Annotated in this window: 49 protein-coding genes and 2 tRNA genes (1 of these 51 running past the window's edge); 27 read left to right on the top strand and 24 right to left on the bottom strand. The window is 43.9% G+C overall.

Features of this window, described 5'->3' with window-relative positions; translation table 11 throughout:
* The 5 genes from ABWY16_RS08295 to ABWY16_RS08275 all read left to right on the top strand — a co-directional run.
* Positions 1 to 638, top strand: the 3' portion of a protein-coding gene (locus ABWY16_RS08295; RefSeq protein WP_353904175.1) for a DASH family cryptochrome. Its footprint begins 616 nt before the window's first position; 638 of the gene's 1,254 nt are visible here — the last part of the coding sequence; the start codon falls outside the window, past its left edge; it ends in the stop codon at positions 636 to 638.
* Positions 639 to 739: 101 nt separating this feature from the next.
* Positions 740 to 1,618 (top strand): MerR family transcriptional regulator, encoded by an 879-nt coding sequence (locus ABWY16_RS08290; RefSeq protein WP_353904174.1) that lies wholly within the window; start codon positions 740 to 742, stop codon positions 1,616 to 1,618.
* Between the two features lie 54 nt (positions 1,619 to 1,672).
* Positions 1,673 to 4,468 carry a 2-oxoglutarate dehydrogenase E1 component gene (locus ABWY16_RS08285; protein WP_353904173.1) on the top strand — a complete coding sequence of 932 codons (2,796 nt, stop codon included), beginning with the start codon at positions 1,673 to 1,675 and terminating at the stop codon, positions 4,466 to 4,468.
* A gap of 20 nt (positions 4,469 to 4,488) precedes the next feature.
* Positions 4,489 to 5,724 carry a 2-oxoglutarate dehydrogenase complex dihydrolipoyllysine-residue succinyltransferase gene (gene odhB / locus ABWY16_RS08280; RefSeq protein WP_353904172.1) on the top strand — a complete coding sequence of 412 codons (1,236 nt, stop codon included), beginning with the start codon at positions 4,489 to 4,491 and terminating at the stop codon, positions 5,722 to 5,724.
* A 259-nt stretch (positions 5,725 to 5,983) separates the two neighbouring features.
* Positions 5,984 to 6,793 (top strand): hypothetical protein, encoded by an 810-nt coding sequence (locus tag ABWY16_RS08275; RefSeq protein ID WP_353904171.1) that lies wholly within the window; start codon positions 5,984 to 5,986, stop codon positions 6,791 to 6,793.
* On the opposite strand, the gene ABWY16_RS08270 is transcribed toward ABWY16_RS08275, so the two are convergent.
* Positions 6,790 to 7,509: a head GIN domain-containing protein gene (locus tag ABWY16_RS08270; RefSeq protein WP_353904170.1), complete on the bottom strand. Its 720-nt coding sequence runs from the start codon at positions 7,507 to 7,509 to the stop codon at positions 6,790 to 6,792. The two genes, ABWY16_RS08275 and ABWY16_RS08270, sit on opposite strands and share 4 nt — an antisense overlap.
* 67 nt (positions 7,510 to 7,576) lie before the next feature.
* Positions 7,577 to 9,229: a M1 family metallopeptidase gene (locus tag ABWY16_RS08265; protein ID WP_353904169.1), complete on the bottom strand. Its 1,653-nt coding sequence runs from the start codon at positions 9,227 to 9,229 to the stop codon at positions 7,577 to 7,579.
* Positions 9,230 to 9,320: 91 nt separating this feature from the next.
* Here ABWY16_RS08265 and ABWY16_RS08260 point away from each other — a divergent pair, with 91 nt between their 5' ends.
* Both ABWY16_RS08260 and lpdA read left to right on the top strand, forming a co-directional pair.
* A complete protein-coding gene (locus tag ABWY16_RS08260; protein WP_353904168.1) occupies positions 9,321 to 11,030 on the top strand; it encodes an ArnT family glycosyltransferase in 1,710 nt (569 codons plus the stop codon).
* 76 nt (positions 11,031 to 11,106) lie between these two features.
* Complete coding sequence (gene lpdA / locus ABWY16_RS08255; protein WP_353904167.1) at positions 11,107 to 12,513, top strand: dihydrolipoyl dehydrogenase; 1,407 nt, start codon at positions 11,107 to 11,109, stop codon at positions 12,511 to 12,513.
* A 32-nt stretch (positions 12,514 to 12,545) separates the two neighbouring features.
* On the opposite strand, the gene ABWY16_RS08250 is transcribed toward lpdA, so the two are convergent.
* The 6 genes from ABWY16_RS08250 to ABWY16_RS08225 all read right to left on the bottom strand — a co-directional run bounded on the left by ABWY16_RS08250 (position 12,546) and on the right by ABWY16_RS08225 (position 20,466).
* A complete protein-coding gene (locus ABWY16_RS08250; RefSeq protein WP_353904166.1) occupies positions 12,546 to 13,373 on the bottom strand; it encodes a hypothetical protein in 828 nt (275 codons plus the stop codon).
* A 77-nt stretch (positions 13,374 to 13,450) separates the two neighbouring features.
* Positions 13,451 to 16,642 carry an efflux RND transporter permease subunit gene (locus tag ABWY16_RS08245; protein WP_353904165.1) on the bottom strand — a complete coding sequence of 1,064 codons (3,192 nt, stop codon included), beginning with the start codon at positions 16,640 to 16,642 and terminating at the stop codon, positions 13,451 to 13,453.
* A 74-nt stretch (positions 16,643 to 16,716) separates the two neighbouring features.
* On the bottom strand, positions 16,717 to 17,781 hold the full coding sequence (locus ABWY16_RS08240; protein WP_353904164.1) for an efflux RND transporter periplasmic adaptor subunit: 1,065 nt from the start codon (positions 17,779 to 17,781) through the stop codon (positions 16,717 to 16,719).
* Entirely contained in the window at positions 17,778 to 19,100 is a 1,323-nt protein-coding gene (locus ABWY16_RS08235) for a TolC family protein (protein ID WP_353904163.1), read from the bottom strand. Before ABWY16_RS08235 ends, ABWY16_RS08240 begins: the two co-directional genes overlap by 4 nt.
* 26 nt (positions 19,101 to 19,126) lie before the next feature.
* A complete protein-coding gene (locus ABWY16_RS08230) occupies positions 19,127 to 19,738 on the bottom strand; it encodes a TetR/AcrR family transcriptional regulator (RefSeq protein ID WP_353904162.1) in 612 nt (203 codons plus the stop codon).
* 113 nt (positions 19,739 to 19,851) lie between these two features.
* Positions 19,852 to 20,466: a TetR/AcrR family transcriptional regulator gene (locus ABWY16_RS08225; protein WP_353904161.1), complete on the bottom strand. Its 615-nt coding sequence runs from the start codon at positions 20,464 to 20,466 to the stop codon at positions 19,852 to 19,854.
* Between the two features lie 192 nt (positions 20,467 to 20,658).
* Between ABWY16_RS08225 and murB the strand changes: the two genes are divergently transcribed.
* The 4 genes from murB (at position 20,659) to ABWY16_RS08205 (ending at position 23,416) form a co-directional block, all read left to right on the top strand.
* Complete coding sequence (murB, locus tag ABWY16_RS08220; RefSeq protein WP_353904160.1) at positions 20,659 to 21,684, top strand: UDP-N-acetylmuramate dehydrogenase; 1,026 nt, start codon at positions 20,659 to 20,661, stop codon at positions 21,682 to 21,684.
* A 167-nt stretch (positions 21,685 to 21,851) separates the two neighbouring features.
* Entirely contained in the window at positions 21,852 to 22,382 is a 531-nt protein-coding gene (locus tag ABWY16_RS08215; protein ID WP_142527296.1) for an RNA polymerase sigma factor, read from the top strand.
* 120 nt (positions 22,383 to 22,502) lie between these two features.
* Positions 22,503 to 23,180 carry a lycopene cyclase domain-containing protein gene (locus tag ABWY16_RS08210; RefSeq protein WP_353904159.1) on the top strand — a complete coding sequence of 226 codons (678 nt, stop codon included), beginning with the start codon at positions 22,503 to 22,505 and terminating at the stop codon, positions 23,178 to 23,180.
* Positions 23,180 to 23,416, top strand: a complete 237-nt coding sequence (locus ABWY16_RS08205) for a cytochrome b5 domain-containing protein (protein WP_353904158.1) — start codon at positions 23,180 to 23,182, stop codon at positions 23,414 to 23,416. The genes ABWY16_RS08210 and ABWY16_RS08205 overlap by 1 nt, the downstream gene beginning before the upstream one ends.
* A gap of 47 nt (positions 23,417 to 23,463) precedes the next feature.
* On the opposite strand, the gene ABWY16_RS08200 is transcribed toward ABWY16_RS08205, so the two are convergent.
* Positions 23,464 to 24,384 carry a PfkB family carbohydrate kinase gene (locus tag ABWY16_RS08200; protein ID WP_353904157.1) on the bottom strand — a complete coding sequence of 307 codons (921 nt, stop codon included), beginning with the start codon at positions 24,382 to 24,384 and terminating at the stop codon, positions 23,464 to 23,466.
* Between the two features lie 145 nt (positions 24,385 to 24,529).
* On the opposite strand from ABWY16_RS08200, the gene ABWY16_RS08195 reads away from it, so the two are divergent.
* The 5 genes from ABWY16_RS08195 to ABWY16_RS08175 all read left to right on the top strand — a co-directional run bounded on the left by ABWY16_RS08195 (position 24,530) and on the right by ABWY16_RS08175 (position 28,773).
* A tRNA-Asn gene (locus ABWY16_RS08195) sits at positions 24,530 to 24,603 on the top strand.
* A gap of 179 nt (positions 24,604 to 24,782) precedes the next feature.
* Positions 24,783 to 26,138, top strand: a complete 1,356-nt coding sequence (locus ABWY16_RS08190; protein ID WP_353904218.1) for a Gfo/Idh/MocA family protein — start codon at positions 24,783 to 24,785, stop codon at positions 26,136 to 26,138.
* Between the two features lies 1 nt (position 26,139).
* Positions 26,140 to 27,183, top strand: coding sequence for a DUF6807 domain-containing protein (locus ABWY16_RS08185; protein ID WP_353904156.1), 1,044 nt, complete (start codon positions 26,140 to 26,142; stop codon positions 27,181 to 27,183).
* A 23-nt stretch (positions 27,184 to 27,206) separates the two neighbouring features.
* Positions 27,207 to 28,412, top strand: coding sequence for a Gfo/Idh/MocA family protein (locus ABWY16_RS08180; RefSeq protein ID WP_353904155.1), 1,206 nt, complete (start codon positions 27,207 to 27,209; stop codon positions 28,410 to 28,412).
* Between the two features lie 13 nt (positions 28,413 to 28,425).
* On the top strand, positions 28,426 to 28,773 hold the full coding sequence (locus ABWY16_RS08175) for a DUF3347 domain-containing protein (protein WP_353904154.1): 348 nt from the start codon (positions 28,426 to 28,428) through the stop codon (positions 28,771 to 28,773).
* An 86-nt stretch (positions 28,774 to 28,859) separates the two neighbouring features.
* Here ABWY16_RS08175 and ABWY16_RS08170 read toward each other — a convergent pair whose 3' ends face one another.
* Positions 28,860 to 29,615 carry an alpha/beta hydrolase gene (locus ABWY16_RS08170; protein WP_353904153.1) on the bottom strand — a complete coding sequence of 252 codons (756 nt, stop codon included), beginning with the start codon at positions 29,613 to 29,615 and terminating at the stop codon, positions 28,860 to 28,862.
* 207 nt (positions 29,616 to 29,822) lie between these two features.
* Between ABWY16_RS08170 and ABWY16_RS08165 the strand changes: the two genes are divergently transcribed.
* Positions 29,823 to 30,668 carry an AraC family transcriptional regulator gene (locus tag ABWY16_RS08165; protein ID WP_353904152.1) on the top strand — a complete coding sequence of 282 codons (846 nt, stop codon included), beginning with the start codon at positions 29,823 to 29,825 and terminating at the stop codon, positions 30,666 to 30,668.
* Between the two features lie 52 nt (positions 30,669 to 30,720).
* On the opposite strand, the gene ABWY16_RS08160 is transcribed toward ABWY16_RS08165, so the two are convergent.
* Together ABWY16_RS08160 and ABWY16_RS08155 are read right to left on the bottom strand one after the other, a co-directional pair.
* Positions 30,721 to 30,794 (bottom strand) — tRNA-Asn (locus tag ABWY16_RS08160).
* 127 nt (positions 30,795 to 30,921) lie between these two features.
* Positions 30,922 to 31,530, bottom strand: a complete 609-nt coding sequence (locus ABWY16_RS08155) for a cupin domain-containing protein (protein WP_353904151.1) — start codon at positions 31,528 to 31,530, stop codon at positions 30,922 to 30,924.
* Between the two features lie 277 nt (positions 31,531 to 31,807).
* Between ABWY16_RS08155 and cobI the strand changes: the two genes are divergently transcribed.
* The 7 genes from cobI to ABWY16_RS08120 are packed head-to-tail and all read left to right on the top strand — an operon-like array spanning position 31,808 to position 39,522.
* Complete coding sequence (gene cobI, locus ABWY16_RS08150) at positions 31,808 to 32,503, top strand: precorrin-2 C(20)-methyltransferase (protein ID WP_353904150.1); 696 nt, start codon at positions 31,808 to 31,810, stop codon at positions 32,501 to 32,503.
* Positions 32,500 to 33,864, top strand: coding sequence for a precorrin-3B C(17)-methyltransferase (gene cobJ / locus ABWY16_RS08145; protein ID WP_353904149.1), 1,365 nt, complete (start codon positions 32,500 to 32,502; stop codon positions 33,862 to 33,864). The genes cobI and cobJ overlap by 4 nt, the downstream gene beginning before the upstream one ends.
* Positions 33,865 to 33,874: 10 nt before the next feature.
* On the top strand, positions 33,875 to 35,062 hold the full coding sequence (gene cbiE, locus ABWY16_RS08140) for a precorrin-6y C5,15-methyltransferase (decarboxylating) subunit CbiE (protein ID WP_353904148.1): 1,188 nt from the start codon (positions 33,875 to 33,877) through the stop codon (positions 35,060 to 35,062).
* Positions 35,056 to 36,951, top strand: coding sequence for a precorrin-4 C(11)-methyltransferase (gene cobM, locus ABWY16_RS08135; protein ID WP_353904147.1), 1,896 nt, complete (start codon positions 35,056 to 35,058; stop codon positions 36,949 to 36,951). Before cbiE ends, cobM begins: the two co-directional genes overlap by 7 nt.
* Complete coding sequence (locus ABWY16_RS08130) at positions 36,951 to 37,679, top strand: precorrin-6A/cobalt-precorrin-6A reductase (protein ID WP_353904146.1); 729 nt, start codon at positions 36,951 to 36,953, stop codon at positions 37,677 to 37,679. Before cobM ends, ABWY16_RS08130 begins: the two co-directional genes overlap by 1 nt.
* Before the next feature lie 36 nt (positions 37,680 to 37,715).
* The gene (locus ABWY16_RS08125) at positions 37,716 to 38,822 is read left to right on the top strand and encodes a cobalt-precorrin-5B (C(1))-methyltransferase (RefSeq protein WP_353904145.1); all 1,107 of its coding nucleotides are present in this window, start codon (positions 37,716 to 37,718) and stop codon (positions 38,820 to 38,822) included.
* On the top strand, positions 38,809 to 39,522 hold the full coding sequence (locus ABWY16_RS08120) for a hypothetical protein (RefSeq protein WP_353904144.1): 714 nt from the start codon (positions 38,809 to 38,811) through the stop codon (positions 39,520 to 39,522). Before ABWY16_RS08125 ends, ABWY16_RS08120 begins: the two co-directional genes overlap by 14 nt.
* Here the strand turns inward: ABWY16_RS08120 and ABWY16_RS08115 are convergent.
* From ABWY16_RS08115 to cysC, 4 genes are read right to left on the bottom strand one after another with little or no spacing between them, the layout of a single operon-like run.
* Positions 39,519 to 40,475 carry a sirohydrochlorin chelatase gene (locus ABWY16_RS08115; protein WP_353904143.1) on the bottom strand — a complete coding sequence of 319 codons (957 nt, stop codon included), beginning with the start codon at positions 40,473 to 40,475 and terminating at the stop codon, positions 39,519 to 39,521. The genes ABWY16_RS08120 and ABWY16_RS08115 overlap by 4 nt on opposite strands.
* A complete protein-coding gene (gene cobA / locus ABWY16_RS08110) occupies positions 40,472 to 41,200 on the bottom strand; it encodes a uroporphyrinogen-III C-methyltransferase (protein ID WP_353904142.1) in 729 nt (242 codons plus the stop codon). The genes ABWY16_RS08115 and cobA overlap by 4 nt, the downstream gene beginning before the upstream one ends.
* A 43-nt stretch (positions 41,201 to 41,243) precedes the next feature.
* Positions 41,244 to 42,080 (bottom strand): sulfotransferase family protein, encoded by an 837-nt coding sequence (locus ABWY16_RS08105; protein WP_353904141.1) that lies wholly within the window; start codon positions 42,078 to 42,080, stop codon positions 41,244 to 41,246.
* Position 42,081: 1 nt separating this feature from the next.
* Positions 42,082 to 42,609: an adenylyl-sulfate kinase gene (cysC, locus tag ABWY16_RS08100; protein ID WP_353904217.1), complete on the bottom strand. Its 528-nt coding sequence runs from the start codon at positions 42,607 to 42,609 to the stop codon at positions 42,082 to 42,084.
* A 205-nt stretch (positions 42,610 to 42,814) separates the two neighbouring features.
* Between cysC and ABWY16_RS08095 the strand changes: the two genes are divergently transcribed.
* The gene (locus ABWY16_RS08095) at positions 42,815 to 44,215 is read left to right on the top strand and encodes an ATP-binding protein (RefSeq protein ID WP_353904140.1); all 1,401 of its coding nucleotides are present in this window, start codon (positions 42,815 to 42,817) and stop codon (positions 44,213 to 44,215) included.
* 32 nt (positions 44,216 to 44,247) lie between these two features.
* On the top strand, positions 44,248 to 45,909 hold the full coding sequence (locus ABWY16_RS08090) for an FAD-dependent oxidoreductase (RefSeq protein ID WP_353904139.1): 1,662 nt from the start codon (positions 44,248 to 44,250) through the stop codon (positions 45,907 to 45,909).
* Between the two features lie 23 nt (positions 45,910 to 45,932).
* Here the strand turns inward: ABWY16_RS08090 and ABWY16_RS08085 are convergent, their stop codons facing one another.
* From ABWY16_RS08085 to recJ, 4 genes are all read right to left on the bottom strand, one after another.
* On the bottom strand, positions 45,933 to 46,688 hold the full coding sequence (locus tag ABWY16_RS08085; protein ID WP_353904138.1) for a sensor histidine kinase: 756 nt from the start codon (positions 46,686 to 46,688) through the stop codon (positions 45,933 to 45,935).
* Positions 46,689 to 46,966: 278 nt separating this feature from the next.
* The gene (locus tag ABWY16_RS08080) at positions 46,967 to 48,496 is read right to left on the bottom strand and encodes a GH3 auxin-responsive promoter family protein (protein WP_353904137.1); all 1,530 of its coding nucleotides are present in this window, start codon (positions 48,494 to 48,496) and stop codon (positions 46,967 to 46,969) included.
* 17 nt (positions 48,497 to 48,513) lie between these two features.
* Positions 48,514 to 49,248 carry an LPS export ABC transporter ATP-binding protein gene (gene lptB, locus ABWY16_RS08075; protein ID WP_353904136.1) on the bottom strand — a complete coding sequence of 245 codons (735 nt, stop codon included), beginning with the start codon at positions 49,246 to 49,248 and terminating at the stop codon, positions 48,514 to 48,516.
* A gap of 5 nt (positions 49,249 to 49,253) precedes the next feature.
* Positions 49,254 to 50,960: a single-stranded-DNA-specific exonuclease RecJ gene (gene recJ, locus ABWY16_RS08070; protein ID WP_353904135.1), complete on the bottom strand. Its 1,707-nt coding sequence runs from the start codon at positions 50,958 to 50,960 to the stop codon at positions 49,254 to 49,256.
* A gap of 72 nt (positions 50,961 to 51,032) precedes the next feature.
* On the opposite strand from recJ, the gene ABWY16_RS08065 reads away from it, so the two are divergent.
* Positions 51,033 to 51,800: an MBL fold metallo-hydrolase gene (locus tag ABWY16_RS08065; protein ID WP_353904134.1), complete on the top strand. Its 768-nt coding sequence runs from the start codon at positions 51,033 to 51,035 to the stop codon at positions 51,798 to 51,800.
* Here ABWY16_RS08065 and ABWY16_RS08060 read toward each other — a convergent pair.
* From ABWY16_RS08060 to ahcY, 4 genes are all read right to left on the bottom strand, one after another.
* Complete coding sequence (locus ABWY16_RS08060; protein ID WP_353904133.1) at positions 51,787 to 52,200, bottom strand: response regulator; 414 nt, start codon at positions 52,198 to 52,200, stop codon at positions 51,787 to 51,789. The two genes, ABWY16_RS08065 and ABWY16_RS08060, sit on opposite strands and share 14 nt — an antisense overlap.
* 159 nt (positions 52,201 to 52,359) lie before the next feature.
* Complete coding sequence (gene gcvP, locus ABWY16_RS08055; protein ID WP_353904132.1) at positions 52,360 to 55,239, bottom strand: aminomethyl-transferring glycine dehydrogenase; 2,880 nt, start codon at positions 55,237 to 55,239, stop codon at positions 52,360 to 52,362.
* Between the two features lie 75 nt (positions 55,240 to 55,314).
* Entirely contained in the window at positions 55,315 to 56,034 is a 720-nt protein-coding gene (locus tag ABWY16_RS08050; RefSeq protein WP_353904131.1) for a pyridoxine 5'-phosphate synthase, read from the bottom strand.
* 102 nt (positions 56,035 to 56,136) lie between these two features.
* Positions 56,137 to 57,453, bottom strand: a complete 1,317-nt coding sequence (ahcY, locus tag ABWY16_RS08045; protein ID WP_353904130.1) for an adenosylhomocysteinase — start codon at positions 57,451 to 57,453, stop codon at positions 56,137 to 56,139.
* Positions 57,454 to 57,671: the final 218 nt, after the last annotated feature.

Raw genomic sequence — 57,671 nt, 5'->3', positions numbered from 1 at the left:
GGATAGCACATTTAAACGAATTATTTACCGAAGGCTCCGAAATCTACGCCCGGATAAATAGCAGGGCAAATGCTGATAAACCGGTTTACACCTCTAAATTGTCGCCCTGGCTGGCCTTAGGCTGCCTCTCCCCGCGAAAAGTTTACTGGGCTGTTAAAGATGCAGAACGCAGGTTTGGCACTAATGCTAATTTCAATCATCTTATACTTGGACTACTGTGGCGGGACTATTTCCGCTTTATGTTTAAGAAACATACCCTTCATTATTTTACAGATATTGTTACCGATATCGACAGTACTGCTGGTGCCGAGCAGGATGAGCTGCATTTACAGCAGTGGAAAGACGGAAATACCGGTCATGGCCTGGTGGATAAGTACATGAATGAGTTGAATCATTCGGGTTTTATTCCTCACGCAGGCAGATTGGTGGTCGCTACTTTCCTGATCTATGTGCTGAAATTAAACTGGCTTGAAGGCGCGGCTTACTTTGAACAAAAGCTGATTGACTATTCTCCGGCAAGTAACTGGGGCAACTGGGCAAATGTGGCGATGGGCGGAAAAGACCCCCGTTCTAAAAATACGTTCGATCTGGACAAACAAATTAAAATGCTGGACCTGGAAATCTACGCTCCCTCATAAAGCACAATTCTTTATTTTAGGAGAAGATTGAAAAGATTTTTGTTATGTTAGACAAAAAATTAATCAGGAACAATTTTGTTTAATAGCTGTTTACGAATCAGGTGAAAAAGTTTTCAATCAGTGATATCGAAGGCCTAATAGGTATAAAAGCGCACACCATCAGAGCGTGGGAAGCGAGGTACAACCTCGTGCCGCCAAAAAGAACACCAACGAATATCAGGTTTTACGATGAAGATGATTTGAAGCTCCTGCTCAATATCGTCACGCTCAATGAGAAGGGCTACAAGATCAGCAGGATAGCCAAAATGGCGAAGGAGCAGATCGCTGAGATGGTTACTCAGTTCCAGGCCGACTGGAACAATGACACTGTACAGGTGCTCCGTCTGTCAGATGCTACACTTCATTATGATGAGGTCGCGTTCGCAGAAATCCTTTCGGGATGCATCGAAGAATTCGGGCTTACTAAAACGATGGACCTGGTACTGTTCCCTTTTATGAAAAAGGTGGGCATGCTATGGCAGACTGGTGCGATAGACCCCTCCCAGGAGCATTTTGCATCAAACTTAATCAGGGATAGGATCATTGTCGAGATTGATAAACTGGATAAACCTGTTAAAGCAGACCCAAAAAGATTTTTATTATTCCTGCCCGAAGCCGAAATGCATGAAACCGGACTGCTTTTTGCTCGTTACCTGTTGAAAAGCTGCGGAATGGATACACTTTACCTGGGGCAGGAAATTCCTTATATTGATATCAGGAAAGTTATTGCTTCTTACAAGCCGGACTACGCTTTCATCGTACTTACCTCATTGAATCTGGGAAAAGATATCAACAAAATAATCGGAAAGGTAATGGAGCATGTAGATGTTCCTTTGCTGGTTGCAGGAAGTTTAATATCAGAATTCGATATTCTTGTCCACAATCAGCTTACACCGCTGAAAAACGTTTGTGACATCACAGATTTTCTTGAAGAATTATAACCGTTTTACGAGGTAAAATCCTAATTTTGCCATACTTATATCAATTCATAAACAATGGATAATTTATCTTATCTCAACGGCGCAAATGCCGAATACATCGATTCTATCTATCAAACTTATAAAGAGGACCCTAATGCTGTCGAATTTGGCTGGCAGAAGTTTTTTGAGGGTTTTGATTTCGGAAGGGGAGCAGAAGGCGGACAAGTTAGCGAAGTAGCACCTGAGCAGTTTTTAAAGGAAGTGAACGTACTTAACCTGATCAATGGCTACCGTCAGCGCGGACACCTTTTCACGCACACCAATCCTGTGAGGGAAAGACGTCAGCATTTGCCTACGCTGGACATTGAAAACTTTGGTTTGGCTGAAGCCGATCTGGATACACCATTTAATTCTGGTGTTGAACTGGGTATCGGTACGGCAAAACTTCGTGATATCGTTGCTTTTCTTCAAAAAACCTACTGCAGATCGATCGGTGCGGAATACAAATTTGTACGTACCCCTGAAGTGCTTGGCTGGATTGAAAATAAAATGGAAAGTGTGCAGAACACGCCAAATTTTTCAATCGAGGAAAAAAGAAGGATCCTGAAAAAACTGAATGAGGCGGTAAGCTTTGAAAATTTCCTGGGCACCAAGTTCCTCGGACAAAAAAGATTTTCACTGGAAGGTGCAGAAGCACTGATCCCGGCACTGGATTCGGTAATTGAGAAAGGTGCAGCTTTAGGAATTGAAGAATTTGTAATCGGTATGGCACACAGGGGACGCTTAAACGTGCTTGCCAATATCATGCAGAAAACCTACAAGGATATATTTGCAGAATTTGAAGGTAAAGGCTACAGCGCAGAATCTCCGTTTGGAGGTGATGTGAAATACCACCTTGGATACTCCACTGATGTAACAACAGAAGCCGGAAAGAATGTCCACCTGAGTTTATGCCCTAACCCATCTCACCTGGAAACAGTAAATGGTGTGGTAGAGGGGATGACACGCTCAAAAATTGATTTTAAATACGAAGGTGATAACTCACGTATCGCTCCTATCCTTATCCATGGTGATGCTTCAGTAGCTGGCCAGGGTATTGTGTATGAGGTGATCCAGATGGCTGGCCTAGACGGTTATAAAACCGGTGGTACAATCCACCTGGTAATCAATAACCAGATCGGTTTCACTACAAACTATAAAGACGGACGTACCAGTACTTACTGTACAGATATTGCAAAAGTGACTCTTTCTCCTGTGTTCCATGTGAACGGGGATGATGTGGAAGCTTTGGTATATGCCATAAACCTGGCAATGGAATACCGTCAGAAATATAAAAATGATGTGTTCATTGATATCCTTTGTTACCGGAGATTCGGTCACAATGAGTCAGATGAGCCTAAATTTACGCAGCCGCTCCTGTATAAAACCATCGAGCAGCACGCTAACCCAAGGGATATCTATATTCAGCAGTTAATCTCTGAAGGTAAAATGGAAGCCAGTCTTGCCAAAGAAATGGAAGTTGAGTTCCGTGGTATCCTGCAGGAACGACTGAATGAAGCAAAAGAGATTACATCTACCTACACGGCAGTGAAATTTGCCGGTGCATGGGCAGACATGAGAATTGCAGGTGCAGAAGATTTTGTGTCTTCCCCGGATACTTCAGTAGAGAAATCTGCTTTGCTGGAGATCGCAAAAAGAATCAGTACGTTACCGGCAGATAAAAAGTTCTTTAAGAAAATTGAAAAGCTTTTTGCCGACAGAAATAAGATGGCTACCTCTACTGAGGTGTTCGACTGGGCAATGGGTGAGCAGATGGCTTACGCTACATTGCTTGAGGAAGGAAAAAGAGTGCGTTTAAGCGGACAGGATGTTGAACGTGGTACGTTTTCACACCGTCATGCTGTTTTAACGCTGGAAGATTCAGAAGAGGAATATATCCCGCTGTGTAACCTTTCAGAGCAGCAGGCACCTTTTGATATTTACAATTCTCACTTATCTGAATATGGTGTACTTGGATTTGAATATGGTTATGCCATGGCCAATCCGAATGCATTAACTATCTGGGAAGCACAGTTTGGCGACTTCTTTAACGGAGCACAGATCGTTGTGGATCAGTATATCGCAAGTGCTGAGACCAAATGGCAGCGTGAAAATGGATTGGTGATGTTATTGCCACATGGTTATGAAGGACAGGGACCTGAACATTCATCTGCAAGGATTGAACGTTTTATGGAACTCTGTGCGGATTATAACATGCAGGTAACCAACTGTACTACGCCGGCTAACTTCTTCCACGCTATCCGCCGCCAGTTTAAACGTGATTTCAGAAAACCTTTAATCGTGTTTACACCGAAAAGCCTGTTGCGCCATCCGGCCTGCGTATCCCCGCTGGCTGATTTTACCGATGGTAAATTCAAAGAGGTGATCGACGATGCCAACGTGCAGGCAGACGCGGTAAAACGCGTATTGTATTGCAGTGGTAAAATCTATTACGAACTGCTTGAAAAACAACAGAAAGATGGTATCAAAGATGTAGCGATCGTTCGTGTAGAACAATTGTACCCTACACCTCTGGCACAAATGGAAAGTGTTCACAAAGGTTACAAAAATGCAACTGAAGCTGTCTGGGTTCAGGAAGAGCCTGAGAACATGGGTGCATGGCCTTATTTATTACGTAAAACACGTAAAACAGCCTTCTCTGCGATCGAAGTGATCTCAAGAAAGGAAAGCAGCAGTACTGCTACCGGGTTTGCAAAACAACATGCTGATCAGCAAGCTTTTATTTTAGCCAAGGCTTTCGAAATGACTATTACGGAAGGGGATAAAAAGATCGCGAAAAAATCAGTGAATAAAGTTTATAACGTAGATTAGAAAAATATAATACATCAATTATGAGTCTAGAAATAAAAGTTCCGCCAGTAGGGGAGTCGATTACTGAAGTTGTTCTGTCCCGTTGGGTGAAAAATGACGGTGAGGCAGTAGAGATGGATGAAGTGATAGCCGAATTGGAATCTGATAAAGCGACATTTGAGTTAACTGCTGAACAAGCCGGAACTTTGAAAATAGTAGCTGCTGAAGGCGATACATTAGCCATAGGAGCTGTAGTTTGTAGTATTGAAACTGGTGGCGCTGCTGCTCCGAAAGCTGAGGCTCCGGCAGCAGTTGAAGAAAAGGTTGCTATAGCAGCCGATAAACAGGCTGTTGCACCGGTTGCAGAAAAAACTGGTGACAGTTATGCAACAGGTACCCCGTCCCCTGCAGCAGGTAAAATCCTTGCTGAAAAAGGTGTGGATGCTGCTTCAGTAAACGGATCGGGTGTCGATGGAAGGATTACCAAGGAAGATGCATTGAACGCTGCAAAACCTGCTGCTGCGCCTGCACCAGCTGCTAAACCAGCCGCAGTTTCAGCTCCTATAGTTCCAGGATCCAGAAACGAACGCAGAGAAAAAATGTCTCCATTGCGCAAAACAGTTGCAAAACGTTTGGTTGCAGTGAAAAATGAAACAGCCATGTTAACTACGTTTAACGAAGTGAACATGAAGCCGATCATGGACCTGCGCGGAAAATATAAAGATCAGTTTAAAGAAAAACACGGTGTGGGATTGGGTTTCATGAGCTTCTTTACAAAAGCAGTTTGTGAAGCGATGAAAGATTTCCCTGCCGTAAATGCACGTATTGATGGCGATGCGGTTATTTTCAACGACTTCGTTGATATCTCTATAGCTGTTTCAGCACCTAAAGGATTGGTTGTTCCGATCATCAGAAATGCAGAAAGCATGACACTTGCACAAATTGAGAAATCTGTGATTGAGCTGGCTACCAAGGCACGCGACAGCAAATTGACAATCGAAGAAATGACTGGCGGTACATTTACAATCACTAACGGTGGTGTATTTGGTTCAATGATGTCTACTCCGATTATCAATGCTCCACAATCTGCTATTTTAGGCATGCACAATATCATTGAGCGCCCTATCGCCGAAAAAGGTGAAGTGGTTGTTCGTCCGATGATGTACCTGGCTTTGTCCTATGATCACCGTATCATTGACGGCAGGGAGTCTGTTGGATTCCTGGTAAGAGTGAAACAATTACTGGAAGATCCTGCACGTTTGCTGTTGGGTGTATAAGTTTTTTGCACGTAGTTGAAGCCTTTGCGCTTTACTATAAAAAGTCCGTATTGCTAACTGCAGTACGGACTTTTTTTATACACTCTACCACATCTTTAATGCGTTTTTAATCCATTAAACATCTTGGAGTCATTTGTAGCTCTAAAAGATGTTTTAACAAGTAATTCTGTATTTTTGCCGGGTGAAAAAATGCTACTTACTCGTCCTTTTACTTATTTTTTGTGAAATATCTACACAAGCTCAGGATTACAATACAGATGTGCCTGCCGACCTCGGCAAAAGCATTTTTGGTAATGAAGTGAAGAGGAATTTCTCCCGGAAAGGGGATTTCTATTTCCACTGGGGTTATAACCACTCCTGGTATGGCAAGAGCGATATCAGGTTCCAGGGGCCGGGATATGATTTTACACTAAAGGATGTGGAAGCACATGACAGGCAAAGTAAACTAAGCTGGGATTATTTAAATCCCGGGCTAATCTCTGTTCCACAATACAATATCCGTTTTGGTTACTTTTTTGCAGATAACTGGAGTGTTTCCGTTGCCTGGGACCATATGAAATACGTAATGGATATCCCGCAGACAGTTGCCATCACAGGAACTATCGGGCCGAATATCTCAGAGCCTGCTGTTCCTACCGGTGCTATGGCAGGTACTTACAACGGACAGATAATTTCTGTTACTCCTGAAATGCTTACCTATGAGCATACTGATGGGTTCAACTATGCCAACATCGAGCTGGAACGTTATGATGATATCTGGGTTGCACCCTCAAGAGAGACCTCACTTACCCTCGAAACCGGTATCGGTGGCGGAATGATGGTGCCCAGATCAGATGTACGCCTGTTTGAGCAGGGCAGAAATAACCACTGGAATGTTTCTGGTTACGGGTTCTCTGTCAAAGCCGGACTGAAATTTTATATCACTAAGTTTCTTTACTTACAGAATACTACTAAACTGGGTACAACCAACCTGAAAAACGTTCATACGACAGGCCGCGATGACCTGGACAAAGCCAGTCAGAAAATCAAATACGCGGAAAACCTGTGGGTACTGGGCTATCAGTTCTAGTTTCTGGAAACGCTGCCTGATCCGATAATTGTCTTTTTAACAACTGCATCACCGCTGTAAATCACACTGCCTGAGCCACTGATTACGGCATCAAGGCTCTGTGTGGCTTTGATAAATACATCGGCTGAACCGCTGATCTGTACAGAAACTTTGGCGGCAGCAAAGCTTTTGCCTTTAAAGCTTCCTGATCCGCTGATGGTCAGGTTTGATTCATCCGATTTGCCGGAGAGATTGATGTTTCCTGATCCGCTGAGAACACCGGTAAAGGATTTAATATAGGCAGCAGCCTTAATGCTTCCTGAGCCGCTGAGTGTGGCAACCAGTTCAGCACCACTTACAGTATTGGTGACTTCCAAATTTCCGGAACCACTCATGGTTAATGAAGATATTCTTTTGGCATTGATGAAGACAGTAACTTTGGCATCGCGGTGCCTTCTTGACCAGTCGTTCCACTTTGTTTTTGGCTTAACAGTCAGGATACCACTAACCACCTCAGTAACCAGATCTGCGATCGCTTCCTGATCACCTTCAAAACGTATCGATTCAGTATTTCCCAAAGTTACTTTGATATCCAGCGGCCCCCCGGCGGCAATACCTTTGAAGTTACTTACAGTTTTTTCCTGCAGGACATGCTTAATGCTTTCGGAGGAATGAGCGACGGCTGTACAGGTAAATGCCATTAGCGTAAGAAACAGCAGTGTATGTAATCTTTTCATAGGTTTAGGATTAGCGGTTATACACATAGGACGCATGCAAATCAAAAGCGTTGCATGCCGTACCGGATTATTTATTTTTTGTCAGGATATAAAACGCGGGATCTGCTTTAAAAGTAGCATCTGTAAGACCGGCAACAACAGCTTCCTGCCATTTCTCAGAAGGATGGATCAATGTAAAAACACCCGGTTTGAGGCTTACTTTTACAGGCATATCAAATCCTTCCACTACATTTTCCCAGCGGTAGGATAACTTGTTTCCGGTAATATGATAGCTGAGCACAGGTACCTTTATCGTCCTGAGGTACTGATCAAAAACCTTATCCAGTTTTAAACCGCTTTTTTGAGCGATATACCCTTCAATCTGGGCAGTAGTAACGGTTTGATGATAAAATGTCTTGTTCAGGCCCCTTAAAATAGATCTGAATTTTTCATCATCACCGATCAGTTGCCTGATGTTGTGGATCATATTTGCTCCTTTGGGATACATATCTCCTGACCCTTCTTTGTTAACATTGTAGGGGGCAATAACCGGGATGTCATTGCTGATAATTTTACGGAGGCCCTGCACATACGCTGATGACGCTTCTTTGCCATAGTAAGACTCAAGAAATAAAGGTTCTGAGTAATTGGTAAAACCTTCATGAACCCACATATCGCCCAGATCTTTTGCCGTTATATTGTTGCCAAACCATTCGTGCCCGCTTTCGTGAACAACAAGGAAATCGAATTTTAAGCCCCAGCCGCTGCCTGAAAGGTCTCTGCCCTTGTAGCCCATTTTAAAATCATTCCCATAAGCCACGGCACTCTGGTGCTCCATCCCCAGATGCGGTGCCTGCACCAGTTTGTAACCATCTTCATAGAAGGGATAGGGGCCAAACCAGTACTCAAAAGATTTCAGCATCCGTTTGACATCGGCATCCCAGTGCGTTTTGGCCACAAGGCTGTCTGCTTTGAGCGACCAGTAATCGAGGCTAAGGTTGCCCTTTTCTCCCTGATACTGATCTGTCCAGTGCGCATAGTCACCTATGTAAAAGGTGACGTCGTAGTTGTTGATGGGGTTGCCGACAAACCAGTTGTACTGTTTGTAGCCATCAGTCTGGTCGGTAACACTGCGTAAACGCCCATTGGAAACCTCTTTTAACTCTTTTGGTACGCTAATGCTGATGAGCATACTGTCTACCTCATCACTCAGATGATCTTTGTTTGGCCACCAGACACTTGCACCCAGGCCTTCGCAGGCAACGGATGCCCATGGTTTCCCTGCTTTGTCGGTTTTGAAAATGAATCCGCCATCCCATGGTGGGTTGGCAGCTATAGTCGGCTTGCCGTAATAGTAAACCCGGAAACTGTCCTTTGCACCTTTTTTTATTGTCGCAGGAAAGCTGACGAATACAGCATTGAATTCCCTTGTGTAAGGCAGCTCGCTGCCTTTATAAATGATCCTGTCGATTTTCAGGTTACTAAACAGATCGAACTGAAGTTTGGAGAAGTCGGCTGCTGCGGTAAACTTAAACTCATTGCTGCCACTGACAGATTGTTGACCAATGTCTATTTTTACATCAAGGTGGTAGTAATTGATATCGTAGCAACTGCGCAGCGGTGTAAGCATACCACGCAAAGTATCTGCACGGGTATAGGCAGTTTTTGGCTTAAGCAGCTGGGCTTTTGTACTGAACGCAGTCATGCCAAGCAATATAATGCTGTAAAATATTCTTTTCATCAAGGGCTGGTTGATCTTAAAGGTTAAATATAAGCGTTGCATTTCTTTTTTTTCGCAAGCTGATAAGATTTATATTTCATTTACCTTTATCATGTTTAATACCACATCAATGACATTGCCTGATCCACAGCCAAACGGTAACCCGCCGTCAGAACAACATACCAAATGGTTATACCTTTTTATCGGTATTGCCGTAGTCATCAATTTTACCGGACTGTTTGTTCCTGTTATGGGGCCGGATGGTGCTCTTTATGGTTCCATTGCCAAAAACATGGCCCTGCATAATAACTTTGCGGATTTGTTTGCCCAGGGAAAAGACTGGCTGGACAAGCCGCATTTCCCCTTCTGGATCACTGCAGTTTTCTTTCGGCTGTTTGGTGTTGCCGCATGGTCGTATAAATTACCCGGCGTACTGTTTATCCTCCTGGCTGCGTTTTATACTTACAAGTTTGCAAAGGAGTTGTATGGGAAACAGGTGGGCTTATGGGCAGCGCTTATCCTGCTGACAGCCCAGCATATTCTGATCTGTACGATGGATGTCCGCGCCGAACCCTACCTCACAGGCCTGATTATCGCGAGTGTGTACCACTTTTATAAGGCGCTGGGCAGAAAGTGGTTTTTGCACCTAATAGTTGCCTCTTTGTTTGCCGCATGTGCTGTAATGACAAAAGGCATCTTTGCGCTGATTCCTATAGCGGGTGCAATAGGGGGCGACCTGCTGATCAGGAAAGACTGGAAAATGGTCTTTAACTTCCGCTGGCTGCTGGCGTTAATTCTGGTATTGTTCTTTATACTTCCTGAATTGTATACGCTGTATACCCAGTTTGACCTGCATCCTGAGAAGGTGGTATTCGGGCATCAGCATACCTCGGGCATCCGCTTTTTCTTTTGGGACAGTCAGTTTGGGCGTTTCTTTAACAATGGACCGATCAAAAAAGCCAACGGCGATCCTACCTTCTTTTTACATACGATCCTCTGGGCTTATTTACCCTGGAGCCTTTTGTTCTATACAGCTTTGTACCAGTTCTTCCGAAGAAATTTCAAACTGCCGAAAGCTGCCGAATGGTTCTGTGTGTCCGGTTTGCTGCTCACCCTGCTGATTTTCTCAGTGTCAAAGTTCCAGCTTCCCTTTTATATTGTAATCGTTTTTCCATTCTTTTCTATTCTCTCTGCACAGTACCTCTGGAACCTGAAGCTGGAAAGTTCTGTAAAGGCCATCCGCATCACCCAGCTGATCGTATGCAGCCTGATGGTGCTGTTGGTATTCGCCCTGCATTACTTCTTCCGTCCTCAAAATATTCCAGTGCTCTGCTGGCTCTTAATGGTACTCGCTGTCGTTTTATTTGCAGTCGTTACAAAAACGGGCGTGAATGGAAGGTTCAGAGTTTTCTTTCAATGCTGTACGGTAGTATTTTTTGTAAATATCTATTTCAACCTGGCTTACTATCCGGCATTGCTGAAATACCAGGCAGACAGTGAAGCTGCCTTCTGGATCAATGCCCACAACCCGGAGCACCTCCCTGTAGTACAAACCCGGATCGGCTTTGGCTACGGACTGGATTTCTATGCCGATGCCCCGCTTTACTTTTTACATCCGGGCGGGGAAAAGCTGCTGCCACCGAAACCCTATATCTTATATGGCGAGAAGGAATTTATCGATCAGTATATCCCCGGAGGAGCAGCATTAAAACCCCTGCAAACTTTCGATAGTTACCGCATCAGCAGGCTAAAAGGCAAGTTTTTAAACCATGCCACAAGGAAGGAAACACTGTCTCAAACTGAATTTGTACTGATCCGATAACAGAATTGCAATAAACCTGTTTTGATGCTTTATTTGTTGGGCGGTTTGTTAACTTTGCTCAACAAAATTTTTCAATATGCAATACGACGTCGTTATTATTGGTTCTGGTCCTGGTGGTTATGTAAGCGCAATCAGATGTGCACAATTAGGTTTAAAAACAGCGGTTATAGAAAAGTATAAAACTTTTGGAGGTACCTGCTTAAACGTAGGATGTATCCCTTCAAAAGCTTTGCTTGATTCTTCGGAGCACTTTCACAATGCAGCCCACACTTTTACTACTCATGGTATTGACCTGCAAAACCTGAGCGTAAATATGCCGCAGATGATTGCCCGTAAAAATGATGTGGTTGCCCAAAATACTGCAGGTATCACTTACCTGTTCAAAAAGAATAAAATTGACAGTTTCGAAGGCTTAGGCTCATTTGTGGATAAGAACACCATCAAGATCACTAAAACTGACGGAACTACTGAAAATATTACTGCAAAAAATGTTGTTATTGCCACAGGTTCCAAACCTACTGCATTGCCATTTTTGCCAGTTGACAAAAAACGTATCATCACTTCAACCGAAGCCCTGAACATTACTGAAGTACCAAAAACAATGGTTGTAATTGGTGGCGGTGTAATTGGTCTGGAGTTGGGTTCAGTGTATGCCCGTTTAGGTACTAAAGTATCTGTAGTGGAATTCCTTCCTTCGCTGATTGCTACAATGGATGGCGGACTTGGTAAAGAACTGCAGCGTGTGCTGAAAAAATCTTTGGGAATGGAATTCTATATGAGCCATAAGGTAACTGGTGCTACAAATGATGGCAATACAGTTACTGTTACAGCTCAGAATGCCAAGGCTGAGGATATCAAACTGGAAGCTGATTACTGTATAGTAGCAGTTGGCCGTACCGCTTATACCGCAGGATTAGGCCTGGAGAACATCGGCATCAAAGCTGAAGAACGTGGTAATAAAATCCCTGTAAACGCACATCTTGAAACGTCTGTTCCGGGAGTATATGCAATCGGTGATGTGATCACTGGCGCAATGCTTGCACACAAGGCTGAGGACGAAGGTGTATATGTAGCTGAAACTATTGCGGGACAAAAACCACATATCAACTACAACCTGATTCCTGGTGTAGTTTATACATGGCCTGAGGTAGCTTCGGTAGGTGCTACTGAGGAGCAGTTGAAAGAAAAAGGAACGAAATATAAAACAGGATCTTTCCCGTTTAAAGCCAGCGGACGTGCCAAGGCGAGTATGGATACAGATGGTTTCGTAAAAGTACTTGCAGATGAGGTTACTGACGAGATCCTGGGCATCCATATGATTGGCCCCCGTGCTGCAGATATGATCGCAGAAGCGGTTGTTGCCATGGAATACCGTGCTTCAGCAGAAGATATTGCAAGGATTTGTCATGCCCACCCGACATACACTGAAGCTTTGAAAGAAGCAGCTATGGCGGCCACTGCAAACAGGGCGATCCATATTTAATTAATTTTTATTCACAGCGGGGATTAAGGAAGCTATTCTTCAGGAATAGGTTCTTTGATCCCTGTTGCCGGATAAAGCTGAGCCAGAACCCTGGCACCGATCTTAATCAGACGGAGGTGTTCATCGATATGCCCGTGCTGTACCTCGGCATTGATGTATGGAATAGTATTCTGCATCGCATAGATTGACAGGGAGCCATCATCTACGGCATCTTTCGATTGCAGCACCACATTCACGTTTTCTTTCTTGAGCAGGTTAAACACTGCCAGTTCCGTAACCAACAGCATATCGTCATTATCCATTTCAAAATTGATATGTACAGAATCGGCTGTGCCTTCCAGTTCATATCCCTTCAGATAGCTGCTTACACCAAATCCGCCATCGGCGTTATTGTGTAAAGTAAATATGTAGCCTGCTTTTCCGGGATTGTAAGTATTCAGGATGGTCTTACCGGCTTTCTCCAGCTCCAGGATTACGTTGTCATCCCATATGCCGTACTTCTGCAAGCCGGCTTTAATGCCTTTTTTGGTATAGATACTGTTGGGGTCTGTCTGGTATTCCTCTTCCTCGTAAATGAATTTATAGTTTCTTACCCCTCCGTACTGGCAGTCGAGCAGTGTACCACCATTGTCATTGATATACCTGAACGCGGCTTTTACACCCGTATCTTCATCATCGTGGATAGCAAGAAAGTGAATATTCTGGTCGCTGTATTTGTAGTTGATCAGGCCGATGTCCAGATCTCCGAGTGTTACATAGGCACTGTCGCTTGTCATACCTTCAAAAACCGGGGGATGCTGCGCTTTTACATTCAGGGCGAAGCCGCATAAAAATAATAAAGTTAAAGATCTCAATACCATAACACTAAAAGGATTTTCGGATTTAATGCAAAAAAGGAACCACAATGGGTTCCTTTCTGCAATATATAGTAAATCTTTTAGTGCTGATGATCTAAATCGTATTCTTTCACTTCTTTGTGATCGTAGGGCTGAACCATCAGTTCATCGATCGTAATGCCCTTTTTATTGAATCCAAAGCGATCCAGCATACGGTCGAAGATCTGGTACATCACCGGTACAACTATCAGGGTAAGGAACAGTGAACTGAGCAAACCGCCAATAATTACCCAGGCGAGACCGTTTTTCCATTCGGCACCTGCACCGCTTGCCAGTGCGATCGGCATCATACCGATGACCATGGCGATTGTTGTCATCAAAATAGGGCGTAAACGCGCATGGTTGGCCAGGATCAGCGCTTCATGGGTTGTTTTCCCTTCGGCCTTCATCTGGTTTGTAAAATCGACCAGGATAATCGCGTTTTTAGCTACCAGACCAATCAGCATGATGAGTCCCAGAATCGTGAAGATGTTCAGTGCATTATTGGTTAATGATAGGGCCAGCAGCGCCCCGATAACCGATAGCGGGATGGAGAACATCACAACAAAGGGGTACACGAAACTGTCGTAGAGCGCAACCATAATCAGGTATACCAGTATGATGGAAGCCAGCAGGGCAATACCAAGGGTACCAAATCCATCTCCCTGGTTTTCTGCATCACCTGCCCATACATAACTTACGCCCACCGGTTTTCTCAGTTTACCGGATTTCTCAAGATCAAGCAACTGCTGCTGGAATTCTGCAACGATTGTACCTGTTGGGCGGCCGATAGATTGTGCACGTACTGATACTGATGTACTTTTATCCCTTCGTTCCAGCTGACTTGGCCCGGCACCCTGAGTGATCGCTGCAAACTGGGTCAGTTTAACCTGTTTGCCCTCGCTGTTTACAAAAATCAGGTTACTTACATCGTCGATATTCTTACGGTTGAAGTCCTGGTAACGGATGTTGATATCGTATTCATATTCTCCTTTACGGAATTTACCATCGGTATTACCGCTAAAGGCTGTCTGCATTGTTGCACCTACGGTTTGTAAGGTCAGTCCCAGGGCAGCCATTTTATCACGGTCTACCTGAACGTTAATCTCCGGGCTACCGCCTTCTACAGAAAGTTTAAGCTCAGCAGATCCTTTGATTTTTGCCAGTACCGCTTTGGCACCCTCAGCATATTTCATAGCGCTGTCCAGATCTGAACCCATTACAACCAGCTCAATAGGGGCATTTTCTGCAATCCCCAGAATACTGATCGGAACCGTTTTTACTTTGGCACCTACCAGGTACCGGGCCAGCTCACGGCTCACCTTTGTGGCGTAGATACTGGAGTTATCGGCGCGTTTATCGCGTTCTACCAGTTTTACGTTGATCTCGGATTTGTACGCTGTAGCCTGGGATGCCCCGAAGTCGCCACTTGATTGTCCTACAGTGGTAATCAGCTGTATAATCTCAGGTTTCTTTGATAAAAAGGCCTCAGCTTTTTGGGTGATCAGGTTGGTCTGCTCGATAGAAGCATCTTTAGGCAGCTCTACCTGCACCAGGAATTCGCCTTTATCACTTTTTGGGAAAAACTCTGTCCCGATATATCCCATAGGGATCAAACTGCATGAACCTAAGAAAAGCACCACCACCAACAGGATTGTTTTTCCTTTGTTGGCGAGCGACCAGGTAAGGATGCTGGTGATCCAGATGGTGAATTTACGCAGCTGGGCTTCGAACCACAGGATGAATTTTCCGAATATATTTTTGCCTTCTATCTTTTCAAGTTTACCAAAACGTGAAGAAAGGAGCGGCACAATAGTAAATGAAGAGAACAGGGAAAGAAGGGTAGCGATAATTACCACTACGCAGAACTGGCGGAGGATATTGGACACCAGACCGGTGCTGATCGCGATAGGGAAGAATACCACCACAATTACGAGGGTGATGGATACTACCGTAAAACCGATTTCACTGGTTGCATCGTATGCTGCACGCACCTTGTTTTTGCCCATTTCCATGTGGCGGTAGATGTTCTCCAGTACCACGATCGCATCATCCACCAGGATACCTACTACCAGTGACAATCCCAGCAGGGACATCAGGTTGAGGGTGTAACCCAGCAGGCTCATGCCGATAAAAGTTGCAATCAGTGAGGCAGGAATAGATACCATTACTATCAGTGCATTCCGGATACTGTGCAGGAAGAAAAGCATCACAAATGCTACCAGGATAATCGCCAGTACCAAATCGTGAATTACCGCATCTGCAGATTCCAGTGTAAAAATAGAGCTGTCATTTGCGATGACGATCTTGAGGTCGTTGGATTTGTAATCCTGCATCAGTTTGTCAATCGCTTTATGTACGCCTTTACTTACTTCTACGGCGTTGGCATCTGACTGTTTGATGATCTGTACAGCGATTGCTCCTTTACGGTCGATACGTGCAAGTTTTTCAACTTCCTTCTGTGCATCCCTGACATCCGCAATATCGCCGAGGCGGATTTGTGCGCCGTCTTTTCCTGTGCTGACAACCAGGTTCCGCAGTTCATCTACGTTTTTATATTTACCGGATAAACGGATCAGGATGTCCTGTTCCTGTGTTTTTACACTACCGGTAGGGAAATCCAGATTGGAGGTGAGGATCGATTGCTGAACCTGCGGTACAGACAACCCATATCCCTGAAGTTTCCCTGCATCCAGGGATACTTCGATCTCTCTTTCCTGTCCGCCAACAAGGTTTACCTGCGCAACACCTGTTACGCGGGAGATAATCGGAGCGATACGTTTATCAATCAGGTCATAAAATGCAGCATCATCCATTCTTGCCGAGGCAGACATGGTAATTACCGGCAGGTCATCCAGGGAGAACTTGTTTAAGGAAGGAGTTTTTACGTCCGTTGGCAGATCGGCCAGAATGGAGTTGACCTTACGCTGTGCCTCATTAAGGGAAAGATCCACATTGGCCTTGTCATTCAGCGTGATAGTCACTACCGAAAGGCTTTCATAGGATACAGCATTTAGTTTTTTGATATTCTCCATAGAGGATACCGCGTCCTCTATTTTCTTCGTAACTGTATTTTCCACCTCACTTGGAGAGGCTCCGGGGTAGATTGTAGAAATGGAGACCACGTTGTTGGAGAATTTGGGCAGCAACTCATAACTGAGAGAGAAGTAGCTCAATAAGCCCATCAGTGTCAGCACGGTAAAAACCACGATAACAAGGGAAGGTCTTTTGATGGATATTTCTGTTAGTTTCATCTAATTTCTATATTGATATTTATTTGTCAGATGGAGCCTTTGATGATTAAAATCATGTCGGGTTCATCTATAAATTATTTAATAGCCGTAACCGGACTTCCGTCCACCAAATTGATTTGTCCGCTGATGATTGCAGTTTCACCTTCTTTCAGTCCGTCGAGAATCTCTACCTGATCGTTAATCGTTCTGCCGGCAATTACTTTACGGATCCTGGCAGTATTTCCATTTTCGAGCACAAAGATCTGGTTGCTGCTTACACTGCCCACAAATGCACCGCGGGGAATAGTGATTGCTGGTGCCTGCGCAGGGAATTTGAAGATCGCAGTACCGTACATTCCGGCTTTAATTGTGTTGGTGTGGTTGTTCTGCACTTCAATCTCTATCGGGAAGTTCAGGGTTCCATCGGCTTTGGCAGCGATGAAACTGATCTTTCCGGAGAAATTATCTGCCGGGAAAACATTAGATTTGATCTGCACTTTGTCGCCCACCCTGAGGTTTGCTACCTGACTTTCATTTACATTTACTTTTAACTTGAGCGTAGAAACGTCAACCAGCTCAAACATCTGGGTTCCCTGTGCATTTACGAAGGCGCCAACCTCGATGTATCTTTTATTAACGATACCGTTGATAGGAGATTTGATGTTCGCATCACTCACCCTGCGCGCAGAGCTCTGCAATCTTAACCGGGCATTTCTGGTGGCCAGTTTAGCCTGGTCCAGTTGCTGCTGCGTTACTCCGCCTGTGCTGAAAGAACTTGCATATCTTGCTTCATCTTTGATGGCATTATCGAGCGTAGCCTGAGCCGTTTCCCTGTCGGTATTTATAATTTCCGCATCAATGCGGGCAATCACCTGTCCTTTTTTAACATGGTCGCCTTCATCCACATAGATCGCATTTACGCGTCCTGCATTTTCAGATAAAAAATTCAGTTCCTGTTTAGGTGCAAAGTTGCCATTGGCAGTAAAGTCTAAATCAACGGGTTCTTTTTTCACTGTGGCAATACGTACGCTGATGGCGCCGCCTCCCTGAGAAACCAATGCTGTCTGCGCGTCATTTTTCTTTTTGTTGCTGTTCAGTACCCAGGCGATTACCCCGATAACAACTATAATTAGAACGACTGTTATAATTCCTCTTTTCATTTTAATAGTGATTTTATATTTCCGTTAGATTTGATTAATTGGATTTCGGCAATCTTATAATTCAATAAGGCCTGGGTATAACTGTTCTGTGCTTCGGTAAGTGCATTTTCGGTATCCAGCAGATCCGTTAATGCAGCAAGTCCGTTATTGTAGTTGTTTTGGGTACTGTTATAAATTTCCTGTGCCAGGGTAACATTCTGGCGCTGGGCCCTGATCGTATTGATATTGTTCTTCAGCTGGATCTTGGCATTCTCGTAGGCCAGGTTAAGCGAGTTGGACCGCTCTTTAATGTCCACATCTGCTTTCAGGATATCAACATTTGCCTGGCGGATTCTGGAACGTGTGGCAAAACCATTAAATATCGGCACCTTCAACGTCAGGCCGATGGCCGAAGCATTGTAGTAGAATGCTGAACCGCTTTTATTAAAGAGGTCGAACTTGTCACTCTGCCCGGTAACGGAAAGGTTGCCGGTAAGCGAAAGGGAAGGATAATATTCTGCCACATAAGCTTTACGCTGCAGCGTATACAATTCTCGCTGTACGTTTAACAAACGCATTTCTATTCTTCCGGCAATATTGATCGTATCTGCCATCTGAGGCAGGGTTTCTACTTTTTTAAGTTCATCCGGCGGTACATTAATCACGGTAGCTACAGGCATACCCATGGAAAACTTCAGCTGGTTTTCCAGTTGAACCACAGCATTGATGGTCTGTTCGCGCTGCGTCTGCAGGTTGGTCAGGTTTACCTTGATGCGGTCTACATCAATCTTTTTGGCCAGTCCGTTGGAGTACTGGTTACTGATAATTTTCTCCACCACTTTAACGTTTTTGATATTGGTATCAATCACATTGAGCTGCTGTCTGCTGACCAGTACCTGATAGTAGTTGTTGGCAACCAGTTCAATGATCTGCTCATCTGTAAACTCAGCAGTAAGGTTGTAATAACTTTCGCTGGTTCTGGCTGCTTTCAAACCGGTGAAGACGGTCTGGTTAAATAACTGCTGGCTCAGCTGTACACCCGCGTTGTCGTTCCATTTTCTTCCTAGCACAAATGCCTGATCACCAAAAACAAGCTGGCCGATAATAGCATTGTAGGTGAGAGATGCATTCCCGGTAACCTGTGGAAGGGCCTGTGAGCGGACTTCCTGGGTTTTAAATTTACCGCCGTCGATATCGAGCCTCGATTTCCTCGCCGTTGCGTTATTTTCGATTGCAAAATTCAGCGCATCTTTTAGGGTAAGCGGCTGCTGGGCATTGACGATGGTGGAAACCAACAGGCAGAGCCATAAGACAGGAATTGATTTTACTGGTTTAATCATATTTGGTTTTCTGGTATGAGGGCTGTTTAATTTTTAAGTCCTTTAATAAATATTCTGGACAGGCTAACCTGCTTTTCTTTCATGAGTTTGAGTTCTTTTTTACCGGGAAAGAGCTCTTTGTTTCCGTGCATTATACAAAGGGAGGTGAGGCCCGACTGACAGGACAGATACAGTTCTGCAATTTTAGGAATATCATCCTGGGGCGCTATCTCTTTGTTGGCTACCGCGATTTCAAATACACTTTCATGAAACTTCAGGTTTCGGGCCATCATGGATTCAAGATAGTTTTTTAATTCTACAGAACTTAATGAAGAATCAGGATTTCCGTAGGAGAGGTGGAGCATATAGTACCGGAGAAAGAATTTATGCTTGATTTCGATGATATTTAACAGGGTAGTTTCTAAAGGAATCCCAAGTTTCTGGTCTTTATGTAAGACGTTAAAATAATCGTCGAAAATCTTTTCCATTACCCCGAGTATGAGGCTGGTTTTGTCCGGAAAATAATAATATAATGATGGCTTGGACACAGACAGGTCATCTGCAATCTCATTCATCGTTGTTTTGTGAATACCAAAATGGATAAAACGCTTAATCGCACCCTCTATAATCAGTTCCCTCTTTTTATCAGTTTCTAACATTCTACTTTTTTACCTTTTGACTTTATCCTATGTATAGTCAAAAATATAGCAAGCATTCTGCATTAAAAAACATTATCCCCACTATTGGGGATATGAGAAGTTATATGACATTTCTATGACTTGTTAACTGGCTTTAAACCAGCCAAAAAGATTTCTGCGAACCGTTTTTCTTTGAGAAAGATCAATTTGAATTCTTCCTTGCCCGGAAAGAGGTGCCTGGCACGGGTGAGGATGTTGAAATGAATACCGGAGACGGCTTCAACAAATATTTCTGTGGTGAACGGGATGTCTTCTACTGCAAGTTCGCCCGACTGATTGCCTTTGCTTAAAAGTTCGGTAATGATCTTAAGTTCAAAAGCCCTGGCACGGGTGAATTTTTCATACAATGCCTCCGGAAGCTCAGGGCCTATCATCTGGGTGTATTCAATGAGCTTGTAGTACTTCTGGATAAAAGCCTGTCTTTTTTGCAGCAGCATCAGGATGCCCTCAGTTGCAGTAGAGGTTTTATCAACGGATTTGATCAGGTCCCTGCTCAGGGTGTGCATCATGTTTTCGATCACGCTGACATACAGGCTCAGTTTATCAGGGAAATAATAATAAAGTAAGGCTTTTGAAAAAGAAATGTCTTTCGCAATCTCTGTCATGGTTGTTTTGGCCAGTCCGTAGTGTGCGAATCGTTTTAGTGCGGCATCTATGATCAAAAGTCTTTTTTTATCTTGATTTTCCATGTGAATCAGGCTTGCTTTTTTACAAGTAGTGTAACGGCTTAAATAGGGTTATAATCGGACGTAAAATATGCAAAAATATTAAATATTTCACTTAACATATTTATTACATGGCATAACAATTACATTCAAACGATAATGAAAAATTTCAGTATGAATATATCTACATTTGCCCTGAAATAACCCTTTGCCCCTATGTATTTATTAAAGGAAAATATATCCCTGAAAGCCTATAACACTTTTGGTATCGATGTGAAAGCACGTTTCTTTGCCGAAATATTCAATGAAGAAGACCTGCGCGAACTCAGCCTGCTGCCTGTTTTTAAAGAGAGCAGGTTACTGGTACTTGGTGGGGGCAGTAATATGCTTTTTACTAAAGATTTCGGGGGACTGGTACTTAAAGTAAGTATCCCCGGGATTACAGCAGCACGGTCGCCTGAAAATGAAGACCAGGTGCTGGTTACAGCGGGTGCAGGGATAGTATGGAACGATCTTGTGAACTACTGTGTTGAGCAGGATTTTGCCGGAATGGAAAACTTAAGCCTCATTCCTGGTACTGTAGGAGCATCGCCCATACAGAACATTGGTGCCTATGGGGTAGAACTAAAGGATGTGTTTCATTCCTGTACTGCTTTTGAGATCGCTTCAGGTAAGCTGAAAAGTTTTGATTTTGCAGAATGCCATTTTGCTTACCGCGACAGTATCTTCAAGAATGAACTGAAAGGACAGTATGTGATTACAGGGGTAACCTTCAGACTGAATACCCAGGCCAGGATCAATTCGCAATACGGGGCGATACAGGCTGTTCTTGCAGACAGGGGGATCAGACGCCCGACGATTGCAGATATCTCTAAGATCGTTGCAGAAATCAGGGTAAGTAAATTGCCTGATCCTTCAACTATAGGGAATGCCGGTAGTTTCTTTAAAAACCCGATTGTTGAAAAGGCTGAATTCGAGCAGATTATTAAAACTTTTCCCGATCTCATCAGTTATCCTGCTGGAAAAACCAAAGTAAAACTGGCTGCCGGCTGGCTCATTGAGTCCTGTGGTTTCAAGGGTATTGTAGAGGGAAACACGGGTACATGGAAGAACCAGGCGCTGGTACTGGTCAATCACGGCCAGGCTACAGGGGCAGAAGTGTATAGTTTTTCGGAAAAGATCATAGACACTGTAGCAGCAAAATTTGGTGTAAAACTGGAGCGTGAGGTAAATATTTTGTGACAATTGATTTAAATATAATGCCACAGCAGCATTTTATTTCTTAAGCCTATGAATTGATTTTTTGGTACATATGTTGTATTAAGCTTAGCAAGCAAGATTAAACAAACAGACGACGCCACTCTATCCTCCTGTTTGTTTGCTCTTTAACCTTAAAAACTTGAAAGACTATGACAAAAAATGAATTTAACCTCCAGCTCCATAACCACTCGGTTTCTTTGCAGTCATTTGCTTTAAATTTTACTAAAGATATTGAAGATGCCAACGATCTTGTTCAGGACACGATGCTTAAAGCGGTTACTTACTATAGCAAATTCAAAGATGGTACAAATCTGAAAGGATGGTTGTTTACCATCATGAAGAATACCTTTATCAATAACTACAGACGTTTGGTTAAAACAAATGCACTGATCACGAAATCAGAAGACATTTCATCTGCAAATCTTCACTACAGTGCTACAAAAAATACAATTGACAGCAAATTTGTTATTGGGGATATCAACAAGGCTTTAGCCACGCTGCAACCTGAGTACCATGTGCCGTTTGTAAAATATTTTGAAGGCTATAAATACCATGAGATTGCAGATATGCTGGAAATTCCTATCGGAACAGTAAAAACAAGAATCCATGTGGCCCGTCAGATACTGAAGAAATATCTGAAAACGTATTCAAAAGAAATTCTGGGAACTGAGATCCTTTAAGGTCCGGTTTACCACTAGAAAAGCGACAGGTTGTAATGACCAGTCGCTTTTTTTGTTAGCTGATTTTCAGATCAAAAGTCTATTTTTGGCTTTCCATAGAAGAATACACGTAAAACATCAATGAACTATACCTACCTGTTTGTAGACCTCGGGCTACTTCTGTTTTCAGTCCTGCTGTTTTCCAGGAAACAATTGAATTTTGCCAGCCAGAGTAAATTCATCATCCTTGCCCTTTTAATCAACGTTTTTGCTTTTTCTGTACCTACGGAATTTCTGACCCAGCTGAAGGTCATTGTTTATAATCCGCCTTACCTGAGCGGTATGACATTATGGGAGCTACCGGCAGAGGAGCTGCTTTTATCCTTTTTATTGCCCCTTAGCGGACTGGCGGTTTACCTTTTCCTGAATATTAGTTATCCTGATAATACACTGGAGAAGTACAGTCTGGCCCTGAGTAATATTATGCTGGGCGTGTGTATTGCGATGTTATATTTTGGGCATCAGAAGCTGTTTACGGTCTTTACCTTTTCCATCCTGCTGGTATTTCTGCTCTATATTGAGTATGTAAATAAGATCAGGTTTATGTACCGGTTTTACCGTGCGTTCCTGGTTTCTCTGATCCTCTTTTATAGTGTTTATAGCGTACTGACCTCTGTTCCTGTGATCCAGTATACTACTGAAGAAACGCTGAACTTTAACCTTTCACATATCCCGTTTGAGAGCCATTTTTATTTCATGTCTATGTTACTGCTGAGTATTTACCTTTTTGAGCTGTTTAAAAGCAGGGCACGCAATTGATGGATTTGCCGGAATATACAAAACAGCAGCTGGCTTTACGCAACGGCCAGGATAAGCCGCAGGTCTGGGTTGCCTATAAGGGCCTGATCTATGATGTGGGAGAGAGCAGGTTATGGAGAAATGGGAAACATTACGAACACTGGGCTGGGCAGGACCTGACAGATGAACTGGCAGATGCACCACATACGGAGGGTGTATTTGAAAAGTTTACACCTGTTGCTAAACTTAAAACATAAAAAAGAGGCAGTCTTTTAAAACACTGCCTCTTTTTTATTTTATTCAATTAAGCTTCGATGGTAAATGTGCTCAGATTTACGAATTGCTGTACACGTGCAGCAACTTCTTCATCTGTCAGGTTCACGATTTTCTCAGTACCAAATTTCTCTACACAGAAAGATGCCAGTGCAGAGCCAAAGATGAGTGCATTTTTCATGTTATTGAAATTCACGGTACCAACTTTCGCCAGGTATCCTATAAAGCCACCAGCAAAGGTGTCTCCGGCGCCAGTCGGGTCAAAAACTTCTGCCAAAGGCAAAGCCGGAGCAGAGAAGATCTGATCTTCATGGAACAATAAAGCACCGTGTTCACCTTTTTTAATGATCAGGTATTTAGGGCCCATGGTAAGGATTTTTTTAGCTGCTTTCACTAAAGAGTACTCGCCTGACAGTTGTCTTGCTTCCTCGTCGTTAATAGTCAGGACATCTACTAATTTCAACGTTTCCAGCAAATCGTCCATGGCAACATCCATCCAGAAGTTCATTGTATCCAGAACAACCAGTTTAGGCCTGTTTTTAAGACGTTTTATTACTGTTTGCTGTACCTGGGGGGTAAGATTTCCCAGCATCAGGAATTCGCAGTCCTGGTAGCTCTCAGGGATAACCGGATCGAAATCGGCCAGAACATTTAATTCCGTAACAAGGGTATCCCGGCTGTTCATGTCATTGTGGTATTTTCCAGACCAGAAGAAAGATTTTTCACCTGCCTTGATCTGTAAGCCTTCCGTATCGATACCATGTGTGGTAAAGGTATCAATATCGTCCTGATGGAAGTCGTCTCCAACTACAGCTACTATTTTTACGTTTTTATAGAAGTAGGAAGCAGCTAAACTTGCATAGGTAGCAGCGCCACCAACGATCTTATCAGTCTTTCCGAAGGGAGTTTCAATAGCGTCAAATGCTACAGTCCCTATGATTATCAGGCTCATATATTTTATTTTAAAATTTTTTTGATATTTTTCTCTGCAAATATTGCATAAATAATTTAAAAGCCCTAATATTGCATTCCCAAAACGAACAACACTTTATGTTCTTTATTGAAGCAAAAAGCGCGTTTCAGGATAACCAGAGTACTCCTTCTTAGCTCAGCTGGTTAGAGCATCTGACTGTTAATCAGAGGGTCGCTGGTTCGAGCCCAGCAGAGGGAGCAAATTAAACCCCTTTTCTTGCAAGAGAAAAGGGGTTTTTTTGTATCTCTTATTTTACGTCGGTTAAATTGATTTACCTATATGTTATTTGTATTAATATGCCGATATTTAGGTCGTTAGGCGGCTCTATGGGCCATTAAGCAAGTATAGTGTAACCAAATATTAAACCTTCGTATATGATGGAGAATTCTCGTCGTAATTTCATCAGGCTCGCATCAGTAGCCGGATTGAGCGCAATGCTTCCAAAAACCAGCTGGAGTGCTAAAAGTTATAAACGTATTATTGGTGCCAATGACCGTGTACAGGTAGGTGTTGTCGGGTTCTCAGACAGGCACCGCAGTTCACACATGCCTTGTTTTATGAACCATTACAAGGAGCTGAATTTTGAGATTGTTGCCGTATCTGACATCTGGAAACGCCGGCGGGAAGAAGGTGCTGCAATGTGGAAGGATAAAATGCAGAATGATGTGAAAGCCTTCCGCAACAATGACGAACTCTACAGCAGCAAAAGCGTAGACGCTGTTTTTATAGGTACAGCGGATTTCCAGCATGCCCACCATACAATCGAAGCGGTAAGGGCAGGCTGTGATGCATACGTTGAGAAGCCTTTTGCTGAAACAATGGAAGACAATAGAGCTGCACTGAAAGCGGTAAAGGAGACCGGTAAAATTGTTCAGATTGGCTCGCAGCGCAGGAGCGGGAGCAACTACCATGCGGCTAACCACTTTATCAAATCCGGTAATTTCGGGCCGATCACAATGGTAGAACTTACCTGGAACGTAAACCAGCCCGGTCGCTGGCGCCGTCCTGACTTACTGAATGTATTAAAGGAACAGGATACCGATTGGAAACGCTTTCTCATTAACCGTCCATACGAAAAGTTTGATCCCAGGATCTATCTGGAGTACCGCCTGTTCTGGCCCTATTCATCCGGTTTACCGGGGCAGTGGATGAGCCATCAGATTGATACTGTGCACTGGTTTACCGGACTGAAACATCCGCGGAGCGTAGTTGCCAACGGGGGGATTTACCAGTGGAAAGATGGGCGCCGCAACTGGGATACTATCTTAGCGGCTTTCGATTATGGGCCGCTGGATGACCTTTCGCAGGGATTCCAGGTGACATTTGGTTCACGCATGCACAACGGTGACGAACATCCTGCCGAAATCTATTATTCCAATGGCGGTGAGCTCAATCTGATCACCAATAAAATATCCCCGAAGGGAGGGTTAACCGAAAAGATGGCTGCGGCCATGAAGATGCAGGCTAATCTGCTGCCCGAAATCAGTCTCGACAACTCCGAACAGGTAGTGGCATCGGCAAATACAGGCGGGGATAAACTGACCTCTAACCACATTCGGAACTGGATGGAATGTATCCGCAGCCGAAAACAACCAAATGCACCGGTAGAAGCAGGTTACAGCCATAGTATAGCTAATATCATGACCACTGCCGCTGCACATACAGGAGCAAAGGCAACGTTTGATGAAAAAACGCAGGAAGTAATGGTTAACGGGAAGATCTTTAAATACTGATATGATGGTCAAACTTAAAATGTTAGGCAGCCTGGCCTTTGCGGCAATAGTTTCTTCTGCCTCCTTTGCGCAGGAAGCAACAGTTACGTTTAAAAAATCTGATCAGCAGAAAAAAGTGGATGTACTGATGAATGGTGAATTATTTACAACGCTGATGTATCCCGATACGTTGGAAAAACCTGTTCTTTACCCGCTGGTAACGGCCGGGGGTACACCTGTCACCCGCGGCTTCCCCCTGGATCCCAAACCAGACGACCCTACTGATCATCCCCACCATATAGGTTTGTGGTTTAACTTTGAGAACCTCAACGGACTGGATTTCTGGAATAATTCATACGCCATTCCGGCAGCTAAGAAGTCAGAATATGGATGGATCCGTACTGACAGGATCACTGAAACAAAAAATGGTACAAAGGGCATATTGGCTTACCATGCAAACTGGACGAACCAGGCGAAGGAAGTTATACTGGAAGAAACCACCCGCCTAGAATTTAGTGGTAATGCAAGCCAGCGTGTAATTGACAGGGTAACAACCCTAAAGGCAGCACAGGATGCAGTTTTTACTGATGCAAAGGACGGTATGTTGGGTTTGCGGCTTGCACATGAATTACAGATGCCGAGTGTTAAAGATGAAAAGTTTACGGACAGTAAAGGAATTGAAACCATTGTAAAAGGAGGAACAGATAAGATACCCACAGGTAATTACCTGAGCAGTGAAGGCAAAACAGGTGATGCAGTCTGGAGTACACGCGGTTCATGGTGTAAGGTCTATGGCAAGATGGGGGCAGACTCGGTGAGCGTCGCCATTATCGATCATCCTAAAAATCCCAACTATCCGACCTTCTGGCATGCAAGGGGGTATGGACTGTTCGCCGCAAATCCCCTGGGCGAAAAGATATTTACGAATGGTGCTTCGACCAAAAATCTAAGCCTGAAAAAAGGTGAATCTGTTACCTTCAGGTACCGCGTAGTCATCAGTAATGGTGCCGGAACTTTAAGTACAGGACGGTTAAACACTATGGCTGGCGACTTTGCCAAAAGATAAAGCTTTTGATATATACTGAACAGATGGAAAGAAGAACTTTCGTGAAAAATGCCGGGCTGATAGCAGGCGGACTATGGGCAAATCAGGCGGATCTTTTTGCTAAGAGCGCCGGTCATGTGATCAATATTGGCGTTATTGGATGTGGTGACAGGGGCAAGGGAATTATCAGAATAATTGATCAGTTTCCGGATAAGTTTAAAGTAACGGCTATATGTGATGTACTTGACATGCGCCTGGATGAAACACGGAATTTTTCAAAGAATCAGAATTACACCGCATATAAAGATCACCGGCAATTGCTGGATGCTGCGCTTATAGATGCAGTGGTAGTTGCTGTCCCGCTGAATATGCACTATCCTGTAGCAGTTGACGTCCTCAAAGCAGGCAAACATTTGTATCTGGAAAAAACAATGACCTACAATATACAGCAGGCACTGGATCTGGTGAAACTGGTAAAAAGCCGGCCAAAACAGGTTGTACAGGTAGGGCATCAGTATCGTTATTCCCCACTTTATTACAGGGTAAAAGATATGATCAGTAAAGATTATCTGGGTAAAGTAAGTCAGGTTGACTGCCGTTGGGACCGCAATGCCAGCTGGCGAAGACCGGTGCCTGACCCTGCGCTGGAAAGGCAAATCAACTGGCGCATGTACAAGGAATATTCTGGCGGCCTGATAGCTGAACTTTTATCACACCAGATTGATTTTATCAACTGGGCTTTTGATACCCATCCTACAGAATTTATGGCAACCGGGGGGATCGATGTTTATAAAGATGGCCGCGAAACCTATGATAACGTACAGGTCATACTGCGTTATCCGGATCAGAATATGGTGGGAAATTTCGGCGCTACCTGTGGCAACAGCCGCGATGGTTATCTCTTTAAGATCAAGGGAACAAAAGGGACAGTGTCTTTACTTACCGACAGGGGGATTTTTTACCCTGAGAAGGGCTTGCCAAAAGAAAAAGGTCTGGTTGATGGCGTAACCGGCGCAACAAAGATCAGCTGGGATAAAGAAGGTGGAATCCCTATACTTCCTGATCCGACAAGGGACGGCACCTGGTATGCTTTAAATGATTTTTACGAAAAAATAGGTACAGGCACACTGCCGGATTCCAATATATATACAGGCGCCAAAACTGCTATTTGCGTTCATCTCGCTAACCAGGCCTTGTATAACAATGAGATTGTGCACTGGAAGAACGACTATCAATTGGCGGCATTATAATGAGACAAAAAATATGATCACCAGACTTTCTGCCGCACTGGGACAGTTTAAATTCAAAAAACTCCCATTGGAGGAAATGAATGCTGCGACCGCTATGCGTGGAAAACTTAAAGTACTTGCACAGCAGATGGCTGATACGCATTCGATCAATAAGCAACGCCAGTACATGGCAGAACTTTCTGAAGGAATGTGGACGATCATTGATAAAGTGACTCCGGAAAAAACAGTATTGTACGAGCAGCGCTGCCCGATGGCAAATAAGGTATGGATCAGTGATGCAAAGGAGATCAGGAATCCTTACTTCCCGAAAAACATGCTCGACTGCGGTGCGGTGATTGCTTCTGCAGGGACAGCAAAGTAGCAGTAAAATTTTTTAGTTCAGTTAATAGTGATGATAAAAAAGCGGCAATCCGGATGGATGCCGCTTTTATCATTTTTGCAGTGAGCTTATTTTGCTGAGTTTGCAGCTTCTTCGATGATGCTGGTTACTTCTTTTGGGTGTGAAAGCATCACTACGTGACTGGCTTCGATTTCTGTTGTTTTGGCATTGATCCTTTTCGCCATCATACGTTCCAGGTCAGGGTGTATTGCCCTGTCGCTTTTTGCTACGATATACCAGCTTGCTTTGGTTTTCCATGCTGGCTCTCCGCTTTGATCAGCAAAAACACTTTGTACTGCAGGTCCCTGGGTAGCAAAGATCAGGTTTTGTTCTTTTTCTGGCAAATCCTGTGCAAACGCTGTTTTTACGCCTTCCTGAGTCAGGTAAATAAATCCGTTTGAAGGCTCAAAATATTTACTCAGTTCAACTGCAGGGCCTTTTGCCGAAAGTGATGGCAGTGTTTCGCCAAGTTCAGGAGCAAGAGCAGCTACAAAAACTAATCCTACTACCTTAGGATCATTTCCTGCCTGTGAAATCACAAAGCCACCCCAGGAGTGTCCTACCAGGATAACGTTTCCTTTAGCTTTGGCTATAGCGCTTTTTGTTGCTGCAACATCATCAGCCAGTGAAGTGATTGGGTTCTGCACTGAAATCACCGGATATCCTTTAGCCTGTAAGGCGGTGATCTGGTTGTTGAAGGATGAACCGTCTGCCCAGATCCCGTGAACAAAGATAATGGTAGGTTTAACTGATTTCTGAGCGTATGAGGTAAAAGTACTGAATACAACTACTGCCGCTAATGTTAGAAATTTTATCGTTTTCATTTTGATTGTTTTTTGTTTTTATTTGTTAGTCAAAGGTGCCTCAACTATCTTTCATAAAAAATGGATAATTTTCTCAAAGGCTTGACGAATTTTCCCCGGATGCCAATTTGATAATAGAATGACTATTCAGATATACATGTAAATGAGAAAGCTGTAGCTTTGCGTAGAAATCTTAAAGCTTTCATAAAAACAGCAGAATAGAATCCGATGCACCTGATACATATATCCCCAAAGACTAAGGGCAAGCTGATATTTAATCACCAGGAGAGTTCCCCGGCGCATTTTTCCGGCGGAAAAAAAGAGGATGAATTTTTGCTGACGATTAACCTGAACGGTTCAGAAAGCCAGGAGATGGTAATCAATGGCGTAAGCCATCAGTTTGAGCCTTACGGACTGATCCCCCTGTTGTCGGGTCAGATCTTCAGCTTTGAAAAACCGGAACTGATTACCTCATGGCAGTACAGCCGCAATTTTTATTGCCTGACAGACAGTTACTTTGAAATAAGCTGTCTTGGAATGCTCTTTCATGGTTACAGCGGTAACCTGTTCCTCCGGCTGGATGAAGATCACCGCGAAAAGCTCCGTGTGCTGCAGCAGATGTTTATCGAAGAATTTGATACAGTAGACACCACTCAGACGGATATGCTGCAGATGCTGGTCAAACGTCTGGTCATTATCGTCACCCGGCTTGCCAAAGAGCAGTACCTTAGCGGCAAGGTTTACGAAGAGGAGAAATTTGACCTCATCAGACAGTTTAATCTTCTGGTAGATCAGAATTATAGTAAGGAGCACCAGGTGCAATATTATGCCAGTAAGCTAAATAAAACTCCGAAAACACTAACCCGCATATTTACCCAGTACGGGTATAGCCCGCCTTCAGCTATGATACAGGAAAGGATTATTATGGAGGCAAAAAGACTTTTTTACTACACCAGCTTATCTGCAAAGGAAATCGCCTATGAACTGGGTTTTACCGATGCAGGCCACTTCAGCAGGTTTTTTAAAAATGCTACTCAGCAGAATCCTTCGGATCTGAGAAAACTTCAGAATTAAATTAGGGCAAAAAAATAGGGCAAGCTACCGTTTTACCGTGCTTGCCCTTGGGCTCCCTCTGCTGGGCTCGAACCAGCGACCCTCTGATTAACAGTCAGATGCTCTAACCAGCTGAGCTAAGAAGGAGTACTGGTTTTTTACCGGAGAATAAAGATTTTACAACCCTTTTTCTTTCAGTGGTGCAATGTTACGACTTTTGAACTTAACCATCAAATTTAATCATAAAAATAAGCACATAAATTCATTTGTCTAATTACAACCCGGCAGAAACGTACTGTGCGATGGCCATAACTGGCGAAGAAGAGGTAATTTCCACATCATGAATTTCGTGGAGTGGAATCTGTGTAAAGCCTCCGGAATTCAGATAAAAAGTATTTCCGCCTACGGTACATCTGCACTGACCCTGCAAGATCAGGAAGCTTTCATAAACGTCATCATGTGTTTCTTCACCAATGTTCGTCTTGGTAACTACCAAAACCTGCGAGATGCCATTTTCATCCCTAAGCACCTGAGAAAAGTTATCTGTTTCAAAAGCCTGCGGAAAATATTCGGTAACCAGGCGCAGCCAGTTCTGGTAATCAGAGTGTTCGCTGATTAATGTAAGGTGTTCCAGATCCATGTTTTTTTCTTTGGCGGCATCGGCAATAGTATTTTCTATTTGTGCTTTCAAAGATGTGGGGGCTTCAATGGCCACTGAAGTTGCATACATCTGCAGTGCAGATTCAATTTCCTGCAGTTCCTTCTCAAGAACGGGAAATTGTAATAGCATATCCAGAACATCCGCCCGTTCTGCCTCACTTAGCAGATCTAATACGAACAATTCCAATATACCACTTTCGATGTATACATTTAAACTCAGCATCTTAAGATTGGATTATAATTCTTGGTACAACGCGGGTGTGTATATTATTGTTTGATCATTAAAAATGACACCATACGCCGGTTATTCAAAGATAGGATCTTTAATGTTCAAATTCTGTAATATAATAGTTAAACAAAAGATTTTAATTATGTTGTGATACTTTTAGTTAACGATTCCTCAAGATGAGACGCAAAATCGTTTATCGATTGGTTTGCATTGCTTATAGACAATTAATAATTAGTTTTACAGCCTCAGCAGAACTAATCAGCAGCAGTAAGTGAATAAAATTTATGGCATTTCGTTGGGCCCCGGAGATCCGGACCTGATCACAGTAAAAGGACTTCAGATTTTAAAAGTATCGGATCTGATTTTTTATCCCGGTTCTATTTCCAAAGAGGGTAGAAAAGACAGTTATGTTCGCCCGATGCTGGATCACTATGCACTGGACCAGGATAAATTACAGGGTTTCTTTCTGAGCATGGGAATGGACAGAAGTGCTGCTGAAGTCACTTACCGCGAAACCGTTATTCAGTTACTTGCTGCGTATAAAGAAGGTAAAAAAGTAAGTATAGTCTGTGAAGGTGACCTGAGTTTCTACGCTTCTTTCTCCTATTTGCTGGAGAAACTGCAATCGGAAAATATAAGTATAGAGCTGATCCCCGGCGTAAATTCTTTTTCTCTCGCTGCGGCCAGACACCAGGTTCCCCTGTGTTTGCAGCAGGAAAAACTGGCTGTATTGCCTTTGGCAGGCGACGTAAGGGAAATTGAGCACGCATTTGAAGATGCAGATACAATCATCCTTATGAAAATCAGAATGGGCTGGAAAGAATTATATCCCGGCTTACTGGCAAAAAACTGGAAATACTACTACTGTGAGCGTTTAGGCACAGCGGATGAATATATTACTGCCGATATTGCGGCATTAGCGCACAGAGAAATTCCGTATTTCTCTTTATTAATTATTAAAAAATGATCAAAGTTATTGGTATTGGGCCAGGAGGCCATGATTATCTCTTACCTGTTGCCCAAAAAGCGATACAGGAGGCCGATATAATCATTGGTTACCATTATTACTTTCAGTTTATCACCGGCCTGATAAAGGAGGGCACGGTTTGTATCGGTAAAGAACTGAGCGAGGAAGAAAAAAGAGCAGAGATCGCTATAGAAAAAGCTATAGAAGGATACAGCGTAGTCGTGATTGGTTCGGGAGATGCCGGGATTTATTCCATGGCCTCTATTGTTTACCAGAAAGCGGCAGCTTCGGGCGAGGATATCTCACTGGAAACTATTCCCGGAATTTCTGCTTTCGTGGCAGCAGGAAGTAAGCTGGGGGCAGTTCTGGGTCACGATTTCTGCTGTATCTCCCTGTCAGACCTGATGACCCCCTGGAAAACAATACAGAAACGTATTGAGGCAGCAGCATGGGGCGATTTCGTTACCTCTGTTTACAACCCTAAAAGTGTGAAGAGATACTGGCAGCTGAATAAACTGAAAGCAATTTTCCTTTTACACAGATCCCCGGAAACGCCGGTAGCAATCTGTTACCAGCTGGGCAGACCTGAAGAAAAAATTACGCTGACTACCCTGGCAGATTTAAATACCGAAGATGTAGATATGTTTAGTCTGGTGGTGATCGGAAACAGCCAGACTTTCCAATATAAAAACCACCTGGTAACGCCAAGAGGATACTTAAACCGGAAACCTGAAACCGGTCTGGAAATCCAGCAGGAAAGTTTCCGGGAAATCATTGGCCAGCTGGAAACAGAGAAATACCCAAGGGATTTTCTATGGGCAGCGATCCGCTGCATCCATACCTCTGGCGATACTGACTATATCAAATACCTCAGCACTTCAGATAAGGCTATCACTTTTATGCATGATTACCTGGTACAGGGCGGTACGATTGTAACCGATGTAACAATGGTTCAGGCAGGAATTACCAGGGCTTTTACTGAACAGTATGGCAACCAGGTGATCTGTATGCTCAATTCTGAGGAAACATTGGCCCTGGCAGCAGAAGAAGGTCTCACACGCTCACAAGCTGGTATTAAACTTGCAGCTAAACTGTATCCCGAAGCACTGTTTGTGATTGGAAATGCCCCTACGGCATTGATTGAAATTGCAGATCAGGTAAGACAGGGCTTGATTCATCCTGCAGGGATCATCGGTGCACCTGTTGGTTTTGTAAATGTGATTGAGTCAAAAGAACGCCTGAAGATGCTGACCCTGCCCTACGTGATAATTGAAGAAAAACGCGGTGGCAGTAATTTTGCCGCCACACTCGTAAATGCGGCTTTTTCGCTGGATACTGCCGGCAACTATTTAGTAAACTAATGTACTGAAGATGGTCTTTCATGTCATAGGAATCGGGAACAGGAAAACGGAGTTTGCAGGAGAAGTTTTATCTTTAATCCAGGGCAATACTGTTTTCAGTGGCGGGCATCGTCATTATGAGCTGGTGTCACATTTACTTCCCCGGGCTCATACCTGGCTGCCGGTACAATCGCCAATGGATCAGCTTTTTGAGAGTTATCAGCAGGCACGTAAGCCTGTAATCGTGTTTGCAAGCGGCGACCCACTGTTTTATGGTATTGCCAATACGCTGCGGACAAAGTTGCCTGATGCAGAAATCCATACCTATCCCTATTTCAGCTCTGTTCAGTTACTGATCCACAGGGCAAACCTCAACAGTAACCTTTTACAGAGTGTGAGTGTTCACGGCAGATCATGGGCAGCACTGGATGAAGTTATCATACAGCAAAAACCATTGATCGGCATTCTGACCGATCCGGAGAAATGCCCTTCGGCCATTGCCAAAAGATTGCTGGCCTTCGGCTATAACAATTATTCCATCTGGATAGGTGAAGACCTTGAAGGAGAGAACGAGAAAATCAGCCATCTTGGATTGGCAGAAGCCGCTGAATTTACCTTTCATCCGCTGAACTGTGTGGTCCTGCAAAAGGAAACTCAGCGGGAAATCGGGTTTGGAATTGCAGATGCTTTATTCGAAGGACTGAAAGGACGGCCCAACATGATCACAAAGATGCCCGTAAGGTTATGTTCATTACATGCGCTTGACCTTGGATCAAAATCTGTATTATGGGATATCGGTTTCTGCACAGGCTCATTGAGTATCGAAGCAAAACTTCGTTTCCCCCAGCTGGAGATCCGGGCTTTTGAGAAAAGAACAGAGTGTTTAAAGATCCTGCAAAATAATCAGCATAAATTCGGTACTCCGGGTATCGGTGCCTATATAGGTGATATCTTTGATACGGACCTGAAAGAAGTAAGCAAACCCCAGGCTGTATTTATAGGGGGGCATGGAGGCCGCTTAAATGAGCTGCTGCAGCTTATTGACCAGCACCTGTCTGCTGGGGGAGTCGTTGTCATCAATGCAGTGCAGGAAGACTCCGTCAAAGATTTTATAACCTTTTGCAGCACGGTGAGCTGGAAACTGGATGAACCTTTGAGGTTAAAAGTAGATGCACATAATGAAATCACCATTTTAAAAGCGACAAAAGAACCATGTTAAAAGAGGAAAAAGTATGTGTTGTAGCTTTCACCGACAGCGGACTGGCAATCGGGAAGGTCATTCAAAAAGAATTTCAGCGCAGTAAATTATATACAAGCAGACAAACTAACTTTTCGAAGGATGTATTGAAACTGGAGAACCTGGATGTATTGCTAAAAGATAACTTTCAGCGGTATGATGTCTGGATCTTTATCGGTGCACTGGGAATTTGTGTTAGAGGCATTGCTCCCTATATCCAGGATAAACTGACAGATCCGGCAGTGATCAATATCGATGAACAGGGAAACTTCGTACAGTCGGTATTAAGCGGACATGCCGGTGGGGCAAACGAACTGACCAAGAGATTAAGCCGTGTGTTACAGGCACAGGCAGTAATCACTACTTCCAGCGATCTGCAGGAAATCTGGTCGCTGGACCTGCTGGCAGAAAAGTTTGGCTGGTCTGCCAGTGCCAATGGATCCGATAAGAGTGCTGAAGGAACTTTCAACAAGGCTGTTTCCCTGTTTGTGAACAACCGCCCGACTGCCCTGGTGCTAAAAGTAAAAGATGCCGGGACAGGTTTCCTGGAAAAAACAAAACCTGCTTTTACAGATATTTACTACGATCTGTCAGCAGTTGACCAGGGAAAGTATGAATTGCTGATTTATGTGGGATATGAACTTTTTGATAGTACAATCCCAACCTTGTCATTCTATCCTGCCTGTTTAAGTTTAGGGACAGGATGTTCCAAAGATATAGAACCTGCATTGTTTGAAGAGGTGCTGTTGAAACAGTTATCAAATGAACATATTGCTTATCAAAGTATAGCGGTGATCAGCTCTGTGGATATTAAAGCAGCTGAACCGGCTTACATTGCTATCGCCGCTAGATATAACTGGCATTTTACGACCTTCCCTGCAGCAGATCTGGGAAAGATGCCTCTGGCCAATCCCTCGGATGTGGTACTTGAAAAAATAGGTATTCAGGGCGTTTCAGAAAGCTCTTCTGCACTGGTAGCCAATGCCTCCACCTGGCTTGTAGAGAAAACCAAAGCGGAGGTTTCTTCGGGCAAAATGTTTACCCATGCCATATGCCTGATCAGTACTTTCGAAAGAAAAGGACAGATAGCTATCGTAGGTGCAGGCCCCGGAGCACCAGAATATATCACCGTAAGGGGAAAAGAATTGCTCGAAACAGCTGATTGTATCCTCTATGCCGGAAGTTTGGTGCCTGAAGAACTGACCAATATTGCAAAAGCAGGTGCGCTCGTTAGAAATTCTGCCGCAATGACTTTGGAAGAGCAGGTAGAACTGATGGACCAGATGTACCTGCAGGGGAAACTGATTGTAAGGCTGCATTCCGGTGATCCCTCTATTTACGGAGCAATCCAGGAGCAAATGACAATCTTTGATGAAAGAAACTATGAATACTTCATTGTCCCCGGTATCTCTTCCTTCCAGGCTGCTGCGGCCTACCTCAGGTCAGAATTTACTATTCCTGAAGTGGCACAGACAATCATACTCACCCGCGGTGAAGGCAATACACCAATGCCTGAGCATGAGAAACTTGAGGAAATGGCCAAATTGAGGGCTACCATGTGTATCTTTCTCAGTGCCGGGATTATCAAAAAAGTAGAGGGACAACTCTTACAGCATTACCCGGCAGAAACCCCTGTAGCTGTGCTTTTCCGAGTGAGCTGGAAAGATGAAAAAGTATGGACAGGAAAACTGGACGAGCTGAGCAGGATCGTCAGGGACAATAAATTAACACGTACTGTGCTGGTGATTGTAGGCGAAGCCATAGGCGCCAGAAAAAACCGTTCCTGGTTATATGGCGACAACTGGCATCATATTTTCCGGAAAAAAGATAAAAATGGTAATTTGATCAAAGAAGAAGATCAAACTATATAATGATTCTTTTACTTGGCGGAACAACGGAAGGTAAACAGGTTGCTGGCTATCTTGATAAGGCCGGGGCAGACTATATCTACTCTACCCGGACGGAAGTAGCTTTTTATGGTAAGGGAAAATACAGGTCCGGAAGCCTAAATGCAGATGGTTTAAAGGAATTTTGCAGGTTGAATGCAGTTAGCCTGATTATCGATGCCTGTCACCCTTTTGCTGCGGAGCTACACGCTACTGTAGCAACAATTGCAGAAAAGTTACCGGTAGTCCGCTTTGAAAGGGAGTTTCCCGAAAGAATAGCGAGCCCCCTGGTGCATTACATCAGTGATTATACTGAAGCACTGCGGAAGTTAAAGGGTTACCGCTCCATGCTCGCGTTAACGGGCGTGCAGTCTATTCCATTGCTCAGCAGCTTCTGGCAGCATTATCCCTGCTGGTTCAGGATCCTGGATCGTAAGTACGCTGCCGATCTTGCCGCCAGCTATAATTTTCCGGCAGGTCAGCTGCTATTTGGATTGCCACAGGAAAAAGAAGGAGAGCTGAAGCTGTTCAGCAAGCTGAGGCCAGAAGTCATCCTGACGAAAGAAAGTGGCATCAATGGAAAACTGGATGCAAAAATTGAAGCCGCAATGAGCTGCCATATCCCTATATTTATCATTAAAAAGCCGGAGCTTTCAGCTTTATTTGAGACTGTACATCAATTACAGGATTTGGACAACTGGATTAAGCCATAAAGAGCAGGAAAGAGGTAGAAATAAAAGCAGGATACAATGAGTGAACTTCAGCCTATACCGGATGGTCCCTTAAGAACAGGATTTACAACGGGTGCCTGCGCAACTGCTTGTGCCAAGGCTGCCCTGCAGGCATTGATCAATGGAAATACCATAACGGAGATTCTGGTTACCCTTCCCATAGGTCAGGAACACCTTTTCCAGATTTTTTCCTGTGATCTTAATACATCCTCCTGTACCTGTAGCACTCAAAAGGATGCAGGAGACGATCCTGATGTTACACATGGCGCAATTATCGGTGCTACTGTCAGCTTAAATGACTCGGGCAGCATCACGTTTTTACAGGGGAGGGGTGTAGGTAAAGTTACTCTCCCGGGCCTGGAGATAGGCGTAGGGGAACCGGCGATAAATCCTGTTCCCAGACAGATGATGCAGAATGCCTGTAAGAAACTACTCTCTGAAAATCAGCTGGAGCATAAAGGAGTGGAGATCACGGTTTTTGTGGAGAACGGTGAAGTGATCGCCAAAAGGACGCTCAATGAGCGCCTGGGAATCATAGGCGGCCTCTCCATCCTGGGAACAACAGGCATTGTGACCCCTTTTTCGGCCTCTTCATATATTGCCAGCATTACTCAGGGCATAGACGTAGCCGTTGCAAACGGTGCAGAGGAACTTGTGATCAACTCCGGAGCCAGGAGTGAAAAAAACCTGAAGCTGTTATTTCCTGATCTGCCTGAATTTGCATTTATACATTACGGCAACTGGATAGGGGAAACCCTGGAAAAGATAGCCCTCAGCCCGGCAATAAAGAAGGTTTACCTGGGGATCATGCTGGGCAAATCAGTAAAACTGGCCGAAGGTATGATGGATACGCACAGCGGTAAAAATACCTGGAATAAGGAGTTCGTATGGCAAATGGCGAAAGATGCAGGCTACCCACAAGACTTGTTAGAACAGATTCTATCCTTCAATATGGCCGGCCGTTTAACCGATTTGTTTAGCTTTGCCGGCTCTGAACCCTTTTATCTGGCCTTGCTGAAAGCCTGCTATGAAAATTGTTCAGTTTTAATTCCTTCAGCCGATCTGGTTTTGTTCCTGATCAGCAGGGATGGTGAATACATACAATATCCAAATGAATTTTCTTAGCATAAGCCGCCCGCTGATCGCCGGCATTTTACACTCTTTTGAACCAGACCACGTGACGGCTGTATCTGTTCTGGCCTCAGAACAGGCACTGAATAAAAAACGTATTTCCTGGGGAGTGATCTTCAGGGCTTCGCAATGGGCGCTGGGCCATTCGGTTACACTGATTATTTTCGGCGTTATTGCGCTGCTTTTTAAAGCTTCACTGCACAGATACGTGACCAATATTTCTGAATGGGCCGAAATCGCCATTGGGCCGATTATGCTTATCTTGGGCTTGAATGCCATCCGCAGCAATTACAAGATCAATGAAATGATCAGGGACAATAAAAAAATAGAAGCCCATGAACACCTTGCGTCCAATCCTATTCATTTACATGGAAAAAAAGGGGAGGAAATTAGCATGAACCCACTAACCAGATCATTCTGGGTAGGAATGCTGCACGGACTGGCAGGTACAGGCGGTGCTTTAACTACAGCACTGGTGATCAGTGCGCCCACAATCGGAGCTTCGATACTGGTTCTGGTAATTGAATCCGTAGGGATTATTGTGGCAATGAGCGTTTACAGCTATGTTTTGATCCACACTATGAGCCGCTTTCTGGAAAAGAATATGGCGATTTTTAAATGGATGAACGGTATTGCCGGACTGGCATCAATTACGATCGGCTGTGTCTGGATCTACACGCTGATCCTGTCTTAAATGCCCAGCAGCTTTTTAAACTGACTGCCCAGCGTATTTTTTTTCTCTCCCACTTTGTCATCTTCTTCAAAAAGCACGCCTTTTACATTGAGGTGATGCCCTATCTGTTCTTTTCCAACCTCTTCTTCAAAACCGATAATCTGTTTGCGGTACTTGCATAACTGGCAGTTCATATTCCCGGTTCCGTGTACAGCTTCTTCCAGACGGCTGTCAAATGCTTTTAACATCAGCTCATCAGTTCCAAAAGGTGCTGTATAGATAAATTCCTGTTCAGAACGACTGTTTTTTTCTTCGAGCGTAGTATGGATCCTGTCCAGCAGAACTCCTGTGAAAAAGAAAAAGGGGATGGCTATGGTTCTTTTAAAGCCCAATTTTTCTACCAGGGCCAGGGATTGGTCTACTGAGGGATAAGCCGTACCGCTGTAAGCCGTAGTAGCAAAGCCGAAGCCCATACCTTCCCAAAGCATACTCATCAGTTTGGTTACATCGCTGTTGGCATCAGGATCTGTAGTCCCTCTTCCCACCACAACCAGGCAGGTTTCCCTGCGGTCCAGGGGGCTCAAACGAAGTTCGGTTTCTTCGATTCTCTTTTTCGCAAGATCCAAAACGAAAGAGTTTACTCCAATGGGACTGCCCATTTTGATCTGAAGATCTGGGTAGTAGGACTGGATCGTATTGAGCTCATAGGGAATGTCATTTTTTGCATGTGCCCCTGCAAAAAGAATAACCGGTAAAGCATAAATAACACGAACACCTTTGCTGTATAAACGCTCTACGGCTGCTTCAAACAGGGGGTGATTAAATTCTAAAAAGCCATAATCTACTTCGTAATCGCCGTGGTAACGGTCTTTCAGGAGTGCTACAAGGTTTTTGAATTCTTCCACACCTGCAGGTTTTCTGCTGCCGTGGCCGCAAAGTAAAACGCCTTCTTTTAGCATTAGTCCCTCCTTCATTGTGATAAATTTACGACTGATCCGATGATGATGATAGCCGGATAGGTCAATTGTGCCGATGCTGCCATTGCAGGCAGGTCCTGAACCAGTCCTTTAACCGATTTTTGTTCAGGTAAGGATGCATGCTGAATGATTGCAGCGGGTGTATTCCCCTTACCTGCGTCAAGATACGTGTTTGCAATGGATTGTAATTGTTTCATCCCCATGTAAATGACTACCGTTGCATTGCTCTGTATGGCGAGACGGAGGTCGGCTGACAAAGTGCCGTCCTTTTTGGTTCCGGTAACAACCCAGATGCTTTCACTCACATTTCTGTGTGTGAGGGGTATGTCTTCAAATCCTGTAGCCTGCATGCTCGAAATCCCCGGAACAAAATGGGTTTTGATCCCCTGCGCCCGTGCATAGAGGATCTCCTCGAAGCCCCTGCCAAAGATGAAAGGGTCGCCACCCTTTAAACGCACAACTTTCCCTTTCATGAAAGCATAATGCCTGATCATTTCATGTATGGTTTCCTGCGGAGTATACTCCCCGTAAGGCTGTTTACCCACATATATCTTCTCGCAATCTTCCCTGGCAATGCTCAGCAGTTCTTTATTGGCCAGGTTATCATATAAAATAACGTTTGCCTGCTGCAATATTTTATAACCTTTAATGGTCATCAAATCGATATCACCCGGGCCGGCTCCAACTACAAATAATTCAGGGGGTTCGTTATTCTCTGTCATTCAAATTAAAAATCGCATAAAATTAAGCTTTATATTGTTACCCTCAGCTCATGTGCGACTTAATTTTAGTTTCTAAACTCCGGGCTTTGTCCAGCAGCATCTTGTTACTTACAAAGGGATCAATAGCGGTAACCTCGCTTAAAAGTGCCTTTTTATAGATCTTATTAAAATCGGCGTATTGCAGGGAGAACCCCCACTCGCATGAAAGCCTGCTGAATATTTTAGTGCTGTGCTCAGTGAGCCGGCTGGGATCAGTAACAATAAACTGTCCTGCAGGAAGGCTTTCTATTGCTTTTAACAGCGCTTCATTGTAAGTTATCCAAACTTTAAGATAAAATTCGGCAGTAGTGGCGTACAGCTCCTTTGCCCTGCGGCTTCTTTTTCTATTTTTCCAGTTCTGCCGTGAAAACCAGCTTTTGGATAAATAATACTTATCCAGCTCCTTGAGGTCCCGTTGAATTAAAGAACTGACCGTTTCGCCGTAATTGCGAATGATAATCAGGTAATAGGCATTGGGGATTAAGGCCTGGTAATGATCCAGAAAAAGACAGGTCCTTGGTTCTTTCCAACCCCATTCCCGCTGCAATGTATTCTTAAAACTGATAACAGAGCGTAGTTTTTCTTTCTGATAAACGGAGAGGGCGGATATGGGAGCGTGAACATAACCAAAAGCGTTTTCCCCAAGTATCTCTTCGTGGTACTGGAGGAAATCCATGTCTTCAAAGTGCCCTTCAGCATTACCTATGGCAGGTCCCAGCAGCCTGTCGCCCAAATGGAGGCCACAATTGTACAACCACTGACTGAGTACTGAGGTGCCCGAACGGTGCATGCCGGCGATAATTAGGATTTTGTTGTCCAAAGCTTCGTTTGCTGTATCCAAATCAATTATTGTCTATGATAAAACTGCAGAGCAGGGAGGTGCATTCCTGGATATCCAGAACATCTGTGTTCAGGTAAAGATCTGGCGAAGCGGGTACATCAAAGGGATCGTTGATACCGGTAAGGTTACTGATCTTTTCAGGATGGCCATCAGGCAGCATCGCTCTTTTGTATAATCCCTTGGTATCCCTGCCGATCAGGGTATCTACCGGACAGTCCACAAAGATAGTTTTCACATTTTCATAGGTCTCTTTCAGCTCTTCCCTCACTTCATCATAGGGGTTGATAGCACTAACAATAGTCACAATGCCACATTCCGAAAACTTGTTGGCAATGAATCCCAGCCGCCGGATGTTTTCCTGCCTGTCTGGCTTTGAATAGCTGAGTTCTCTGAAAAGCGTGCTTCTGTATTCATCGCCATCAATGATTTCAGTGTTCATTCCTGACTGGCTTAACCTGTTTTTTACTGTGTTTGCAAGGGTAGTTTTTCCGGCGCCGGAAAGACCGCATAATAATAATACCATATCAATCAGTTGTTTAGATGATTTGAAAACGCGTACATCTCCGATAAATTATTCCCAAAAGCTATGGTATCGACCAGTGGCTTGAATGTGTCGACGAATAAAGCAGGTACCGTGTATATTTAACATTTTTTTACATTTAATTTGACACCCTGAAGAAATATATAGCAGTCTTTCCTACCAGAGTAAGACAGGATTTAACTAAATTTATCGCATGCAAACGGTTAATTTATCCTGGCTCAAATCACTCGAAGTTTTTGTTAATGTTCCAGATGAACAGTTACAATGGTTTATAGATCAAAGTGAAAACAGACTGATTGATGACGGGGAGGTCTTGTTCAAACCTGGTGATCAGCTTACTGGTCCACACATCGTCATTGAAGGGGGTATTCAGTTCTATATGATCCAGAATGGTTCCAGAAGAGAAATTGTTACCTTCGGCCCGGGCGATATCACAGGATACCTTCCTTATTCCCGGGGTAAAGTAGCCGGGGGGTATGGTGTAGCAATCGGCGAACTGCAGATGCTGAGTCTGCCACTGGAAAAGATACCCGAGCTGATCAAAGAACATTTTGAGCTCACCCAGGCCTTTGTCCACGTGATGAGTAACCGTGTGCGGGATTTTACTGCATTTCAGCAGCAGAATGAAAAGATGATGGCCCTCGGTAAACTGTCCGCAGGTCTTGCCCATGAACTGAACAATCCGGCATCAGCAATTGCCCGCGACTCAGATTCGCTGAAGGAACACCTTAGACTGGACCCGAAGCTTTTTAAGGAAATGGTGATGATCCGTATCGATGAAGAACAGGTTGACCAGCTGAACAAGGAACTTTTTAAAGTCCTGTCTGTAACAGACCACGCGCGTCTGAGCCTGAAGGAGAGGATGGCCCTCGAAGATGAAATCACAGACTGGTTTGAAGACCATGATATTGAAAACGGTTATGCGATTGCTGAAAGTTTTGCGGACTTCAGCTTCTCTGTTGAAAGTCTCCAGGCTTGTGCTGCCGCCATCCCGCCCGCATGTTTATCCCCGATGTTTAACTGGATCAGCAACCTGCTGGTCACAGAAAAAATGGTTCAGGATATACAGCTGTCTTCAAAAAGAATTGCCGACCTGGTTACTTCTATAAAGAATTTTACACATATGGATCGTGCCCAGGATAAGCAATTTGCAGATATTCACATTGGGATACGCAATACACTGACCATGCTGGGCTATAAAATCAGAAAGGGCAATATCCAGGTGGTTGAAGAGTATGATGAAACCCTGCCCCCGGTTAAAGGGCTGATTGGAGAACTGAACCAGGTGTGGACAAATATTATCGATAATGCAGTTGATGCCATGGAAGTGAATGGCAAAGGAACACTGACCATCAGAACGGAAAGGGACAAGGACTTCGTACAGGTTCTCCTGATAGACGACGGACCCGGCATTCCCGCTGAAATCCTCCCGAGTATATTTGACCCTTTTTATACCACAAAGCCAATGGGAAAGGGTACAGGAATGGGATTAGAGGTGGTACAGCGTATTATTTATCAGCACAACGGATCAGTAAAAGTGAAATCTGTGCCCGGACGTACTGAGTTTATTGTCTGCTTCCCCCTGGATAACTAAATGAATTTTTAATTTAAACAATAGACTACTATATGAACCTCCCTATAATTTTTTCTATTGACGACGATCCCCAGGTACTGCGTGCAATCAGCCGCGACCTGAAAAGGCAATATGGAAATGAATATAAAATCATCAGTACGACCTCTGCAAATGAAGCCCTGGAAGCACTGATTGATCTGAAGAACAGCTCGGATGTCATCGCACTTTTCCTCTGTGATCAGCGCATGCCCGAGATGGATGGCGTTGCCTTCCTGGAAAAGGCAATTAAGATTTTTCCCGAGGCAAAAAGGGTACTGCTGACAGCCTATTCTGATACAGACGCAGCCATCAAGGCGATCAATGAGGTGAAACTAGATTATTACCTGATTAAACCATGGGACCCGCCTGAGGAAAAACTTTATCCGGTAATCAACGACCTGCTGGACGACTGGCAGGGGGACTATATCCCTGAATTCAAAGGCATAAAGCTGGTGGGATTCCAGTTTTCGCCACAGTCTCACCTCGTGAAAGACTACCTGGGAAGTAACCTGATTCCTTACAGATGGCTGGATGTACAGACACACCCTGATGCCTCAAGTCTCCTGAGCATCAATAACCTCTGTAATGATGACCTTCCGCTGGTGTTTTTTGACGACGGCTCTTTCCTGACGAAGCCTTCAATCAAGGATATTGCCGCAAAAATCGGAAAGAACCCGGAGATCATGCATGATATTTATGATGTAGTGATCATCGGTGCCGGACCGGCTGGGCTTGCTGCTGCGGTATATGGTGCATCCGAAGGCTTGAAAACACTGATGATCGAACGCAAAGCCCCGGGCGGTCAGGCCGGTACCAGTTCGAGAATTGAGAATTATCTGGGATTCCCCTCAGGATTGAGCGGAGCCGATCTCACGAGAAGGGCAATGAGCCAGGCCACCAGGCTGGGCGCAGCATTCCTGTCGCCGCAGTCTGTAAGCGATATCAAACAAAAAGATGGTTATAAAACCATTGTACTCGATGACGGACCGGATATCCTTACCCGATCGGTTGTAATTACCACAGGAGTGGATTACCGCAAGCTTGAGGTGAAGGGCGTAGAGAATTTTACGGGTGCCGGTATTTATTATGGTGCAGCCAATACAGAAGCATCAGCCTGTAAAGGAAGGGATGTTTTTATCATCGGTGGCGGTAACTCTGCCGGTCAGTCGGCAATGTACCTCTCCAAATTTGCTTCAAATGTCAGTATCATTATACGGAAGGATGATCTCTCTGCTACAATGTCGGCTTACCTGATAGAGCAGATTGAGCTGACCCCAAACATCCATGTGCTGCCAAATACGGAACTTATCGAAGCCACCGGCGATCAGCACCTGGAGCAACTGACGCTGATCAATATCAAAACAAAGGAAACGCATACCAGAGAAGCGGGCGCACTCTACATTTTCATTGGTGCAAGGCCCTATACAGACTGGATTAAGCTGGCTATAATTAAAAACGACAAGGACTTTATTGAAACCGGGCGTGAACTGCGCAATTATGAAGAGTTTAAGAAAACCTGGAAACTGCAGCGTGATCCCTACCTGCTGGAAACCAGTTGTGCAGGGGTTTTTGCCGCGGGCGATGTGCGTGCGGGAGCGATGAACAGGGTGGCGTCTGCAGTAGGTGAAGGCTCAATGGCAATCAGCTTTGTACACAAGTACCTGGCTGAGGTTTAAATAGGATGATTACCGTACCGATCTTAAGAATGGTATTCCGGCTTTGAGCGGATAGGTTTAGCTGAGCCGTTAGTGGTATTGTTAGCAACTATACTACTCAGCAGGTTTTCTATTTTTTTGGAGGAGATTTCAATCTTAGAAGCCATTGAAAAAACTTTCTCTGCACTCATCTCACGGCTGCCAAGTAACTGAGCGTACAAAGAGATGGATGTAACCGGGTTTTTCAGATCGTGCGACAGGCGCCGGAGGGATTCTTCATGGGATTTCAGCTGCTGTCTGCCGGCCAGCCTGGTCTCCAGTTTTTCCATTACAGTATCTGCCAGCAGCTGCAATAATTTGGTTTGTTTCTCTGTTACGTCCATATGCGGCTTGCTGTCTGTAACACAGATCGTTCCCAGTGCAGAGCCTTCTTTATTTCTGATCGGTGCAGCTGCATAGAACCTGATATCCTCCTCAGTAGAGAGAAAAGGGCTATCCATCAGTTCATAACACTGAAGGGTATCGCCATATACGGTAACCCCTTCTTTTAGAATACTCAGCGAGCAAAGGCTTTGTACCCGTGCAACTGCCCTTGGTTCATAGTCAGTAGGAACGCTTGCTTTTATAAAAACCTGTTCTTTATCTACAAAACAGATATGCGCCCGTTCTGTATCAAAAATTTCTGCAGCAAGTACAGTAATTGCATCAAAATCTTTTTCCGGAAGTGTATTCAAAATTTCAAATCTGTTTAATGCATCCATCCTGACCATCTCGTCATCAGGAATTATATTAACAGGCATCTTGTAATTAATCATTGATCTTTATTTCATTACTGGGTGAAAGTGAATCTGTTAGCTCTCAGGTGTTAGGTCGGGCAGGTTTTTTTTAAAAGCGTGTGTCTGAATAAACAAAAAATTGGATTGATTGTTGTTCAATTATTATTTTTATCAATGTTTGATCAAATTTGAGAGATTGATACTTTAAATATCAATTATTTTCTTCACCAAATTGAAATATGAATATAATTAAATTTTGCCTTGGTTTTATCAAGTTTCTGATCTCACAGGTTTAAGGGGCTTTAACGGTTTGAGGTAACAGGCTGTATCATGGGAAGAATCTCATCTACATACTTTCTCTCATTTGCCAGTCTGGGAACTTTATGCTGCCCGCCAAGTTTACCTTTTGATTTGAGCCAGTTATAAAATGTGTTGTGTGGGGCATTGTGCACCTTGGGACGGCATAGGGCCATATTGTTAAACCGTTTGGCATCATAATCTGAATTGATCTCGCGCAGGGTCTGGTCCAGGATATCCACAAACTTTTCGAAATTATCGGGCTGCTGGTCAAACTCTATGATCCATTCATGACCTCCGGCTTTGTCGCCCCTGAAGTAAATAGGGCAGGCCGTATAATCTTTAAAAACAGCACCTGTCTCCTTACATGCTTTACTGATCGCCTGCTCTGCATTATCAATAATTACTTCTTCACCGAAAGCATTGATAAAGTGTTTTGTGCGGCCGGTGATTTTGATCCTGAAAGGAGAAAGCGAGGTAAACTGTACAGTGTCGCCAATAACATATCTCCATAATCCTGCGTTGGTTGAAATTATGATTGCATAGTTTTTATGCAGCTCCACATCTTCCAGGCTTAGTGTTACAGGGTTTTCATCACAAAGTTGCTCTAGCGGAAGAAACTCATAATAAATACCGTAATCCAGCATCAGCAGCATCTCTTCGGATCTGACCTGATCCTGTATGCCAAAGAAGCCTTCAGATGCATTGTAAGTTTCCAGGTAATACATTTCCTCAGAAGGGATCAATTCTTTGAACTGCTCCCTGTAAGGGCCAAAATTTACAGCGCCGTGAAAATACAGTTCCAGATTGGGCCATACCTCCAGCAGGTTATTTTTGCCTGTAATTTCCAGGACCTTCTTCGCCAGGACAATCGTCCAGGTGGGTACTCCCGAGATATTGGTTACGTTTTCCCTAATGGTCGCTTCTGCCATTCTTTCCATCTTCTGCTCGTAATCATTCATCAGGGCAATGGAAATATCCGGAGTGCGGTAATACTCGGCCCACATCGGCAGATTTTTAATCAGTACAGCAGACAGGTCACCATAATAGGTGTCCTCATTGAGCTGGTTGATCTGATGGCTTCCTCCCAGTACAAGTGCTTTTCCTGTGAGGATCTGATTGCCTGGCTTATTGTTACAGAAGATAGAGATCATGTCTTTACCTCCTTTGAAATGGCATTCTTCCAGTGCTTCTGGTGATACCGGAATAAACTTACTCCTATCACTGGTAGTTCCGGATGATTTTGCAAACCATTTGATTTCTGATGGCCAGAGGATATTTTGTTCTCCCTGCAGCATGCGCTCAATGTAGGGCTTCATGCTATCGTAGTTCTGGAGTGGAACACGCTCTTTGAACTGCCTGGAAGTCTCTATGGACTTATAATCGTATTTTTTGCCCCACTCAGTGTTTTCTGCGCAGTTGATCAGGTTGTGAAACCACTCTTCCTGTACATCTACCGGATATTTCATAAAAAGCTCAATCTGATGGACGCGCTTTTTCATGTACCAGGTAAAAATTGAATTTACGATTGCCATATTTGGTTAGTATAGAATTATAGGTTTTTACTTCGAAGTACAAAATTAGAACCGAGATAAACTTTCCTGACCATCTCGTTGGCAGCAAGCACTTCAGGTGTTCCTGATTCAAGGATCTTGCCCTCAAACAGCAGGTAAGCCCTGTCGGTAATAGAAAGCGTTTCCTGCACATTATGGTCGGTAATCAGGATCCCGATGTTTTTATTTCTGAGTTTGGCAACAATAGTCTGGATCTCTTCCACTGCGATAGGGTCTACCCCGGCAAATGGCTCATCCAGTAAAATGAAATTCGGGCTTGCCGCCAGGGCCCTTGCAATTTCGGTTCTCCGGCGTTCACCTCCCGAAAGAAGATCGCCCCGGTTTCTGCGTACTTTATGCAAGCTGAACTCATCAATTAGCTCTTCTAGTTTTTCTTCCCTTTCGACCCTGGTCATGTCTGTCATTTCCAGGATAGACAGGATATTGTCTTCCACAGAAAGCTTTCTGAAAACTGAAGCTTCCTGCGCCAGGTAGCCAATTCCCTTTTGGGCGCGGCGGTACATGGCATCTTTGGTAATATCTTCATCACCTAGAAAAATAGAGCCTTCATTGGGTTTAATCAATCCCACAATCATATAAAAAGAGGTCGTCTTTCCGGCACCGTTAGGTCCCAGCAATCCTACTATCTCGCCCTGGCTCACGCTGAACGAAACATCGTTAACGACGGTCCGCTGTTTGTATTTTTTTATAAGATTATCAGCTCTTAATATCATTGATGTTATTGGTTAGGAATTTTGATCGCTTTAATGTTCAACTGCAGCCGCCTTTGATCTTTCCAGATATTTTCTTCAACTGTATAACAAACAGAAAAAGGTACATTAGGTTGTAAAAGATTCTCAAATTCTGCAAGTCCGAAACCGATGGCTTCAAAAATAGCTGAATTTTGTTGTTTAATGCTCAACTTTAAATGTTTTGTTCCGACAATATAAGGCCTGCCTGCGTAAGTAACTCCCTCAGTAACAAATACAGGGGCCAGGTTCATAGGGCCAAATGGCGCCATCTGAGCAATAATCCGCTGAAATTTACCGTCTATCTGTGAAAAATTGATCTTGCTGTCAATCAGGATTTCGGGACAAAGCAGGTCATCCGTAATGGTGGCGCTCACGATATCTTCAAAACGTTTAGAGAATGCATTGATATTTTCAGGTTTCATCGTCAGTCCCGCAGCAAACTTATGCCCGCCGAACTGCTCCAGCAGATCTGCACAGCCTAGTAAGGCCTCATAGAGGTCATAGCCGGGTACAGACCGGGCCGATCCTGTCAGAAAACCATTAGAATGTGTCAATACGATGGTTGGGCGGTAGTATTTTTCTGTTAAACGTGATGCTACAATACCAATAACGCCTTTATTCCAGTTTTCGTTATAAACTACAGTAGTCTTTTTGCCGATTAGCAATTCAGAGTCGTCAATCAGTGCCAGTGCCTCAGCTGTAATATTGGCATCAGTAACTTTACGGTCGGTATTCTGGATATTGATGAAAAGGCTTTGTTCTGCAGCCAGGTCATCCTCCGTACATAACAACATTTTCACTGCCTGATTGCCATGGTCCATCCGCCCTGCGGCATTGATTCTGGGTGCCAGGGTAAAAACTACATCAGTAAGGGTGAAGTTTTTGTTTTTGCCACAGCTGTCCATTAAAGCTTTCAGACCTGTGCAGGGTTCTGAATTCAATTTGAGCAGCCCGAAATAAGCCAGTGTACGGTTCTCATCTACTACAGGAACAATATCTGCAGCGATAGAAACCATCACCAGGTCAAGATACTGCTCGTACATGCTCTCTGGAAGCTGATGGGTGTAACAATAGGCCTGGGCCAGCTTAAAGCCGATGCCGCAGCCTGCAAGTTCCTTAAAAGGATACGGGCAGTCTGCACGTTTCGGGTCAAGTACCGCAACCGCAGCCGGCAGTTCATCTCCCGGTAGATGGTGGTCACAGATAATAAAGTCTATTCCAAGAGTGTTTGCGTAAGCGATCTTATCATTTGATTTGATGCCACAATCCAGTGCAATGATCAGTGTAATGCCTTTGGATTTTGCGTAATCGATACCTGCCGTAGAGATTCCATAGCCCTCTTTATGCCTGTCGGGGATATAATATTCCAGATGGTCACTGAACTGCCTGAAAAAGCTGAAAGCAAGGGCTACAGAAGTGGTCCCGTCCACATCGTAATCGCCATAGATCATCACCCTTTCGGATTTTGTAACCGCAAGATCTATCCTGCTGATGGCCTTGTCCATATCCTTCATCAGGAAAGGATCATGCAACTGTGTGCGCTGCGGCCTGAAGAAATCTTTTGCTTCATCGAAGGTTGTAATGCCCCGCTGCACCAGGATTTCTGCCAGGCTTCTGTCTATATTTAATTGTTGTGCAAGCAAATCCGTAGCTTTGTTATCGCCATTTACCGCCTGCACCCATCTTTTCTCCATTTGGTTTTTGTGTATCTTTGCAACAGATTGTAAATATATCATTAATTATTCTTTTGACTAATACCTACGCTATTGCAAGTATTCACATTAAATGAAGGTTCCTATTCTGTAGCTGCCGATAAAAAATTCGTTCCTTTTGACCCTCAAACAGATAATCCTAAAGACAGGCCGGGATCACTGTTTATTAACGTGCAGCCTTTTCTTGTTAAATTTAATGATTTGCTGCTGGTACTCGATACCGGTTTGGGCTACAGCAATAATGATGGGGAAATGATCCTGCATGAGAATATCAGGAATGCCGGATTTGATCCTGCTGATGTAGATTATGTACTGATGTCTCATTTACATTTTGACCACTCCGGTGGGATGGTACATAAAGAGAACAATAGCATGGAGCTGAGTTTTCCGCATGCTACCTACGTCATTCAGCGCGGAGAGTGGGAGGCTGCGTTCACCAATACCTCATCATCCTACAGAACAGAAATCTTTGATTTTATTCAGCGCAACGCCCAGATTACTTTTGTAGAAGAGTCTGCAGAGTTTATCCCCGGTATTTCACATGAGCTTACCGGCGCACATACACCAAACCACCAGGTATGGCTGCTCGATGATGGTACGGATAAAGTATTTTTTGGGGGTGATGTTTTGCCTGAACCCGGTGAATTGCTTAGGAAATTTATAGCCAAGTACGACTTTGATGGACGTAAGGCTATGGAATTGCGCGAAGAGTTTGGTAAAAGGGCTGTCGCTGAGCGATGGAATTGCCTTTTTTATCATGGCAAGACCAGCGCAACGGGGTTTATCGGTTTAACTGACGAAGGCCAGTTTAAGATTGTATAGGTTCTATATTCTTACCTTCAAATAATTCAATAAGACGTTCGATAGACAGGGGTTTAGAAATAAACCCTTTTACTGTTTTATAAGTTTTTGCCTTCTCAATATCGTTTTCATAAACCGAAGACGAAAGCATATACATATCGATATCATTCTGGATGCCCAGCTTTTCGTATGATTCCAGGAATTCCCAGCCATTCAGTACAGGCATGTTGATGTCAATCAGGATCAGCTGAGGGAAGGGAAGCTGCGCGTCCTTCAATTCTTTCAGATAATCAATTGCAAGCTGTCCGTTTGTCTTAGCCACCATCTGAGCTTCATATCCGGTTTTTTCTACAATTTTTTTGATGATAAAAATATTAATGTCATCATCATCAATTACCAGTAGATTAATTTTATCGCTCATCAGATTAGTGGTTTATATAGATTTGGATTTTAATAAAGATATAAAATAGAACTGTAAAGTATATGTTCAGATTAGTATTTAACAAAAAGAGGACCATTATGTGATAATGACCCCCTTTTTGTTTATAAATACAAATTATTATTTACTTGTCCTTTGATACTATGCCTCTGCTTCCATGTAACTTTCTATCGGAGGGCAGGCGCAAACGAGTGATCTGTCTCCGAATGAATCATTTACCCTGCCCACAGATGGCCAGAATTTATGTTCGGCAACATATGCAAGTGGGAAAGCTGCAACCTTCCTGCTATAAGTATGTGACCATTCATCCCCGGTAACAGTTGCCACAGTATGGGGAGCATTCTTCAAAGGATTATCTGATTTATCCATTGTACCATTCTGAACACTGCTGATCTCATTTCTGATCGCAATCATCGCGTCACAGAAACGGTCCAGCTCATGTTTAGGCTCACTCTCAGTAGGTTCAACCATTAAGGTTCCCGCTACCGGGAAAGACACTGTAGGGGCATGGAAACCGTAATCCATTAACCTTTTTGCAATATCAACCACCTCGATACCGTAGTTTTTAAACTCGCGGCAGTCAAGGATCATCTCATGTGCACAACGGCCTTTACTGCCGGAGTACAATACGGGATAATGTGCTTCCAAACGGGCTTTCATATAGTTTGCATTTAAGATAGCATACTCAGTTGCCTGTTTTAAACCTTCTCCGCCCATCATTGCGATATAGGCATGGGATATGATCAGGATAGAAGCTGAACCCCATGGAGCAGAAGAAACTGCATGGATAGACTTTTCATTGTTAATGTCAACCACAGCGTGACCAGGTAAATATTTTACCAGGTGTTCGCCCACACCGATCGGGCCCATACCAGGACCACCACCACCGTGAGGGATACAGAAAGTTTTGTGCAGATTAAGATGACAAACGTCAGCACCGATATTTGCAGGACTTGTTAATCCTACCTGTGCGTTCATATTGGCACCATCCATATATACTTGTCCGCCATTGGCGTGGATCACTTCGCAGATCTCAATGATACTTTCCTCAAACACACCGTGTGTAGAAGGGTAGGTTACCATGAAGCAGGAGAGGTTTGCTGCGTGTTGTTCAGCTTTCGCTTTCAGGTCAGCTACATCAATGTTTCCGTTGTCGTCACATTTCACGATCACAATCTTCATTCCTGCCATAGCAGCAGATGCCGGGTTGGTTCCGTGTGCAGAAGAAGGGATCAGGGCAATATTACGGTGGTGATCACCACGGTCCTGGTGATACGCCCTGATAACCATCAGTCCCGCGTATTCTCCCTGGGCACCAGCATTTGGCTGCAAGCTCATTGCCGCAAAACCAGTGATTTCACTTAACCATTTATCCAGTTCATTGAAAACAGTGTAGTAACCTGCAACCTGATCTGCAGGAGCAAAAGGGTGTACTTTACCAAATTCTGCCCAGGTAACCGGCACCATTTCGGTTGTTGCATTTAGCTTCATTGTACATGAACCAAGTGCGATCATCGAATGGCAAAGTGAGAGATCCTTTGCTTCCAGTGATTTGATATAACGCAGCATCTCGTGTTCTGAGTGGTGCGAGTTGAATACCGGATGTGTCAGGTAAGCAGAGGTACGCTGCAGTTCAGCAGGGATAACTGTTTGAATGTTTTTTTCTGAGGCCAGTTCAACGCTGTCAGCAGCGATGGCTTTTACTTTAGAAAATATTTTGTTCAGTAATTTGATGTCCTCTACAGCTGTGGTTTCATCAAGGGCAATTGTGGCTACCGATCCTTTGTAATGCAGGTTGATCTCGTTATCTACGCACTCTCTGTGGATAGAATCTTTTAATTCGCCCAGTTCCACCTGGATCGTATCAAAGTATGAATCAGCCAGTACTGGATATCCTATAGCAGTAAGTGACTGCGCCAGGGTAACTGCCAGGCCATGGGTTCTTTCCGCAATTAATTTCAAGCCTTTCGGGCCATGGTAAACTGCATAAAAACCAGCCATAATAGCTAGTAAAGCCTGGGCAGTACAGATATTTGAGGTAGCCTTATCTCTTCTGATATGCTGCTCCCTGGTCTGTAAGGCCATTCTTAAAGCGTAATTGCTGTGACTATCTATGGTTACCCCAATGATCCTTCCCGGAATAGAGCGTTTGTACTCATCTTTTGTAGCAAAAAATGCTGCATGAGGACCACCGAAGCCCATCGGTACACCGAAACGCTGTGTAGTACCTACAACAATATCGGCACCCCATTCTCCCGGAGGAGTTAATAAGGTAAGGCTTAAAAGATCTGCTATTACGGTAAGCTTCACATTTTTTGCATGAGTTTTTTCTGCAAAAGCTGTGTAGTTAAATACCTCTCCGTTTCCTGCAGGGTATTGTACAACAGCACCAAAAAATTCTTCGGTTACATCAAAAGTCTCATGATTACCTATCACCAGTTCAATTCCGAAAGGATTGGCACGGGTTTTTAAAACATCTATCGTTTGGGCGAAAACCAGATCCGAAACAAAGAACTTGGTGGCTTGCTGATTCTTGCGCAGACTATACTGCATAAACATTGCTTCAGCAGCAGCAGTACCTTCATCCAGCAGGGATGCATTTGCAATCTCCATACCAGTCAGGTCAATCACCATTGTCTGGAAATTCAGCAGTGCCTGTAAACGGCCCTGTGCGATTTCTGCCTGATAAGGTGTGTATTGTGTATACCATCCCGGGTTTTCCATTACATTGCGCAGGATTACTCCCGGGGTAGTTGTATCATAGTATCCCTGTCCGATATAAGATTTAAAAACCTTATTCAGTGAAGCCGTTTGTTTAAGACTTTCCAGGTATTCTTTTTCAGACTTTGCTACCGGCAGGTCCAGCGGACGTTTCAGCCTGATTTTTTGCGGCACCGTCTGGTCGATCAGTTCGTTTACAGAATCTAAGCCGAGTATGCTCAGCATTGCGTCTGTATCCTCCTGGTTAGGAGCGATATGACGGTCTTTAAAGTCTTCTTTGTAATGGATATTTAAACTCATGAAGTATAACAATAAAAGTTGCGCGAAGGTACTAAATATTCCGTTTTTATTCTAATGCATAATCAGACGAATAACTTAGTCATTCAGTTGCCTCAGATACATTTGAACTGTGTTTTCCAAACCAAGGTACAGGGCATCACTGATGAGCGCGTGGCCTATCGATACTTCAAGTAAATTCGGGATGTTGTCTGCGAAATATTTCAGGTTTTGCAGGTCGAGGTCATGCCCGGCATTGATCCCCAGACCCAGTTTGTTTGCAGTATGCGCAGCCTGGATATAAGGTGCAATCGCGGTAACACGGTCCTTTGCAAAGTTTGCTGCGTAGGCTTCCGTGTAAAGCTCGATACGGTCTGTTCCGGTAGTTTTTGCGGCCTCAATCATTTCTCTTACGGGATCAATAAATATCGATACCCTGATGCCTGCCAGCTGGAAGATACTTACCATTTCCCTCAGGTAATCCTGGTGTTTGATCGTGTCCCATCCATGGTTGGAAGTAATCTGTCCTTCAGCATCAGGAACAAGGGTTACCTGTGCAGGTTTGTTCGCCAGTACCAGGTCAACAAACTTTTGTTCCCGGCAATTTCCTTCTATATTAAATTCTGTTGCGATTGCTGCTTTCAGGTCGAATGTGTCCTGGTAACGGATATGTCTTTCGTCAGGTCTTGGATGAACGGTGATTCCTTCGGCACCAAAACGCTCACAATCCAGCGCTACCTTTACCAGGTCAGGATTATTTCCACCGCGGCTGTTGCGCAGTGTAGCTATTTTATTGATGTTTACTGATAGTTTTGCCATCTACAAAGATAATTCATTCATCATGAAGAGGTATAATATTATTGTAACATAAAAAAGGGGATACACTTTTCAGCGTATCCCCTTTTTAAAGATTTCTTAAGATTAGTATCTGTAAGCTTCTCCTTTGAAAGGACCTTCAACCGGTACGCCGATATAATCAGCCTGGTGGGTATCCAATACATCTAATTCAACACCTATTTTAGCCAGGTGTAAACGGGCAACTTTCTCATCCAGGTATTTAGGAAGAACATAAACTTTGTTCTCATATTTACCAGGGTTAGTCCATAATTCCAGTTGTGCTAAAGTCTGGTTAGTGAATGAAGCAGACATAACGAAACTTGGGTGGCCTGTAGCACAACCTAAGTTTACCAAACGTCCTTCAGCCAGTAAGATCACATCTTTACCGTCGATTGTATATTTATCAACCTGTGGTTTGATCTCAACTTTAGTATCGCCATAGTTTGTATTTAACCAGGCAACGTCGATCTCATTGTCGAAGTGACCTATGTTACAAACGATAACTTTATCTTTCATTGTTTTAAAGTGCTCAGCACGAACGATGTCACAGTTTCCTGTAGTCGTTACAACGATGTCAGCTTCTTTAACGGCATTAGCGAATTTTTTCACTTCATAACCTTCCATTGCAGCCTGTAAAGCACAGATCGGATCAATTTCTGAAACGATAACGCGTACACCCTGTGAGCTCAGTGATTCTGCAGAACCTTTACCTACATCACCGTAACCTGCTACAACAGCAACTTTACCTGCCATCATTACGTCAGTAGCACGACGGATCGCATCTACCAGTGACTCACGGCAGCCATATTTGTTGTCAAATTTAGATTTGGTTACTGAATCGTTTACGTTGATAGCCGGTAAATGTAATGTTCCGTTTTTCATACGCTCGTACAGACGGTGAACACCTGTGGTAGTTTCTTCCGAAAGACCTTTGATTGCAGCGATCAGCTCAGGAAACCTGTCAAAAACCATGTTGGTTAAATCACCACCATCGTCCAGGATCATATTTAATGGCTGTTGCTCAGGGCCGAAGTGTAAAGTTTGTTCAATACACCAGTCAAACTCTTCTTCGTTCAGACCTTTCCAGGCATAAACCTGAATACCTGCAGCAGCGATTGCAGCAGCAGCGTGATCCTGTGTAGAAAAAATATTGCAGGATGACCAGGTTACTTCTGCACCCAGTTCAACTAAAGTTTCAATTAAAACTGCAGTCTGGATGGTCATGTGCAGACAACCTGCAATGCGCGCACCTTTTAATGGTTTCGACGGACCAAATTCTTCGCGTAAAGACATTAAGCCTGGCATTTCTGCTTCTGCTAATCCTATCTCTTTACGGCCCCATTCTGCCAGTGAAATATCCTTTACTTTGTAAGGGATGTACGTAGTCTCTACTGATGACATATTGTTATAGATTTTGTGAGTTGCAAATTTACTGCATTATATAGTCAATAACAAAAAGGAATGCGGATATGACGAAAGAATGGTCTTGAATCTAAGTAATTTAAAGGTCAAAAACTCCGGCGTGTGTGCGTAATGCTTTGATGCTACTAAATCTCGGTGTACCTTTGCTGCAAGAAAATTGAATACTCATATTTAAAGCATCTTACATATGTATCCAG

It is taken from the genome of Pedobacter sp., assembly GCF_040513095.1.
In the GTDB taxonomy this organism is placed as follows: domain Bacteria; phylum Bacteroidota; class Bacteroidia; order Sphingobacteriales; family Sphingobacteriaceae; genus Pedobacter.
This window is presented reverse-complemented; position numbering and strand designations above follow the sequence as displayed.

Excerpts from the sequence above, each read along its gene's own strand:
- ABWY16_RS08060 (WP_353904133.1), bottom strand. The coding sequence starts at position 52,200 with ATGAGCGATAAAATTAATCTACTGGTAATTGATGATGATGACATTAAT.
- lpdA (WP_353904167.1), top strand. The coding sequence starts at position 11,107 with ATGCAATACGACGTCGTTATTATTGGTTCTGGTCCTGGTGGTTATGTA.
- ABWY16_RS08240 (WP_353904164.1), bottom strand. The coding sequence starts at position 17,781 with ATGAAAAGAGGAATTATAACAGTCGTTCTAATTATAGTTGTTATCGGG.
- ABWY16_RS08115 (WP_353904143.1), bottom strand. The coding sequence starts at position 40,475 with ATGAAGGAGGGACTAATGCTAAAAGAAGGCGTTTTACTTTGCGGCCAC.
- ABWY16_RS08215 (WP_142527296.1), top strand. The coding sequence starts at position 21,852 with ATGACAAAAAATGAATTTAACCTCCAGCTCCATAACCACTCGGTTTCT.
- ABWY16_RS08265 (WP_353904169.1), bottom strand. The coding sequence starts at position 9,229 with ATGAAAAGAATATTTTACAGCATTATATTGCTTGGCATGACTGCGTTC.
- ABWY16_RS08180 (WP_353904155.1), top strand. The coding sequence starts at position 27,207 with ATGGAAAGAAGAACTTTCGTGAAAAATGCCGGGCTGATAGCAGGCGGA.
- ABWY16_RS08210 (WP_353904159.1), top strand. The coding sequence starts at position 22,503 with ATGAACTATACCTACCTGTTTGTAGACCTCGGGCTACTTCTGTTTTCA.
- ABWY16_RS08130 (WP_353904146.1), top strand. The coding sequence starts at position 36,951 with ATGATTCTTTTACTTGGCGGAACAACGGAAGGTAAACAGGTTGCTGGC.
- recJ (WP_353904135.1), bottom strand. The coding sequence starts at position 50,960 with ATGGAGAAAAGATGGGTGCAGGCGGTAAATGGCGATAACAAAGCTACG.
- cobM (WP_353904147.1), top strand. The coding sequence starts at position 35,056 with ATGTTAAAAGAGGAAAAAGTATGTGTTGTAGCTTTCACCGACAGCGGA.
- ABWY16_RS08225 (WP_353904161.1), bottom strand. The coding sequence starts at position 20,466 with ATGGAAAATCAAGATAAAAAAAGACTTTTGATCATAGATGCCGCACTA.
- cobJ (WP_353904149.1), top strand. The coding sequence starts at position 32,500 with ATGATCAAAGTTATTGGTATTGGGCCAGGAGGCCATGATTATCTCTTA.
- ABWY16_RS08090 (WP_353904139.1), top strand. The coding sequence starts at position 44,248 with ATGAACCTCCCTATAATTTTTTCTATTGACGACGATCCCCAGGTACTG.
- ABWY16_RS08270 (WP_353904170.1), bottom strand. The coding sequence starts at position 7,509 with ATGAAAAGATTACATACACTGCTGTTTCTTACGCTAATGGCATTTACC.
- lptB (WP_353904136.1), bottom strand. The coding sequence starts at position 49,248 with ATGATATTAAGAGCTGATAATCTTATAAAAAAATACAAACAGCGGACC.
- ABWY16_RS08285 (WP_353904173.1), top strand. The coding sequence starts at position 1,673 with ATGGATAATTTATCTTATCTCAACGGCGCAAATGCCGAATACATCGAT.
- cobA (WP_353904142.1), bottom strand. The coding sequence starts at position 41,200 with ATGACAGAGAATAACGAACCCCCTGAATTATTTGTAGTTGGAGCCGGC.
- ABWY16_RS08205 (WP_353904158.1), top strand. The coding sequence starts at position 23,180 with ATGGATTTGCCGGAATATACAAAACAGCAGCTGGCTTTACGCAACGGC.
- ABWY16_RS08095 (WP_353904140.1), top strand. The coding sequence starts at position 42,815 with ATGCAAACGGTTAATTTATCCTGGCTCAAATCACTCGAAGTTTTTGTT.
- ABWY16_RS08260 (WP_353904168.1), top strand. The coding sequence starts at position 9,321 with ATGTTTAATACCACATCAATGACATTGCCTGATCCACAGCCAAACGGT.
- ABWY16_RS08235 (WP_353904163.1), bottom strand. The coding sequence starts at position 19,100 with ATGATTAAACCAGTAAAATCAATTCCTGTCTTATGGCTCTGCCTGTTG.
- ABWY16_RS08085 (WP_353904138.1), bottom strand. The coding sequence starts at position 46,688 with ATGCCTGTTAATATAATTCCTGATGACGAGATGGTCAGGATGGATGCA.
- cbiE (WP_353904148.1), top strand. The coding sequence starts at position 33,875 with ATGGTCTTTCATGTCATAGGAATCGGGAACAGGAAAACGGAGTTTGCA.
- ABWY16_RS08125 (WP_353904145.1), top strand. The coding sequence starts at position 37,716 with ATGAGTGAACTTCAGCCTATACCGGATGGTCCCTTAAGAACAGGATTT.
- odhB (WP_353904172.1), top strand. The coding sequence starts at position 4,489 with ATGAGTCTAGAAATAAAAGTTCCGCCAGTAGGGGAGTCGATTACTGAA.
- ABWY16_RS08165 (WP_353904152.1), top strand. The coding sequence starts at position 29,823 with ATGCACCTGATACATATATCCCCAAAGACTAAGGGCAAGCTGATATTT.
- ABWY16_RS08185 (WP_353904156.1), top strand. The coding sequence starts at position 26,140 with ATGATGGTCAAACTTAAAATGTTAGGCAGCCTGGCCTTTGCGGCAATA.
- ABWY16_RS08170 (WP_353904153.1), bottom strand. The coding sequence starts at position 29,615 with ATGAAAACGATAAAATTTCTAACATTAGCGGCAGTAGTTGTATTCAGT.
- ABWY16_RS08050 (WP_353904131.1), bottom strand. The coding sequence starts at position 56,034 with ATGGCAAAACTATCAGTAAACATCAATAAAATAGCTACACTGCGCAAC.
- ABWY16_RS08155 (WP_353904151.1), bottom strand. The coding sequence starts at position 31,530 with ATGCTGAGTTTAAATGTATACATCGAAAGTGGTATATTGGAATTGTTC.
- ABWY16_RS08190 (WP_353904218.1), top strand. The coding sequence starts at position 24,783 with ATGGAGAATTCTCGTCGTAATTTCATCAGGCTCGCATCAGTAGCCGGA.
- ABWY16_RS08175 (WP_353904154.1), top strand. The coding sequence starts at position 28,426 with ATGATCACCAGACTTTCTGCCGCACTGGGACAGTTTAAATTCAAAAAA.
- ABWY16_RS08200 (WP_353904157.1), bottom strand. The coding sequence starts at position 24,384 with ATGAGCCTGATAATCATAGGGACTGTAGCATTTGACGCTATTGAAACT.
- ABWY16_RS08230 (WP_353904162.1), bottom strand. The coding sequence starts at position 19,738 with ATGTTAGAAACTGATAAAAAGAGGGAACTGATTATAGAGGGTGCGATT.
- ABWY16_RS08250 (WP_353904166.1), bottom strand. The coding sequence starts at position 13,373 with ATGGTATTGAGATCTTTAACTTTATTATTTTTATGCGGCTTCGCCCTG.
- murB (WP_353904160.1), top strand. The coding sequence starts at position 20,659 with ATGTATTTATTAAAGGAAAATATATCCCTGAAAGCCTATAACACTTTT.
- ahcY (WP_353904130.1), bottom strand. The coding sequence starts at position 57,453 with ATGTCATCAGTAGAGACTACGTACATCCCTTACAAAGTAAAGGATATT.
- ABWY16_RS08120 (WP_353904144.1), top strand. The coding sequence starts at position 38,809 with ATGAATTTTCTTAGCATAAGCCGCCCGCTGATCGCCGGCATTTTACAC.
- gcvP (WP_353904132.1), bottom strand. The coding sequence starts at position 55,239 with ATGAGTTTAAATATCCATTACAAAGAAGACTTTAAAGACCGTCATATC.
- ABWY16_RS08245 (WP_353904165.1), bottom strand. The coding sequence starts at position 16,642 with ATGAAACTAACAGAAATATCCATCAAAAGACCTTCCCTTGTTATCGTG.
- ABWY16_RS08080 (WP_353904137.1), bottom strand. The coding sequence starts at position 48,496 with ATGGCAATCGTAAATTCAATTTTTACCTGGTACATGAAAAAGCGCGTC.